The organism is Streptosporangium sp. NPDC049248 (assembly GCF_040678965.1).
In the GTDB taxonomy this organism is placed as follows: Bacteria; Actinomycetota; Actinomycetes; order Streptosporangiales; family Streptosporangiaceae; genus Streptosporangium; species Streptosporangium fukuiense.
This window is the reverse complement of sequence record NZ_JBFAQY010000006.1, coordinates 289,834-346,652: the sequence shown is the minus strand read 5'-3', so window position 1 is coordinate 346,652 and position 56,819 is coordinate 289,834. Positions and strand designations below refer to the sequence as shown.

The following is a 56,819-nucleotide window of genomic DNA, read 5'->3' as shown; positions in this document are numbered from 1 at the left end:
CGAGGTGGCCGCCAGCATCATGAGCAGTCCCAGGCCACCGAACGATCCGACGGTGAAGAACAGCTGGACGACCGGATCCAGGCCGAAGAGCGCGTATATGACGATCGTGACCAGCCCGATGACACTCTGCGCCACCGAGCCGTTGACCGGGGCACCGGTCCGGGGGGAGGTACGGCCGAAGGTCTCGGGCAGCACCCTCTCCCTGCCGAGGGCGAAGACGTAGCGGGAGATCGTGTTGTGGAAGGCGATCAGCGCGGCGAAGAGGCTCGTCACGAAGAGGAGGGAACCGATGGTGGCGACGGTCGCCCCCAGGTGCTGCCCGGCCAGGTTGAACAGGAGGGCCGAACTCTGCTCGCGCGTGGCCTCGACGATCTTGTCCGAGCCGATCGGCACGGTCATCGCCCAGGACGACAGCGCATAGAGGCCGGAGATGACGGCGAGTGCGATGTAGGTCGCGATCGGCACCGTGCGCCTCGGGTCCTTGGTCTCCTCGGAGAACACCACCGACGACTCGAAGCCCGCGAAGGACGCGATGCAGATCGCGACCACCGCTCCGATCCCGGGGACGAAGAGGTTCGACGGGTCGAAGACGTCGAGGCTGTAACCCGAGGCCGCCGGGTTGATCAGGTCCGCGATGTCGAACACGACGACGACGGCTATCTCCGTCAGCAGCAGGACCGAAAGGACCTTCCCGTTCACGTCGACCCGCATGAGGCCGAGCACCCCGGTCAGCACCCAGGCGACCAGCCCGATGACCCACCAGGGCGGAGAGCTTCCGAACCAGTCGGCGATCAGCGGCTGGGCGGCCGCACCGATCATGCCGTAGAGACCAACCTGGAGCGCGTTGTAGGCCAGCAACGCGACCCACGCGGTCGCCACACCCACCGGCCTGCCGAGCCCTTTCGCGGTGTACGCGTAGAACGCCCCGGCGTTGACGACGTAACGGGCCATCGTCACGTAGCCGACGGCGAACAGGCCCAGGATGGCTCCGAGCAGGATGAAGGCGAGCGGCACGCCGATCACGCCGGTCGCGGCGTAGGCGGCGGTCACCGAGCCACCGATGACGGTCAGCGGCGCCGCCGCCGAGATGACGAAGAACACCACCGACGGCACACCGAGGCGGTCCTGGGCGAGCGCGGCGGAAACGGCGCTGGCCCTTCGTTCTGTCACGGACATTGGGATCCTTGAAATGAGGGGGGTGGGTTCACCGGCGGCTGATGACGGAGTCACCTACGGCAGCCTCGGTCTGGGCGATCAGTTCCTGGAGCGGCGCCGGGAGGGCGGCGATCGAATCGGAGAGGTATCTCGGGTTCTGCTCCCACAGGACGAGCTGGTTGCCGCCGGTCGCGACGAGCAGCCCCAGCAGGACGCCGTCCTGGACGCTGAGTGGCTCACGGCGTTGGATCGCCAGGTTGACGCGTCCGCCGGGCCACGCCGCGATGTTCACGTCGACCGGCACCTGCCTCCGCGACGGGCGTCTGCCGGGCGGGCGCAGCAGCCCGCCGGCGGTCATCCGGGCCGCCACGTCGGCGCGTGCCGTGCGGGCGAGGAACTGCAACCAGGTACGGAAACGGTGTGCGGGTTCGGCGACGACGTGGCCCAGGGCGGTCCTGGTGAGCGCGTCCTCGGGCGGCGCCGCGTCGAGAACGACGAGCCCGATCTGCCCCGCCGCCAATCCCACGGTTATCCGCCCGGCGAGCATCAGTTCTCCCAGGATGGCGGCGGCCAGCCCCAGACCGGTCAGGCGGGCATGAAGCCTCATCCGGCCGGTCGCATTGTCATGCATGACAAAGAACAGGTCGTCAGCCAGTCGGGATCCTGAAAGATCAACTTCAGCCACGAACGGCGATCGTATAGGTAAATTGTTAAATCTGCCATTACGCGAATAAAGTTCTGCCGCGTAGCGGATGGCTCCGAGCGGGAATCGGAGAAAAGGAAGTCGCCCACCCACGACCGAGGCGGCAATGGCCGGAACCCCGGGCCGGAAAGCTCCCGGGAGGGTGCGGACGCCCCCTACCGGAGACCAGTGATCACCTGGATGACCTGGTACGCAAAGAAGAAAACCCGCCTCACGCCGGCAGCGCGAAGCGGGTCTTCGAAGGTTTTTCCCCGCCGGGAAAATCCAGCCGAGCGAGCCGCGCGGAGCGGGAATCAGCGGGACCCGGGCAATTAGTGTCGGTCTTTAATGCGGAAAGTTACACCGGCCAGGGACCGGAATGGCGCGGTAACGGCTTCCGCACACCCGGTGTCGAATCACGGCCACGGCTTCAGGCGGCGCGAACGGGCTGCCGGAGTACGGTCAGCATCTTCTCCGGGTCGGTCTCCCCCGTGTCGGACAGGTAGGTCTCGTGGTACAGGCCGTTCCGGACCAGCCCCTCGCTCCGCATCAGCACGTCCATCCTGGCGAGGGTCTTCGGACCGAGAGGCCGCGCACGGGACCGAACTCCACCACTTCGGGATCGTCCGCGGCCGAATACCAGTTCATTCCGGGTCCTCCAGTTTGATCATCAGATGGGTCACCAGCCGGTTCTGCGGCGTGGTGACGGGATTGGAGACGTACACCTCGCGCAGCGGGCCTTCGGGCGTGTGCCCGCGCTCGCCCACCCAGGCGAGCAGCGCGTGCGCGGTGAGCGGGATCTGGTCGTAAGGACCGACGTGCGTCACCGAGGCGTACAGGCCGCCGGGCAGCACGTCCGGGGACGTCCCCGGCACGTCCTCGGACGTCTCCACGGTGACGGCCACGGCGAGTTCCCGCGTGAGATCCAGCGGGAACAGCCCGATCAGCAGCCCCTTCGGGGTGCCCACGGCGGCGAGCAGCCGGGCCACGCACGCCGAGGTGGCGACGCCGATCCGGTCCGGCGTCGCGATGTCCCTGACGACGGCCACCCGCCGGGCGGGCTCACGGACCACCGTCACCTCCGGCCGGGGCAGACCGTCTGCGAGGATGCGTTCGAGCGCGGCGAAGTTGCGCTCGCGGCGCGCCAGATCGGCCTCCATCCGGTCGCGTACGCCACCGAGCGCACCCGTGTCGCCGGCCAGCACCCGCCCGATCGAGGTAAGGGGTACGTCGATGGAGCGGAGCAGGCCGATCAGCATCGCGGCGCGCGCCTGGTCCGGCCGGTAGTAGCGGTAGCCGGTGTCCGGATCGACGTGGTCCGGGGTCAGCAGGCCCAGCTCGTCGTAGTGACGCAACTGCTTGACGCTGAGCCGGCAGAGCCTCGCGAACCGCCCGATCGGCAGGTATGCCTCGTTCACGCCATCAGCTCCAGCGAGGGGACTGCCGGATTCGCCTGGCAGGGGAATCGCCTCCTTGACACGGTTTCCGGGTTCGAAACGGGCAGGGCTTGTCCGTCGCCTACCTCAGCCGAGGGAAGCGAGAAGCCGTTCCTCTCGGGAGCGGAGGAGTCACCAGCATGGAGGCTCCCACAGTGGGAGAGTCCAACCGGGCGAGAAGCGGGCGAGCCGGAGATCGCATCCGGGCGCGCAGTGGCCTCACGCGGCCGCTCATGGAGCGGCGCGGCCGGGACCCGTGTCACGGGTCCCGGCCGCGCCGGGGTCTTTCAGAGCCCGGGTCCGGGCGGCCTCACCTCGCGGCGGTCAGCAACCCCTGGCCGCGAAGGCCAGGAACTGGGTGACCTCCTGCTCGCTGAAGTTGTCGTCGGAACCGATCACCAGCGTGCACTCGCCGTTGCGCAGGCGCGGTCCCCAGGCGAGGCTCTCCAGGTTCTGCACCGGTGTCCGCACCGTGCTGAGGTCGGAGACCAGGCGCTTGGAGACCGGGCGGTACGGGCGGCCGGTCGACAGGCTGTCCCTGCTCAGCACGTTCGTGGCACCGCGCAGGTCGATCTCGTACAGCTTGACCTTGTAGTTGACGCCCTCGATCCAGGAGCGTTCGAGGGCGAGGTAGCGGTAGTCGTCGATCGCCAGGATCTCCGAGACGCCGCTGTCGGACTGGCCGGTCGGCGGGATCGGCGCCGCCGGCAGCGGGTCGATCGGGTAGACGTACTGCCCGCGCGGCCTGCCGTCGCGGCTCCACACGGTGATGCGGGCCGGGGCGCCCTTGGTGGCGGTCGGCGGCTCGCCGTCCTCGTACCTGGGCCCCTCGGTGACCGCCGTGATGGTGCGCGCCGTGGAGGTCAGGCCCTCGAAGCCGAAGTTGCGCCGGGGGCCGCTGTCGGTGGCGGTCATCTTCATGTTGCGGGGGGTCGTCAGCTCTCCGAGGTGGCGGCCCCGGGTGTTGGTCCAGCGGACGAACAGGTCGGAGACCGGGATCTCGGGATGCGTCGCGTCCGGCCGGTCGCCCTCGTGACCCCAGAGCAGCCGGTTGCTCCACCTGTCGTAGCGGATCGTCTCGGGATCGGCGGACCCGGCCCGGCCGTAGGCGGGATAGGGGGTCCCGTCGGGCCGCCGCAGGGTGGTGACCCCGGTGAGGTTCACCCCGGTGAAGGCTCCGGTGACCGGGTTGATGTCAAAGCGGCCGGTGTAGAAGCGGGCCGGGTTGTAGCGCCACCGGTCGTCGGAGATGAGGTACCAGGTGCCGGTACGCGGGTCACGGTCGATGCCGGAGATGCCGCCGACCGTGGTCCCCCGGAACCGCATCTTGTTCGGCAGGCGCTGCTCACCGAGGAAACGGGTGATCCGGACCCCCCTCGTGGGCGCCGCGGCCTCCGACCGGGCGTCCGCCGTCGACCGTCGGGCGTCCGCCGTCGACGCCTGCGCGCCGACGGCCCCGAGGCTGACCGCCGTCGCGATCGCGGCCGTGATCGCCGCGATTCTTCGCGAATTGGCCATATGACTCTCCTCATCCCAGAAAAGATCCCGAAGGACTGGCGGGAATATGAGATCGCGGATTGCTGAAAATATCCACGAGAATCAGCACTTGAATGCTCATTGGCCGCTCAATGACAAGGAAGAATCAGCCATTTTTCCTGTATTTTCAGTTTTGAAGTAAAGGATTACGACAATGCACTTGAAAGCACACGAGAGGGGCATCTCATCACCGCCGATCAGGATGACCCGCCATCCGCCGGACACGGGTTCGGGGGCGCGCGCACGGCGGGAGTACGCTCGAAGGGACACCGACAACCCCGCCGGGTCTATTCCACATCGGACGGCGAACCATGGCGGATATCGAACCCACGTGCGAACTACACCTGCGGATATTCGGCCAGCCTCACGACCTGATGCTGCGCCTGCACGGCCACGAGCCCACCGAGGACGACGTGGCGGGCTGGATGCGGGCCGGCTCCGTGATCAGGCTCCAGGTCACCGAGACGGCGGGCCGGGTCCCGCACACCATGCTGGTGAATTTCAGCAGCGTGGTCTTTGCCTGGATCTGCCCTTACCAGTCCGGCCGGGGGATGAATCCGTGAAGCCGGACCGCCACCCCCAGGCCTCACACAGGTTCGGACAGACGCGATGATGACCGACTAATTAAGCATCTATCGCGATATATACGGGAATGGGCTCCCAATGCCGCTGAAATGGCGCAGAGTCCGCGATCCATTCCGGTGCCGAGCCCCGATGAGGACGACCCTCGGCGCCGGATTCCCGCCCATCCGCCGCCGTGACCGCCGGTGGCGGCTTTCACCATCCGGAGCGACCGGCGCCCCGGCCCACGACCGGGCCGATGACCGGAAGGCGAGGCGGCCGGCCCGCACGGGTGGCCCTCTCGACACCCGCCCGTCCGCGCGATGCGGGCTCGCGACTCCGCCCCGCCGAGGGCGATGCGCCCGATTCATTGACAAAACAAAATTTTACGTACAGGATCGATTTTGCGATGAGGGATGTCCTGTATCTGGAGCAGATCGATCAGGCCGAGGCGCTGCTCAAGCCGCAGCGTATCGAGGTGCTGCGGCGGCTCGCCGAGCCGCGCTCGTGCACCGAGGTGGCGGCCCTGCTCGACCAGACCCCGCAGCGGGTCTACTACCACGTGAAACGCCTGGTGGAGGCGGGCCTGGTGACCCAGGTGTCCGAGCGCAGGGTGCGCGGCATCCACGAGGGCGTCTACCAGGCGAGCGCCCGCTCCTACTGGCTCTCGCCCCGTCTCGTCGGCCGGATCGGCCTGCGCGGAACCCGGGACGAGCTGGGCCTGGGCTACCTGCTCGACCTCATGGAGGAGGTCCAGGCCGATATCGGCGCGCTGGACAGGACCGCGCCCGAGCTGCCGTCCGTCGGCGTGTCCGGCGAGATCCGGGTGCCGCCGGAACGGCGCCAGGAGTTCCTGAGCGACCTCCGGTCCACCCTCCAGGACCTTTTCACCCGCTACGGCGGCACCGAAGGTGACGCTTTCAAGCTCGCCGTGGCCTGCTACCCCAAGGGAGAACCCCGTGAGTGAGCCGATGAGGCTGAACGCACGCGTGGCCGCACCGCTCAAGGCCGTCCACCACGCCCTGACCGACCCGGCCGAGCTACGCGTCTGGCTGGCCGAGCACGCCGAGGTCGAACTGCCGCAACGGTACGAGTTCTGGGGACGCCACACCCCCGAGGGCCACGCGCCCCACCAGCGCCCGTTGCACGTCGACGACCACACGCTGCGCCTGTCGTGGCTGCTCGACGGCGAGGAGACGACGGTCGAGATCCGGCTGGAGGAGGAGAGCGCGGAGTCGACCGCCCTGTCGCTCTCCCAGACCCATTTCGACTACCGGGAGGCGATCTCCGGCAACGGCGGCGTCCTGGGCATGCTGCAGACGTTCTGGTGCCTGTCGATCGCGAACCTGGTCGACCACCTGGAGGGCCGCGAGCTCACCCCGAAGTGCGACTTCACCTCCCCGCGCATGCGGGAGCGGCTCCTCATCGGCGCCTCGCCCCAGGAGGTGTACGACTCGCTCGTCGACTCGGAGAAGTTCAGCCGGTGGTTCGGCTACCGGATCGACATCGAGCCGTATGTCGGCGGGCGCTTCGCCATGGGTGGCTTCGAGGCGGACAGCTCACCTGCGAAGGTCGTCGAGGCGGAGCCGGGGCGCAGGTTCTCCCTGGAGTGGCCGGGTCTCGGCGTCACCACCTGGGAGCTGGAGGGCTCGGACGGCGCGACGCGGCTCACCTTCATGCAGAGCGGCTTCGACGAGGGCAACCCCCCGTACGCCGGGTGGATGGGCTGGCTCAGCGGCGTCGCCGAGCTGTGCCGCTTCCACGAGCTGAGCGACTGGCAGCCGATCTGGTTCGATTTCGAGCCTCCCACCCTGCCTGAGGAGACCACCGCGACCAGGTGACCGCGCGCCCTTGGGCCCGCGTACCGGCGAAAGGGCCGGCATCCTCGGTTCACTCGGCTCCGCGTGTATCACCGGCGGGCGGCGCGCCTCATATCGCTGTGAGAAACCCACGGTCCCCCTGGCCGTTCACGGCCAGAGCTGAGGAGCTTGATCTCGTACGGCGAAACCTCTCCGCCGGCCGCCGGGGGATCGTCGTGACCGGTGCGGCGGGCAGCGGCCGGAGCCGCCTGACCGCCGAGGCCGTACCCGAGGCGATGCGTGACTCGGTGCTCGTCGTGGACGACGCCCATCTGCTCGACGACGCCTCGGCCGCGCTCGTCCACGAGCTGGCACTCGGCGGGCGCACCCGCCTGCTCGTCACGGTCAGGGAGGGCGAGCCCGCGCCGGAGGGCGTCTCCAGGCTCTGGACGGAGAACCTGCTGCCGCGCCTGGCACTGACCCCCTTGACGGAGCGCGCCTGCGCCGAACTGCTGGCGCGGGCGGTGGGCGGCTACGTGGACGCCCTCACCGTCCGGCGCCTGTACCGGGCGAGCCGCGGCGACCTGCGGCTGCTGCGCGAGCTGGTCGTCGCCGTGCACGCCGGCGGAGACCTGAGCCACGTGTCGGGCACCTGGACCTGGCGGGGCACGCCGCCGATCACCGCGCGCGTCCGGGAACTGGTGGAGGAGACGATCCGCGACCTCGACACCGAGGAGCGGGAGGCGCTGGAGCTCATCGCGTCCGGCGAGCCGTCGGGCACGGGTGCGCCGAGCGCGGGTGCGGATGTGCCGGGTGCCCTCCTGGCCCCCGCCGTCCTCGAACGCCTGCGGGCGAGGGGGCTCGTCACCGTGGACGACCGGCTCGTCCACCCGCTGCACGGCCCGGTGCTGCGGGCCGCGGCGGCGGAGCCCTGCCACTCGGGCGGGCCTTCCGGCGGGCGAAGGGCCCCGCGGGCCTCCGCGCTGGCGGCCGAGTGCGAGGAACTGGCCGCACGCGCGTACGCGGGACGGCTCGCGGAGATACCCCGGGGCATCGGCGAGCGGATGGCCGAGGACGACACCGGCTGGGACGAGCCCGCGATGCCGGAGTTCTGCGCGCGGCGCGCCCGCGTCGCCCGGCTCCGCGGGGAGACCCGCGAGGCCATGGCCTGGAGCCGCGAGGGACTGCGCCGCTCTCCCCACCACCACGCCTGCCTGGCCGAACTCGCCCACGCCGCCGCCTACGTCGGCGACCTGACGACGGCCTGGCAGGCCCTCTCGCGCGGTCCCGCCCCCGCCGGGGAGGCCCGGACGCGCCCGTGGCCGGTGACCGGCGCACGGCCTCCGGCGCCCGCGGAGAACACCCGGTCGCAGGCGCCCGCCCAGGACCACCGGCCGTGGGCATCCGCCGCCGTACCGGCACGGACCTGGGCACTCGCCGCCGAGGGGGACCTCGACGGCGCCCTGCGGTCCGCGCTCGGCCTCGCCGGAGACGGCCTGTTCGGAGACGACCTGTTCGCCCTGCACGACGTGGTGCGACTCGGCTCCCCAGAGCTGGTCGCCGACCGGCTCGGGGAACTGGCCGACCGCGCGGAGGGGGACCTCGCTCCCCTGCTGGCGAGGCACGCCCGCGCGCTGGCCCGGCGCGACGGGGACGCCCTGGACAAGGTGGCACGGGGGCTCGCCGACCTCGGCCTGATGCTCCACGCCGCGGAGGCGTCCGCGCACGCCGCCCTCGTCCACCCCGACCGGCGCGCCTCGCAGGCGTCCAGGGACCGGGCCTCGGCACTGGCGGGCGCCTGCCAGGGGGCGCGCAGCTCCGCGCTGGTCAACCTCGCGCTGCCGAGGCTGACCGCCCGCCAGCGGCAGATCGTCAGCCTCGCCGCGGCGGGCCTGACCAACCGGCAGATCGCCGAGCAGCTCACGGTGTCGATCCGCACGGTCGCCAACCACCTGTGCGACGCCTACGCGCGGCTCGGCAGCAGCGACCGCGCTGGCCTGGAAGGGCTCTTCACCGTCGGCCGGCGCGGCGACCGGGCGGGCGGGCACCGGTGAGACGATCCGGCCGAGCGGGTCAGGCCGCTCCGATGGCGGAGAAGGACCAGCCCGTCGCACGGTGGAGCGCGTCGCCGGGCATCGACGACCTGGCGTCGCGCAGGGCCTCGGCCATGCTCAGACCGCGCCGCAGCCCCTCGTGCAGGGCGAGCATCAGCGGCACCACGGCCTCGTCGTCGACCGGCACCGAGCTCGCCACGATCCCGGCCGTGCCCAGCGGCAGCAGCGCCGTGGCGAGGCCGAGCAACTCGTTCGCGCCGACCGGCTGCAGCCTGCCGGAGTCGCAGCTGGACAGCAGGATCCGGTACGGGGCGCTGCGGAGCCGTTCGAGGTCGTGCACGGTGAGCGGGCCGTCGTCCATCCCCAGGGAGGAGAACATCGGGCTGTCGGAGCGGAAGGTGCCGTGCGCGGCGATGTGCGCGAGCCTGCTGCCGTCCAGCGCCGCGAGCACGGCCGAGGTGACCGCGGTGCCGTTCTCCAGCACCGTCGCCTCGCCGTACCCGGCGGCCAGGGGCGGGATCTCGGCACCGCCCGTCGCCAGCCCCGGGCCTCTGACCAGCACGACCCGATCCCGTGACGGCGGCGGCTCGATCCGCCGGGCGCGGAGCCAGGCGCTCGCCGACGGCGACACGCTCAGCACCCGCGTCCCCAGCGCGGGCAGCAGCGCCCAGGGCACGCCGTGCAGCCTGCCCGGCGGTACGACGACCACCGGCCCTTCCCCGAGGTGGCGCACCGCGGGGCCGAGCAGCGACTCCTGGAGGCGGTGCCCGCCGGCTTCGAGGATGGGCAGCCTGGCCGCGGAGCCCCCGTACGCGATCCTGCTGAGGCCCGCGCGGGCGTGGTCGGCGTCGATCGCCGCGTCGGCCAGCCGTCCCGCGGCGAACCTGCGCACCCGGCCCCGGCCGCAGAGCAGGACGTGCAGGTCGCCGTCGACGGCGACGATCTCGATCAGCCACCCGTCACCGAGCTCGTCGAGCAGCAGGTCCACGTCGAAGCGGTGCCCGTCGGTGCCGCCCGCACCGCGCATCCGGAGCGTCCGGTCGCGGATCCCCTTCTCCAGCCGCCGCTGCTCGCGCTCCAACGCGGGGGCGGGGCTGCCTTTCTGCCTCGCCGCCTCGATCCGGCTGCTGATCTCCCGGAAGGCCGTCACGTCGCGCAGCAGCTCGGGATCGTCCGGCGGCCGGGTGGGCGGGATCGCCAGCGCCGTGGCGCGCCAGCGCTCGCTCCAGCCGAGGAACCGGCGGGGGCTCCCTCCGGCGAGGGTCGCCCGCTGCGCGAGCAGGGCCAGCTCCGCCCCCTGCGCGGTGGCCCGCGCCCGCAGCTCCGAGGCGCCCAGCGTCATCCGGTACTCGTCCAGCAGGTCGAGCCCCCGTCGGCAGGCGTCCAGCACGCCGCGGGTCCGCCCCGCCGCCGCCGCCCGCAGTGCCTGCGCCACCCAGCCGTCCACCCGGGCGAAGGCGGGACCGCGTGCCCTGCCCCTGGCCGCGGCGGCCAGGTGCCGTTCGGCCTCGGCGTCGGCGCCGAGGGCGAGGGCGGTGCGACCGGCCAGCAACGACGCCTGGACCGCCTCGGGGGCGCGCAGCTCCGCCAGCCGCAGCGCGACCGCGGCGGCGTCGCGTACCGAACGGCCGGAGATCTCGCCCGCCGCGAACCTGGCCTGGACCAGCACCAGCCGAGCGTGGGCCTGCCACCAGTCGCGGCGCTGACTGGAGAAGAGCCGGACGGCCGTGCCCGCGCGGACGATCGCCGCGTGCGGCTCGCCCACCGCGATCGCGGCCCGCGCGGCGATCAGGAGGAGTTCGGCGCCGCGGGTCGTCTGCCCTCCCGTACGGTTCAGCAGCTCCGTGGCGGCGTCGGCCTCCTCCAGCGCCTCGCGCGCCAGCCCGGCCGCCAGGAGCACCCCGCACCGCCGGATGTGCAGCACGAACATGGGCGTGCCGAGTGCCCGGTAACGGCTCGCCGCCTCGTCGAAGTGGTGCAGCGCCGCGGGGAGGTCGCCGGACCTGAACGCCGCCAGCCCCCTGCTCTCCACCGCGTCGGCCTTGTCGTGCTCCTGGTCGGTGGTGTCCCACAGCCGCTCGGCGGCGACGAAGTCGGCCTCGGCCCGTTCCACGGCCCCCATGGCCAGGTGGACCGTGGCCCTGAGGGTGAGCGCGCGGGCGGTCCAGATCGTGTCCTGTGCCCGGCGCAGGGCGGGGATGGCCCGGCGCAGGTCGTCGAGCGCCTCCCGGTGCCCGCCGAGGACCCACCAGGTGTAGCCGCGCCGGAACAGCGCGCGGGCGCCGGTGAGCCCGCTGCCCCGCTCGACCGCCGTCTCCAGCGCCGCCATCCCCTGCCGGGTACGGCCCGCGTGGACGAGGGCGGCCCCCAGGGTCGACAGCACGTCCGTCTCGCGGTCCGCGGAACCGGACCTGGCCGCCAGGGCGCGGGCCCGCCGGAGATGGCCGATCGCCGTCGTGAGGTCACCGAAGTCGCGCTGCCAGATGCCGATCACCTGGTGGGCGACGGAGGCGTCATGAGAGGAGGGGGCGCCCGCCAGCACGGCCCGCGCTCCGGCCAGCGCGTCGGCGGGACGGGCGAACACCAGGGGCAACAGGTCGAGAGCGTCTCCCGCGGAAGGCGGGATCCGCGGGCTTCCCCCGGTCACGGATCGATGTTAGACGTGATGTGTTCGGAGCGTCCATGCCGCTGTGCTCGTACGCAGGGCTGTATCAACCGGGCGCCCCGCGGCTCATAACCCATGGCGACGTGAGGAATCTCCGACCGAGACAGGAACAGTGAACATGGCACCAGACAGGTTCCAGGAACAGTTCGACCAGATCCAGGCCGCCATGGGAGAGGAGGTCGTGCTCGCGGCGGGCCCGGACGACTCGCCCAGGTTCCTCTATGAGAAGGGCTGTGTTCTCGCCAGGCGGGAGGAGGCCGCCGAGGTCACCCAGGCCATCCGGAGCGCGTTCCGCCGGGATCGTGGCAGTGACCGTGGCGTGGAGCTGCAGGAGGAGGAGAGCCCGAGCGGCGTGTTCAGGATCCGGGTCGGGCCGCTGGACCGTGCGGAGCGCTGGAGCGACCGGGACGTGTCGGACGCGTTGCGGGCCGTCGACGAGCTGGAGCGTGCCAACGGCCGCCGGATGGTGTCCAGGAACCACATCGTGTCCATCGCGGTGAACTGCTGCCCCGGCGACGAGCCGGTACCCGTGGCCCGATGCGGGCCGCCCAACCCGGCGGTGGTCAAGCGGGTCGCGGGCGCGGCGGCCGGCCCGGTGTCCGTCCTGGTGATCGACACGGGACTGGTGGAGAACTACAGGTCGCACCCGTGGATGAGCCTCGTCGAGGGCGAGGGCAAGGAGATCGAGCTGGACTCCGAGGGGATACTCAAGCAGTACGTCGGTCACGGCACCTTCATCGCCGGGCTGATCAGCGCCGTCGCGCCCAGCGCCGCCATCACGGTGAAGGGGGCGCTCGTCAACGCGGGCGCCATCTCCGAGAAGGACCTGGGCGACCTCCTGCTCGGGGAGATGCGGCCGTTGAACAGGTGGCCGGACATCATCAACCTGTCCGCGGGGACCCTGAGCACGGACCACAGGACGCTCATGGGGCTTGAGGGCTTCATGCGGGAGCTGGTGACCGACCACCCGGAGACACTGCTGGTGGCCGCGGCGGGGAACAACGGCAGCGACGAGCGGTTCCATCCCGCGGCCTACGCCGACGACCCCGACTACGCCGGTGCCGTCGTGTCGGTGGGCGCGCTGCGGAAGGACGGCCAGGACCGGGCCTGCTTCAGCGGTCACGGGCCGTGGGTGACGGCGTACGCTCCCGGGGAGCACCTGGTGAGCGCCTTCACCGCGGTGGACGACACCCCGGTGCCCTACGACTACCAGCATTCGACCTACGACCACTGCCGGTACGGCTCCGCCTACGACTGCACCTGCCAGTTCCCTCCGCACCGGGGCGAGCTCAGCGAGAAGATGGCGGCGTCGCCGAACGCGATCCGCGAACGCGTCAGGTTCGACGGGCTGGCGCAGTGGAGCGGCACCTCCTTCTCCGCGCCCCTGGTCGTCGGCATGATCGTCAATCACATGGTGCGGAACAACGTGACCGGCTCCCGGCAGGCCGCCGCCGAGCTCCTGAGCACCCCCCTGTCCGGCAGGGGGGTGCAGGGCCTGCCCGCCCCCGCCCTCGTCCCCTCCACCTGGACGCCGTCGAGCGTGCAAAGTGTCCCGGTCGTGCTCTGAAAACCGGTGCGGCCGAATCGGCCCTCCGTCGTACGATGACAGTCCCGAAGGCAAGGGGACGTCACCGTGGATCGAGACTCGACCGGCATCCTCTTCCGCGCCGCGGTGGACGGGGAGACCGCGGCGTGGAAATCCCTGGTGGAGGGCCTCAGCCCGCTCGTGTGGTCCGTCGTGCGCGCCCACGGACTGAGAGACGCGGACGCACAGGAGGTCTACCAGACGACCTGGTTCCGGCTCGCGCAGAACCTCGCGCGGATCCGCGAGCCGGACAGGGTCGGGGCCTGGCTGGCCAGCACGGCGCGGAACGAGTGCGTCAAGGTGATCAGGACCGCTCGGCGGGTCTCGCCGAGCGACGACCCCGAGGTGTTCGACCGCGCCGCCGACGGTCGTACGCCCGAGCAGGCGGTGGTCGACGCCGAGGAGGCGTCGATGGAGCGGGAGCGGATGCGGGCCATGTGGCAGGCGTTCCAGGAACTGGGAGAGAACTGCCGGCGGCTGCTGCGGCTGCTCATGGCCTCGCCGCCGGTCAGCTACCAGGAGGTGTCGGCGACGCTCGGCATCGCCGTCGGGAGCATCGGGCCGATCAGGCAGCGCTGCCTGCGGCGGCTGCGCGTCCTCCTCGCGGAACGGGGCTTCCGATGAGCGACGACGCGCTTGAGGCGGAGCTGCGCCGCGCCGTCGAGCTGTTCGACCCCGTTCCCTCCGAGCTCCTGCAGGTCGCCGTCGAGGCCTACACGCTCCGCGCGCTCGACGCCGAGCTGGCCGAGCTGGTCTTCGACTCCCTGAGCGGGCCCGCACGGGTGCGGGGCGACAGGGCGCCGCGGATGCTGACCTTCCAGGGTGCGGAGCTGACCGTCGACCTGGAGGTCACCGTGACCGCCGACGGCGGGCGCGTGGTGGGCCAGCTGATGCCGCCGGGTCCCGCGGAGGTCGAGGTCCTCGGGCACCGTCCGGCCACGCTGGCCACCGACGAGCTGGGCAGGTTCGTCCACGACGTCCCGGCCGGGCCCTTCAGCCTCCGCTGCCACCTCGCGGGCGCGACCGTCGTCACCGAGTGGATCACCGTCTGACCGCGGCTTCGCGCGGGCGTCTCCGGGTACGCGGTCACCGGCGCGCGGCCCGTGCCGGGGCGCCTCGGGTTTCGACGCCCGGATGGGGGTAAGCGTTTTGTTGACAAGGGGGGACCTATGAGTGACCACGGGAACGTGCCCGAGCTGATGGACGAGAACGACGTGGTGGACCTGCTGGTACGCCAGCACGTGATGATCAGGGATCTGTTCGACGAGGTGGAGAACGCTCCCGCGGGGAACCGGCGTGCCGAGGCGTTCCAGCGCCTGGTGCGGTTGCTGGCCGTGCACGAGACCGCCGAGGAGGAGGTCGTGCACCCCTACGCGCGCCTCAAGATCGAGGACGGGGACAGCGTGGTCGACGAGCGCCTCACCGAGGAGCGGGAGGCCAAGCAGATGCTCTCCGACCTGGAGAGGCTGGGCGCCGACCATCCCGATTTCCCCGGGCACCTGCAGGTCCTGCGGGCGGCGGTGCTGGCCCACGCCCATGCCGAGGAGAGCCACGAGTTTCCCCGGTTCCGCGCCCAGACGAGCGAGGCCGAGCGCCGGGCCCTGGCCGCCGGGGTGAAGGCGGCCGAGGCGCTGGCGCCGACCCACCCGCATCCGGGCACCGAATCGGCGGTCAAGAACCTGCTGCTCGGGACGCCGCTGGCGCTCGTGGACCGGACCCGCGACGTGATCCGCCAGGCCATGGGCGGGCACTGAGACCGAGGTACGGGCCTCCCCCCGCCGGTACCACCTGGTTCGGTCGTCACGGCCTCGCCGCGCCCACCTCCCGCAGTGACGAGACGCCGCGCCGCCACCGGCTCATGACGTGCTCGGCGAAAAGCCGATCCAGGGTCAGCGCGCAGGCCGCCCCGTACAGGATGTCACCGACCCGCGAGGGGTGCTGCCGTACGAACCCGCCGCACATGTCGTGCGCGGCGGTCCGCTCGTGGACGGCGTCGGCCCGCACCTGCTCGTCGTAGAAACGGCTCGCCGCCTCGCCCGCCCCCAGCCTCCGCAGGCCCCTGGAGTAGCGGCGGTTGGGGACCGAGGAGGTCATCTCGGTGGCCGCCAGGTGGCCGAGCAGCGCTCCGAGGTGGCGCCGGTGGAGCCCGAACAGCGACATCGCGTTGGAGACGGCCAGCGTGATCGCCGGGACCTGGTCGAGGTAGGCACCGTAGGAGTCGTCCATGCCCAGCCGGCGCATGGTGGTCCGGAAGAGCTCGGAGTGCGTCCGCTCGACGTGCCCGCCGCCGTACCGGCCCGCCTGGATCTCCACCAGCGCCGCCTTGGGGCGTCCGCTCAGCCGGGGGATCGCCCAGGTGTGCGGGTCGGCTCCCTTCAGGTGGTGGATCGACCGGTGCGCGACGAACTCGCGGAACTGTGCGAGGTCGGCCTGCCGCTGGAGGAACCCCGGCAGGTCGGGGCCGTCGACGGCGGCGGCCACCAGATCGGTCAGGGCCTGGCTCAGGTGCTCGGGCCGCTGGGCGGGCGGGCACGACACGGCCCGCGCCAGCCCCTCCTCGAACCGTGCCTCCAGGATCTCCCGCACCTCCAGCAGCGAGGGGTTCCACTCCCATCGCTCGTCCACGCCCTCGAAGCCCCGGTGGTGCAGCTCGTAGCAGACGAAGAGTGCCAGCTGCACGTCCTCGTCCGCGAGGACCGGGCCCGCGAAACGGGCGGGGAACGACAGCAGCGGGAGCGACAGGAGGCCGAAGCGGTGCGGTGGGTGTACCAGCCGTTCGAAGAGCAGGGCGCTGATCGGGCCCCGCGCGGCGGGCAGCGCCGGCCGGTCCGGCGGGTCCGTGCGCTCGGCGGGCTTCGAGCGCCCCGGAGGCTTCGCGGGCTTCAGGGATCTCGGGGACCTCTGGGGCCCCGAGGGTCCCGGGGGCTTCGCGGCGCGTGACGGTCCAGACCCGGGAGAGCCCAGCAGTTCGGGGAGACGCGGCTGCCCAGGAGACCTCGGCGTCTTTGGAGCCGCCGAGAGATCCGGGTTCGCCGGGAACCCGGAAGCCGTCAGGGGCCTGCACGCGCCCCCGGGTGAGTCGTTCACCGTGATGCCGCCGTCGTGAACGTCGGCGATGCGCCGCCCGTAGTGAGCGGACGCGTCAAACCCACGCGCCATGCGTCCCCCGTTCGATGCCCCCGATCGGTCCGATGCCCACACCGAAGCCCTCGAAACGCCCCCAAGATCACTCCTTCCTCTCGATGACCTGCAGAAACCACGAAATATATGGATATTTCGCGGGCGCACTCGCGGGAGCGGGCGAGTGCCGGGGCCGGAAACGGGCAGGCGACAGCAACCGAGACAGCACGACGCCGGGGTCATCCGACGGAAAACCCGATGCCCCGGCGCGGGGGGACGGCGAAACGCCGGTCTCTCCGTACGGGAAGGTACGGTCAGCTCATGTCCGAGCGCAGCATGCCGCACGACCTCGCCGCCTGGGCGTGCCCCCACGGGCAGGACGCTCGCCGGGGTTGCGCGACCTGCTACGAGGAATCGACCGACGGCGACCAGACCCAGCCCTCCTGGGAGGTCGCCGCGTGGTTCACCACCTCGCGGCCGATCCCGATAAGAACGCTCCAGGACGCGCACCACCACGACCGCCATTTCGCCCTCGACCAGCCGTCCACGCCGCTGGTCTACCTCCTGACCGGCCACGCCCGCGCGGGGGGCAGCGTGCAGGCGATCGCGGGCGTCGTCGGCTTCCTGCTGCACAACCGGCACGTGGTGGCCGACTTCACCGTGACCGAGACCCGCGCCACCCGCCGCTCGCCCGGCACCCCCGGCGCGCCCAACGCGACCCGCCAGACCGACAAGTGGCTCCAGGACCCGCGCCGCCCCGACGGGCGCCCGCGGTGAAGACGACCCTTCACCGAGCCGGTGCGCCCGGCCTGGCGATGCCGTCGGCGCGCGTGGGGCCGGTGCCCGTCCGAACGCCCACTCGGGGTGTGTGCCACCCCGTGGATGACAGCCACGGCGGGAGTCCCTAAGCTCGACAACACCATTGTCGAAATAGTGAGGCGGAGACGATCGTGCCGGCCGACCCTCCGGGCTTCGAACTTCCGCTCAGGCTCTTCCTCGGCTTCCGGATGCTCATCGACGAGCTCCACGTGGAGCTCGCCCGCCAGGGACACCCCGACATGCGTCCGATGCATGGGTTCGTCCTGCAGGCGATCGGCCCCGAGGGCACCACCGCCGTGGAACTCGGCCGGCGGCTGGGCGTCTCCAAGCAGGCGGCGGGCAAGACCGTGGACACCCTGGAGCACCTGGGCTACGTCGAGCGGCGCTCCGACCCCGGCGACGCCCGCCGCAAGATCGTGCGGCTCACCGAGCGGGGCTTCGACAGCCTCGCCCGGTCCGCGCGCATCTTCGAGGACCTGCGCGCCGGCTGGGCGAGGACCCTCGGCGAGGACCGCCTGCGCGCCCTGGAGTCCGACCTGCGCGCCGTGACCTCGGGGGACGTCTTCCGGCTCGACGTCCCCGGCTGGTTCGGCGGCTACTGACCGCGAAACGCTCTGCGGGTCACCTCGGCCGATTCGCCACAATGTGAGGTATGCGAATCCTGATCATCGGCGGCACCCGGTTCGTCGGCCGGCACATCACCGCGGCCGCGATCGCGGCCGGGCACCGGGTCTCCCTGCTGCACCGGGGCATGACGGGCCCCGAACTGTTCCCCGAGGCCGAGCACCTGCTCACCGACCGCAATGCCGACCTGTCCGTGCTGCGCGACCGGCACTGGGACGCGACGGTCGACGTCAGCGCCTACCATCCGGCGCAGGTCACCTCGCTCGCCGGCGCGCTCTCCACCGGCCAGTACGTCTTCGTCTCCAGCACCGCGGTCTACCAGGCGCCCGAACGGCCGGGCTTCACCGAGGACTCCCCGCTGGCGGAACTCGACGGGCCGATCCCCGAGACGGTGACCGGCGAGGTGTACGGGCCGATGAAGGTGCTGTGCGAGCGGGCCTCGGTGGACGCGTTCGGGCCCGCGACGCTGGTCGTACGGCCCACGTACGTCATCGGCCCGCATGACCACACCGGCCGCTTCACCTACTGGGTCAACCGGATCGCGCGCGGCGGAGAGGTCCTCGCGCCCGGCGACCCCGGCGACCCCATCCAGGTGATCGACGCCCGCGACCTGGCCTCCTGGGTCGTCTCCATGGTCGAGGGGAGGCATCCGGGCACCTTCCACGCGGTCAGCCCTCCCCCGCCGTTCTCCTTCGGCGACCTGCTGGAGGCGATCGTGGCCGAGGTCGGGCCGCCGGAGACCACCCTGACCTGGGTCGGGCAGGACTTCCTGCTCGCCGAGGGGGAGAACGGCCTGTCGCTACCCCTGTGGTCAGAAGGCGACCCGCAAAAATCGATCAACGCCGCCGACCCCGCCGCCGCCCGCGCCGCGGGACTCGGCCCGCGCCCCCTGGGGCGGTCGATCCGCGAGATCCGCGAGGCGGAGTCGTCCTTCGACACGGCCGACACCATCACCCCCGGCCGGGAGGCCGACTTGCTGGCCCGCTGGTCGGCGCGCGCCTGAGGTCAGCCCCGGAGCCGGGACGGCCGGAGCGGGTTGTGCCCGACCTCCAGCAGCGCCCGCCGCCGGTCGTCGTCGTCATCGCCGACCCTCCCCTCGGCCAGCGTGTCCTCGACGCGGTCGACGGCCTGCCGCATCGTCTCGATGTCGTCCGCGGTCAGGTCGTCCTTCCGCTTGCCGAGGACCCCGAGCACCTGGCGTCCGAGCGGCGGCATGGCCGACTCGGGGCTCCTGGCGACGCCCCCGTCCGCCGAGGCCGACGCCAGCAGGAAGGCGCGCAGCTCCTCAGACGTCATGTTCACCACCTCGTGGAACTCCTGCCACACCAGGTCGAGGATCAGATCCGATTGGTCGGCCACCGTGCTCTCCTCTCACGCCGGGCCCCTGCGGCCACGCCCCGGACAAGGACCGGCCGCCGGGTGATCGGATCTCCCCTGGCGGGGTGCGCGACGGCGGGCGCACGGCCGCCCTACCCCGGCTTCCACGCCGCTAACACGGGAGCCGGGATACGGGCGGATTTCAGCACAGCGCGGCGTATGCCCTCCTCAGGAGGGGTTGTCCACCGTGAAGCGCACGCCGGAGAAGCGGCTCCGCCACTCGGTGACCTCCGGCGCCACGGTGCCCGGGTCGACGTTCTCGTCCAGGCCGCGGGCGATGAACGAGGCCAGCTCCGGCATGTCCGCCTCGGTCATCCCGAGCCTGACGATCTCCGGCGTACCGATCCGCAGGCCGTTCACGTCCCCTTCGACCGCCTCCATCGGCAGGCCGATGCCGCTGCTGAGCAGGTTCGCCTCGCGCAGCCGCCGGGCGGCCCGCTGCCCGCCGCCGTAGCGGTGGGCCGGCACGGAGAACTGGTGGGAGCGGGTGCACCCCCGGTCGGCTGCGAAGATCGGGACGCCGAGGGCGAGCAGTTCGTCCGCCAGCCGCCGCGCGGTCGCGATCATCTCCTGCGCGTAGGCGGGCCCCGCCGCCTTCCAGTCGAGCATGGTCATGGCGAGCGCGGCGGTCTTGCCCGCGTCGAAGTTGGCGGTCAGTCCCGGGTAGGCGATCGCGTCGAGCCGCTCGGCCAGTTCGGCGTCGTCGGTCACGATGAGCCCGCCCGCCGGCCCGCCCAGGCTCTTGTACGTGCTCATGGTGATCAGGTGGGCGCCCTCCGCCAGCGGCTGCGGCCACGCCTTTCCGGCGATCATGCCGCAGAGGTGGGCGGCGTCGAAGAGCACGCGGGCGCCGACCGCGTCGGCGATCTCGCGGATGCGCGCCACCGGGTGGTGGAACAGGTTGAGACTGCCGCCGATGGTGATCAGCTTCGGCCGGACCCGCTCGGCGAGCTCGCGCAGGGCGTCGACGTCCACCGTGTAGCCGTCCGGCGTGACGGGGGCGGGAACGATGTTCAGCCCGTACAGGCCGGCCGCGCCGGGCTCGTGGTGCGTGACGTGGCCGCCGATGCTCGCCGGCGGGGCGATGATCGTGTCACCGGGTTCGCAGGTGGCCATGAAGGTGTAGAGGTTCGCCAGCGCTCCCGAGCCGACGCGTACCTCGGCGTAGCCGGCGCCGAAGACCTCGGCGGCCAGCTCGGCGGCGATGATCTCGATCTGCTCGATCGCCTCCAGACCCATCTCGTACTTCTCACCCGGGTACCCCAGTGACGGCCGCGACCCGAGACCGGCCGAGAGCAGCGCCTCGGCCCGGGGATTCATGATGTTCGTGGCCGGGTTCAGGTTGACCGACTCGACGTCGTGGATGCGGTGGTTGCCGGCCACCAGCCGTTCGATCTCGTTCTGGATCGAGGAGGCGGTCTGGTCCGTCACGGCCTTCAGTACGGACTGGACGCGATCCTCGGTGACGGTGGGCACCCACGGACGGTGGGCGAGGGCACGGGGCATCAGGTGATCTCCTGGCCGACAGGCAGACGGCTGTCGTGGTGATGTCAGGTTGTCTGCCACACGACGTTAGATCGCAGATGAGGCCCGCCGCATCGGGTGAAAGATGGGGTTTTTCGCGCCGTTTTCCTACATTTGCCGGAAAAAGATTCCGCGCTCCGCCGGAAACGATCACTTCTTTCACCGGGGCCCCTCCGGTCCCTCGAACACCACATGCGGCTGAACCGCAATAAATGGGTGAGCGACCTGTCCACTTGCTTTGTAGGATGACCGACGTGCCAGGGCTCCCTCATCCGGCAGGTGCTCACCGGCCCGATCGAGCCCCCACGACCGGCTGCGCCAAGGCCGCCGCCTGTCGCGCGCGACCATCGGGAGTTCGTCGAAAGCGACCCGCTGCCGCTCTCGGAGATCGTTTCCAGGCCACCGGTCGGGCTCCGCACCTCTCCCCATCTCGGCCCGCCCCCTTGACCTCAACCGAAGTTCAGGTCGCAGGCTGAGCCCGACACTCCCCCGCTGGAGGAAATCCTCATGATCCCGGCTACCGGGACGACGGACGAGACCGGCCGACGGCCGGCCCCCCGGTACGACGCCCCTCTCCCGGCCACCCCACCTAAAGAGACCCCATGCTGACCCGTCTGCTCCGCACCTACCTGCGCCCCTACTCGGCGGCGCTGACCGCCGTGGTGGTACTGCAGCTGGTCGGCACCATCGCCTCGCTCTATCTGCCCAGCCTGAACGCCGACATCATCGACCAGGGCGTGGCCACCGGCGACACCGGCTACATCCTCACCGCGGGAGGCTGGATGCTGGCCGTCTCCCTCGTGCAGATCGCCTGCTCGATCGCGGCGGTCTACTACGGCTCCCACGCGGCCATGGGCTTCGGGCGCGACGTCCGCTCGGCGATCTTCCACCAGGTCGGCGGCTTCTCCGCCAGGGAGGTCTCCCACTTCGGCGCCCCCTCCCTGATCACCCGCGGGACCAACGACGTGCAGCAGGTCCAGATGCTCGTCGTGATGACCTGCACGATGCTGGTCGCGGCCCCCATCATGGGCGCCGGCGGCATCATCATGGCGCTGCGCCAGGACCTCGGCCTGTCCTGGCTCATGCTGGTCTGCGTCCCCGCGCTGCTGGTCTCGATCGGCCTGATCATCGTCCGCATGGTCCCCCAGTTCCGCGCGATGCAGGAGCGCATCGACCGGGTGAACCAGGTGCTGCGCGAGCAGCTCACCGGCATCCGCGTGGTGCGCGCCTTCGTCCGCGAGCGTGAGGAGACCCGCCGGTTCGCCGAGGCCAACGACGAGCTGACCGACACCGCGCTGCGGGTGGGACGGCTGACCGCGCTCATCTTCCCCACCGTGATGCTGATCCTCAACGTCTCCAGCATCGCCGTGCTCTGGTTCGGCGCCGGGCGGGTGGACAGCGGCGAGATGCAGATCGGCGCCCTGACCGCGTTCCTGATGTACCTGATGCAGATCCTCATGTCGGTGATGATGGCCAGCTTCATCTCGATGATGATCCCGCGCGCCGCGGTCTGCGCCGAGCGCATCACCGAGGTGCTCGACACCGAGTCGTCGGTGACGCCGCCCAGCGACCCGGTACGGCAGGTGAGCGGCCGCGCCGAACTGGAGATGCGCGACGTCGAGTTCCGCTACCCGGGCGCGGAGGCGCCCGTGCTGTCCGGCATCTCCTTCCGGGTGGCGGCGGGACAGACCACCGCCGTGATCGGCAGCACCGGCTCCGGCAAGACGACGCTGGTCTCGCTGGTGCCCAGGCTGTTCGACGCCACCTCGGGCACGGTCTCGGTCAACGGCGTCGACGTCCGCGACCTCGACCCCCAGGTGCTCTGGTCGCGCATCGGCCTGGTGCCGCAGAAGCCGTACCTGTTCAGCGGCACCGTCGCCAGCAACCTGCGCTACGGCAACCCGGACGCCGGCGACGAGGAGCTGTGGGAGGCGCTGGAGGTGGCCCAGGCTCGCGACTTCGTCGAGGCGATGCCCGAGGGCCTGGAGGCGCCCATCACCCAGGGCGGCACGAACGTGTCCGGCGGGCAGCGACAGCGGCTGTCCATCGCCAGGGCACTGGTCAGCAAGCCCGAGATCTACCTGTTCGACGACTCGTTCTCGGCCCTGGACCTGGCCACCGACGCGCGGCTGCGCGCCGCCCTGCGCCCGCACACCGCCGAGGCCGCCGTCATCATCGTCGGCCAGCGGGTCTCCACCATCGCCGACGCCGATCAGATCATCGTCCTGGACGACGGCGTGATCGTCGGCCTGGGAACCCATGACGAGCTGCTGGATTCCTGCCCGACGTACATCGAGATCGTCGAGTCCCAACTAGCCGCGGAGACCGCAGCATGAGTGACAGTTCCACGACGACCGCGCGACCGCGGCCACCCGTCGGAGGCGGCGGCTTCGGCCGGGGCCCCATGGGAGGGGCCGGGATGCCCGCGGAGAAGTCGATGAACTTCGGGCCCTCCGCGCGGCGGCTGGCCCGGCGGATGAACCCCGATCGCCCGAAGCTGCTGGCCGTGATCGGCCTCGCCGTGATCAGCGTGGTGTTCTCCGTCGTCGGGCCGAAGATCCTCGGGTACGCGACGGACCTGATCTTCACCGGGGTGATCGGCAAGCAGTTGCCCGCCGGGACGAGCACGCAGCAGGCGATCGAGGCGGCCCGCGCCTCCGGCAACGACAACTTCGCCGACCTGCTCGCCGGGATGGACGTCGTACCCGGTCAGGGCATCGACTTCGGCGCGCTGGGCACGGTCCTGCTCTGGGTGCTGGCGCTCTACGTCGCCTCTTCGGTCTTCGCCTGGTACCAGGGTTACCTGCTCAACGACGTGGTGCAGCGCACCGTCTACCGGCTGCGGGAGGAGGTCGAGGAGAAGCTGAACCGGCTTCCGCTCAGGTTCTTCGACGGCCAGCCGCGCGGCGAGCTGCTCAGCCGGGTCACCAACGACATCGACAACGTCTCGCAGACCCTGCAGCAGACCATGAGCCAGCTGCTGAACTCGCTGCTGCTGGTGATCGGCGTGCTCGCGATGATGTTCGTGATCTCACCGCTGCTCGCGCTGATCGCCCTGGTGACCATCCCGCTGACGATGGTCGCCACCGGGATGATCGCCAAGCGCTCACAGCGGCACTTCGTCGCGCAGTGGAAGCACACCGGCACCCTGAACGCCCACATCGAGGAGGCGTTCACCGGCCACGAGCTGGTGAAGGTGTTCGGCCGCCGCCCCGAGGTCGAGGAGGTGTTCAGGGAGCGGAACGAGGAGCTGTTCAAGGCCAGCTTCGGCGCCCAGTTCATCTCCGGGATCATCATGCCGATGATGATGTTCATCGGGAACCTCAACTACGTCGCCATCGCCGTCGTCGGTGGCCTGCGGGTCGCCACCGGGGCGATGAGCCTGGGTGACGTGCAGGCGTTCATCCAGTACTCCCGGCAGTTCACCCAGCCGCTGACCCAGGTCGCCTCGATGGCCAACCTGCTGCAGTCGGGGGTGGCCTCGGCCGAGCGGGTCTTCGAGCTGCTCGACGCCGCGGAGCAGGAGCCCGACCCGGCCGATCCGGTGGTGCCCACCGCCAGACGGGGCCGTGTCGAGTTCGAGCACGTGTCCTTCAGCTACGACCCGGAGCAGCCCCTCATCGAGGACCTGTCCCTGGTGGCCGACCCCGGGCACACCGTCGCGATCGTCGGCCCGACCGGCGCGGGCAAGACCACCCTGGTCAACCTCGTCATGCGCTTCTACGAGCTGAACTCGGGCCGGATCACCCTCGACGGCATCGACATCACCGCGATGCGCCGCGACGACCTGCGCTCGCACATCGGCATGGTGCTCCAGGACACCTGGCTGTTCGGCGGCACCATCCGCGAGAACATCGCCTACGGCAACCCCCGGGCCACCGAGGAGCAGATCCTCGCCGCCGCGCGGGCCACCTTCGTCGACCGTTTCGTGCGCACCCTGCCGGACGGCTACGACACGGTGATCGACGAGGAGGGGAGCAATGTCAGCGCCGGCGAGAAGCAGCTGCTGACCATCGCCCGCGCCTTCCTCGCCGACCCGTCGCTGCTCATCCTCGACGAGGCCACCAGCTCGGTCGACACCCGCACCGAGGTCCTGGTGCAGCACGCCATGGCCGCGCTGCGCTCGGACCGCACCAGCTTCGTCATCGCCCACCGGCTGTCGACCATCCGCGACGCCGACCTCATCCTGGTGATGGAGGAGGGAAGCATCGTCGAGCACGGCACCCACGACGAGCTGCTCGCCACCCGCGGCGCCTACCACCGCCTGTACTCGGCGCAGTTCAGCGGCGCGGTGATCGAGGACGACGAGACGACCGCGGAGGGGGTGCCCACGCCGGTCTCACCGTGATCCGTCCGGCTCGGTGGCGGATCGGCACCGCCGTGGGGATCGACGCCGCCACCGTCGCCACGCTGCGGGGCGTCCTGCGCAGGGTCACCACCTCCGGCCACCGCGGAGAACGCGACGCGCCGACCGGCTCTCGCGGGGATCAGAACCTGACGCGGGCCATGACCGGCAGGTGGTCGCTGCCGGTGGCGGGCAGGGTCCAGGTGCTGACGGGGATCATCGCGCGGGTCATGACATGGTCGATCCTGGCGACGGGGAGGGCGACGGGCCAGCTGAAGTCGAAGCCCTCCCGCGCCGGGGTCAGCCGTGTGGTGAGGGGGGCCAGGCCCCGGTCGTCGAGGGTGCCGTTGAGATCGCCCAGCAGGATGACCCGCTCCAACCTCTCCGCGGCGAGGGCCGCGCCCAGCGCGACGGCGCTCTCGTCCCTCCGGCCGGAGCCGAAGCCCTCCGGCAGCCGGACGCGGAGCGAGGGAAGGTGGGCGACGTAGACGGCCACGTCGCCGTACGGAGTCCGCACCGTGGTCCGCAGCCCCCGGCTCCAGTCGCCCTCGATGCCCTTCGGCCTGATGTCCACCGGCCGGGAGTCCGTGAGGGGATAGGCGGACCAGAGCCCGACGGTGCCCACGACGGCGCGGTGGGGGTGGTCCGGCGCGAGGGCGGCCCCGTAGGCGGGCAGCGCCTCGGGGGTCACCTCCTCCAGCGCGACAAGATCCGCACCGGCCGCCGCCAGGGCCCGCGCGGTCCCGGCCGGATCGGGGTTGTCGTCCGCGACGTTGTGCTGGAGCACCGTCAATTGAGACACCGTCAATTGAGACACCGTCAATCGAGACACCGTCAATTGGGGCACCGCCGGGTCTGCCGCCCCCCGCCCGGCGGACGGCAGCCGGTCGCCGAAGAGAGCGGCCCAGACCGTCACCGGGAGCAGCAGGGCCACCGCCGCGAGGGCCGAACGCCGCAGCAGCGCCAGAACCGCCAGCGGGGGGACCGCCAGGCCGACCCAGGGCAGGAACGTCTCCAGCAGGCTGCCGAGGTTGCCCACGGCGTTCGGCACGGCGTCATGGAACACCAGCAGCCCGGCGACCAGCACGGCGAGCGACGCGAGAACCCGCCCGCGCGTCCACGGCGTCCCGGCCTTCCCGCCCTCGCCTCCGGAGAACGGCTGGCGCTCGGTGGACAACGGCCTCATCCTCCCTGACTCCGTTGACCTCAACCAAGGTTGAGGATGAAGACTGATCGCGACGTTCCCACTGACAAAGGAGATCATCATGATTCTGGTTACCGGGGCGACCGGCAAGGTCGGCGGTCAGGTCGTGGCCCGGCTCCTCGGCGCGGGCGCCACCGTGCGCGCGCTGGCCCGCGATCCCTCCTCCGCCAGGCTCCCGGAGGGCGCCGAGGTGGTACGCGGCGACCTGGCCGACCCCGGCGGCCTGGACGCCGCCCTGGACGGGGTCGACTCGGTGTTCCTCGTCTGGCCGACCCTCGCGGCCGACCACGCGGCGCCCGCGACCATCGAGAGGATCACCAAGTACGCCCGCCGCGTCGTCTACCTCTCCGCGCGCGGCACCTCCGACGCCCCCGACCAGGACCCGAACTCGATCCTCGGCTCGCATGCCCTCGTCGAGGGGCTGATCGAGCGGTCCGGAGCGGAGTGGACGTTCCTGCGGCCCGGCGGATTCGCCGCCAACACCCTGATGTGGGCCGACCAGATCCGCCGGACCGGCGTCGTCCGCTGGGTGCACGGCGCGGCCACCAGGACACTGATCCACGAGCGCGACATCGCCGCCGCGGGGGTGAGCGTGCTCACCGGCACCGGCCACGCCGGAGCGAGATACGTGCTGACCGGCCCGGAGGCGCTGACCCAGGTGGAGCAGGTGACCGCCATCGGCGAGGCGATCGGCCGGCCGACGCGCTGGGAGGAGATCGCACCGGAGATCGCGCTGCGCGAGCTGCTCGACCAGGGCTGGCCGCCCGCCGCGGCGGAGGGGATCATCGACGCGCACGCGCGGATGGTGGCCTCCCCGGAGACGACCACCTCCGTCGTGGCGGAACTCACCGGAGCACCGGCCACCCCGTTCCGCCGGTGGGCGGCCGACCACGCCGACGACTTCCGCTGACCTCGGAAGGCATCCGGAGAGGACGTGCCCGAGTCCGGCCGGGTAGGCGGGGTGGGTCAGTATGGGAGGGTGAGCGAGGATACGAGGGCGCTGGCGAAGCTGGTGGCCGCGGGCGGTGTCGTGGTGCTGAGCGGGGCCGGGATATCGACGGAGTCGGGGATTCCCGACTACCGGGGGCCGCGCGGCTCCCTGGTCCGGCACACCCCGATGACCTACCAGACGTTCACCGGCGACCCGGCCGCCAGACGGCGCTACTGGGCGCGGAGCTACCTCGGGTGGCGGGCGATGACCGGGGCGAGGCCGAACAGCGGCCACCACGCGGTCGCGCGGCTCCAGCGGCGCGGCCTGGTGGCCGGCATCGTGACCCAGAACGTGGACGGCCTGCACCAGGCGGGCGGCGCCGAGGCGGTCGTCGAGCTGCACGGCAGCCTGCATCAGGTGATCTGCCTGGACTGCGGTGATTCGAGCTCGCGTGAGGAACTGGATCATCGCCTGACGCTGGCGAACCCCCGGTTCGGTGCCCGAGCGGGCGCGATCAACCCGGACGGCGACGTGGAGCTGGCGGACGAGGAGGTCGACGGGTTCCAGCTGGTCGGCTGCCGGGCGTGTGACCGGGGGGTGCTCAAGCCCGACGTCGTCTTCTTCGGGGAGACCGTCCCGCCGGAGCGGGTCCGCGAGTGCTACGCCCTGGTGGAGCGAGCACGCCTGCTGCTGGTGCTCGGATCGTCGCTGACGGTGATGTCCGGCCGCCGGTTCGTGCTGCGCGCCGCGAAGCTCGGCATCCCCGTGGCGATCGTCAACCAGGGCCCGACCCGCGGCGACGGCTACGCGACGCTCGCCGTCGACGCCCCGCTGGGCACGGTCCTCCCGGAACTGGTCAGGCTCGTCGACGTACCGGCCTGCTGACGTACCCGCTTCCCCGCGGCACACGGAGGCGGCCTACAGATCCGACGGTCCCAGGAGGGCCCGTACCACGGCGGCGGTGTCGGCGAGATCCTCCAGCACCAGCTCCGCGCCGGCCTCCTTCAGAGCCTGGACGTCGCTGGAGCCGGTGGCGACGGCGACCACCCGCGCCCCGCCCTCAAGCCCGGCCAGGACATCGTTCGGCGTGTCCCCGACCAGCACCGTGTTCCGCACGGTGAAGGACTCCTCGTACTTCCGCGCGGCACGCCGCTGCGCCAGGCCCACCAGCACCGCGCGGTCCTCGTGGTCCATCCCGTAGGCACCCACCTCGAAGTCCACGAAACCCTCCAGCTCGAACGCCCTGAGCTTGCCGACCGCCAGCGGCTCCATGTTCCCGGTGAGCAGCGACTGGATCACGTCGGCCCGGCCCGCCAGCACGTCGAGCACCTCGCGCACCCCCGCCAGGACCCTGCCCCGCTGTGAGATCTCCGCCTCGTAGACGACGAACGCCTCGGCGAGGGCCGCGACGAAGGAACCCAGCAGTTCCTCCGACACCTCGACGTCGTGCATCCGGAGCGTCTCCGCCGTGATCGCCCAGTCGGTCCGCCCCGCCATGGCAGCGACCCGCCGCATCGGTTGCCCGGTCACCACCTGGAACGCCTCGGCGTAGATGTCCCTGCCGACCCCGTCGATGCTGACCAGCGTGTGATCGATATCCCACAGCACAAGTGTTCTAGGAGAGCCCATCATCCGAGCCTAGCGAAACGGACACCTCCCCCTCCGGGGGCCTCTCCCGCCGGAGACCCGCCGGAGACCCATCGGAAGCCGGTCAGCTCGCCATCCACCCGCCGTCGACCGGCAGCAGGGCGCCGTTCACGTACGACGCGGCGTCGGAGAGCAGGAACGCGACCGCGGTGGCGATCTCCTCCGGCTCCCCCGGCCTGCCCGCCGGGACGCGTGACATCAGCCAGGCGGTCTGGTCGGGGTCGGTCAGCCGGTCGGCGGTCATCGGCGTCCGGATGATCCCGGGGGCGATGGCGTTCACCCGCGCGCCGACCGGAGCCAGCTCCACGGCGGCCGCCCGGGTCATGGCGGCGATCGCCCCCTTGGCCGCCACGTAGTGGATCTGACCGGCGACGGCGTGCGTGGCCACGACGGAGGCGATGTTCACCACCGCGCCGGTCCTCCCCTGCGCCGACCAGCGCCGCGCCATCCCCCGGATGCCGAGGAAGGTGCCGATGACGTGCACGTCGAGCATCTTCTGGAAGTCGGCCAGGTCCAGCTCGGTGATGCCGGACCGGCTGCGGATCCCGGCGCAGTTCACCAGGCCGTCCAGCGGACCGGCCGCGTCGAGCGCCGACTCCCAGGCGGCCTCGTCCCTCGTGTCGAGGGCCAGACCTCCCTCGGGAGCGTGCAGGTCGGCTGGGACGGCCGTCCAGCCGATGCCGTCCAGATGCCGGCAGACCGCCGCACCGATCCCCGACGCACCACCCGTCACCAGAATTCTCAATCGGGTCACTCCTCAGATCGTCGTGCCGCCGGCGGCCAGCAGCCGCCGGGTGCTTGCGAGCAGATGTCCGGCCCTGGACGCGGGATCCCATCGGGCGGCGAGCCGGTCGGACTGGACCTCGACGCTGAGCGGGACCTCGGGGTGCACCCTGGCCAGCAGCTCGGCCAGGGGCAGGTCCCCCTCCCCCGGGGCCAGGCGATCGTGTCTCGCCTCCCAGGACAGCGCCTGGAGTCCCTGCGGCGCGCGCGCCGGCGCGTCGCAGAGTTGCACGTAGCCGATCCGTCCCGCCGGGACTCCGGCGAGATCCTCGGGGAGCTCTCCGGCACGGTGCAGGTGCAGCGCGTCCACGAGCACGACGGCGTCGACCGCGCCGGTCAGCTCCAGCACCTCCAGCGCGGCGGCCAGCGTCGGCACGCCGGTGAACCGCATGAACTCCAGGGCGATCCGGACGGTGTGGTTCCTCGACGCCTCGTAGAGCCGGGACAGGTCGGATGCCGTGGCGGAGTCGTCCCGGTGCTCGCTCACGGTCAGCAGGAACCGTGCCCCGAGCGCGTCGGCCAGGTCGAGCAGCCGTCGCTGGTGGTCCGGGTCGCGATCCGGGCCCAGCCGCACCACTTCGAGGTCGAGCAGCCGGAGTCCGAGATCGTCCGCCTGGCGGCGTAGCCGCTCCGCTTCGGCGAGGCCGACGGAGCCCGGGTCGAGGCGCAGGCCGGCCGCGTCGTAGCCGGCCGCGCTCGCCGCCTCAAGGATCCGCGCGGGAGCGGCGTCAAGCACGGTTCCTGCCGCGAGTGAGATCACCGTCGTGCCACCCTTCGGCCGGGGAGCCGCGGACCCGCAGCCTGCCGACCACTAGTCGCTAGAAGCATTACCACGTAACTGCCCGGAGGGTCGGCACGGCGCTCACCTGACCCCGAGCGCGCCGAGCATCTCCAGCACGACGCCGTGCGTCGGCACCGGGACGCCCTGCTCACGGCCGATTCGATGGACGGCGCCGGCCATGCTCGACAGCTCGGTCCTGCGGCCGTTCATGACGTCGGCGCACATGGACGTGTAGTGCTCGCCGGTGCCCTCGAACACCTGGCTCGCGTGGGCCCAGGCGCGCTCCGGGTCCAGCCGCACCTGCTGCGTGAGCGCGACCGCCACCACCTCGTCGAACATCCGCCGCACCAGGGACCTGCCCTCGTCGCTGGCCCACACCTGGCCCACGGTCAGCCGCAGGACCGAGCTGACCGGGCTCATGACGGCCAGGGCGAGCTTGCGCCAGATCTCCTCGCCCACCTGCGGGAGGTACGCCGAGGGAATGCCGGCGGCGCTCAGCGCGGCGACGACGCCGGCGGCGCGCGCGCCGCCGCGAGCCTCCCCCATCTCGCCCAGGTAGGTGAAGGACTCGCCCGCGGCGGTGGCCCCGGAGACGGAGATCCGGCCGGGGCCCTGCAGCGCGGCACCGACGGTCGTGGTGCCGACCAGCGAGCGCTCGCCGCCGAAGACGGCGGCGAGCCGGGCCGCCAGCCCGAGCCCGTTCTGCAGGCTGACCGCGACCCCGCCCGGCGTGAGCGCGGGCGCTACGGAACGCGCCGCCGCCGAGAGGTCGTACGCCTTCGTCAGGATGACGACCACGTCCAGCGATCCGGGGGGCAGGTCCTCGGCGTGCGGGCTGACGTCGAGGGCGACGGTCCACGGCCGCCCGTCGGGCGGCAGCACGGTGAGACCCCGTGCCGCGACCGCCCGTACATGCTCACTGCCACGGCCGATGAGGACGACGTCGTGGCCGGACCTGGCGAGAAGTGCCGCGAAGGCGGACCCCATGCCTCCGGCCCCGAGGATCCCGATGCGTCCCGCCTTCATCAGTCCTCCATCTGGACGTCGCGCCGCCGCCGTCGCCTCGGCCCGGGGCGCCCGCGGGTACGGACAGTGACTCGAACCAAGCGTCACTAGAACCCTAGCGCCGGAATAGTCGCACGGCTAGCCTTCCTCGGACAGGCGGTGCCGCCGTCCGAGCGGCAGCCGAATCGGAGGATCACATGACTCTCACCGCGAACGTGAGTGCCGCTCCCTCCCACCGCGTGAGCGAGAGCGACCCCCGCTTCCAGATCTCAGCCGCCCGGCGGATCCTGCACCGAGAGGGTCTCGACAGCCAGGTCGGGGGCCACGTAAGCCTCAGGGTGCCCGGCGAGGACGCGTTCCTCGTCACCCCGTTCCAGTACTTCGACGAGACGCTTCCCGAGCACGTGAGCAAGGTCGGATTCGACCTTGAGGTCATCGAGCCCGCCACGCTGCCCGCGTCGGTCGGGATCAACTTCCACGCGTCCATCTACCGGGCCCGCCCCGACGTGAACTGTGTCATCCACACCCACGCCAAGAACATGTCGGTGCTGAGCACGACGGACGAGCCCTACGGCGTGTACTACGACTACGCGGCGCTGCTGCTCGACGAGGTGGTGCCGTGGGTGGACGACCCGAACCTGGTGCCGTCCGAGGAGGGCGAGCTCATGGTCGCGGCGCTGGGCGGGCGCAAGGCCCTGCTCATGGGCCACCACGGATCGCTGCACGTCGGGGACACCCTTGAGCACGTGACCGTGGAGGCGCTGCTGATGGAGCTCTGCGCGGGCTACCAGCTGGCCGCGATGGCGGTCGGCGGCAGGCCGCTGGACCGCACGACCGCCGAGAGCTACCGCTCGGCGTACCTCAGGAGCAGCTTCCGCGAGCAGATGTGGGCGGCCAACTACCGGCGGCTGCGGCGCAGCGACCCCGATCTGTTCGCGGTCCTCGACCTGGGCTGACCCCGTCACAGCCACCCCCTGACGCGGGTCCCGCCGGCGCGCGGCCCGCGTCGGGAACGTTCCCGTACCAGGAGGAAGCAAGTGCACAGGCGGCAGTACCGGCGGGCGATCACGCTGCGGGACCTGCGGGAGGCGGCTCGGCGCCGGTTGCCGAGGATGGTGTTCGACTTCGTCGACGGCGGTGCCGAGGACGAGTTCACCGTCGGGGAGAACCGGCGCGCGTTCTCCGACATCACGTTCCGGCCGCGCGTGCTGGTCGACGTCGGCTCACGTCCCCAGGCGGTCACGGTGCTGGGCCGGCGGTTGGAGACGCCGGTCATACTCGGACCCACCGGGCTGGCCCGGATGGTGGGCCGCGCCGGCGAGGTCGCGGCGGCCGTCGCCGCCGAGCGGTCCGGCACGGTGTCGGTGGTCAGCTCGGGTTCCAGCGTGTCGTTCGAGGACGTGGCGCGCTCCGTCACCTCGCCGCAGTGGTTCCAGCTCTATCCCTGGGGAGACCGCGGCACGATCCAGGCGCTCATCTCGCGCGCCAGGGACTGCGGGTTCGGCGCCATGGTGGTGACCGTCGACGTCCCGGTCGTGGGAGCTCGGGAGAAGGACCTGCGCAACGGCCTGACCGTCCCGCCCCAGGTCAACCCGCGCACCGGCTGGGACGTGCTGAGCCATCCCCGCTGGCTGGCCGAGCTGCTCACCGGCCCCAAGGTCACCTTCGCGAACTTCACCGGGCTCATGCCGGAGCAGCGCAGCACCAGCGGTCTCGCCGCCGCGACCGCGGGCCTGCTGAACCCCGGCCACACCTGGGCGGACCTGGAGTGGATGATCGCCGCCTGGGGCGGCCCCGTGCTGCTCAAGGGCGTGATGACGAGCGAGGACGCCCGGCGGGCGGTGGAGGTGGGCTGCCAGGGCGTCGCGGTCTCCAACCACGGAGGCCGCCAGGCCGACTCGCTGCCCGCGGCGCTCGACGTGCTGCCGGAGATCGTGGCGGAGGTCGGCGACGAGGTGGACGTCGTCCTCGACGGCGGGGTGCGCCGGGGCGGCGACGTCGTCAAGGCACTGGCACTCGGGGCGCGGGCGTGCCTCGTCGGCCGCCCCTGGCTCTACGGCCTGGCCGCCGGCGGCCAGGCCGGTGTCGGCCGGGTCCTGGAGATCCTGCGTGAGGAGATCGACCGCACCCTCGCACTGATCGGACAGCCGGGTGTGGCGGGCCTGGACGAGTCGGCGATCCGCGTCCGGCCCGGGCACGGCCGGGCGCATCCCCCCGCTGACTAGCGAAGATCACTCTGGAGCGTTCGTCGTTAGACTCTTGACGACGTATCGACCGCTTCGTAGATTAACGGGACGTTACACACCCCGTACTCCCCATTCCCCCCACGGCTCCTTCGGAGGACCCGGATGGCTCGCAAGCCACACATGGTCACAGCGGCATTCTTGGTCGCCGCGCTCGCAACCGCCTGCGGAAACGTCTCAAGCGACACCGGCACCTCCGCCAGTTCGGTGGAGGCGCCCCCAGGGATCACCAAGGACGAGATCACACTAGGCGCTACCCTGCCACTTACGGGTACGGCGGCGATAGCCGGTCAGGGCCTCGAAGCCGGCATGCGGATCGCCGCCGACGAGATCAACGCCGCCGGGGGGATCAACGGCCGCAAGATCAAGCTGGTCCTGCTCGACGACGGGTTCACCGCGGACCGTGTCGTCACCAACGTGCGCCGGCTGGTCTCCCAGGAGAAGGTGTACGCGCTGGTCGCACCCTCCGGGTCCCAGGGCCTGCCCGGCACCTGGTCCTTCATCGCCGAGAACGGCACCCCGGTCTGGGGTCCGGTCTCTCCCGCGGACCCCAAGCAGCAGGAGGTCTACCTGCTGAGCGCGACGCGGGCGAGCCAGCAGCAGGTCGCGATCGACTACTTCGCCAAGCAGAAGTTCACGAAGCTGGCCGTCATCAAGCAGGACAACGACCTCGGCGTCTCCATGAAGCAGGCTCTCGACCTGCAGATGCCCAAGCACCCCGATGTGAAGATCGTGGCCGAGGAGGACGTGCAGCCCGGCTCGACCGACGTGAGCTCGGTGGTGAACAAGGTCATCGCCGCCAAGCCCGAGGCGGTGCTCCTCGCGACCGACAACAACCAGGTCGCCCTGATCCTGCAGCACCTGCGCCAGCGCAACGTCACCATCCCGGTCTTCGCCGACCAGGGCGGGGCCGGCACCGGTGGCACCAGCGCGGTGGGCCCCGCCGGCGCGGCGGCCGAGGGCTTCATCGGCGGCATGCAGGCCGATGTCGTCTCCACCGACAACCCGAGCGTGGAGCACTGGCGGTCCCTCGCCAAGCAGTACTCGGGCCAGCAGGGGGAGAGCGGGTTCTCGCTCCAGACGTACAGCTTCCTGAAGGCGTTCGCCGAGCTGGTCAAGCGGATGGGTGACGACGTCTCCTACGCCAACTTCAACAAGACGGCCGAGGGCCTGGCCGAGAACCCGATCTCGCTGGGCTCGATCCCGGACATCGCGTGCGGCAAGCTCCCCGAGGGCCACACGTGCGTGCAGCAGGCCGGTCTGGCGGAGTTCAAGGACGGCAAGTGGTCGGTCCTGCAGAAGTTCACCGCACCTGAATGAGCCGCGACCGACCGGCCGGGCACTCTCCCGGCCGGTCGGAGAGGCGAGAACGTACCGGACCGAAGCGGAGAGACATGTTGCAGACAGTGCTCAGCGGACTGGAGTCCGGGAGCTGGTTCGCGCTGCTGGGCCTGGCCATCGTGGTGGTGATGAAGGCGGCCGACGTCCCGAACTTCGCGATGGCGGAGATCGGGCTGGTGGCCACGTACGTGGGTACGGCGCTGAACGCCCTCGGCGGCTCGTTCTGGCCGGCCGTGGTGGTCACCCTCCTCGTCGGCACCCTGCTCGCGATCGTCATCGACCTGGCGCTGATGCGCAAGCTGGCGAAGTACGGCCACTTCCCGCTGCTCCTCATGACCATCGGCCTGTCCCTGGCGTTGAACGCCCTCATCGGGCTGATCTGGGGTCATGAGCCCCGCAGCTTCACGGCACCCTGGTCCGGCAAGTACGTCGAGATCGCCGGTCTCGTCGTCAGCTGGGCGCAGGTGGTCACCATCGTGGTCGGCGCCCTCGGAGCGATCGGCATCACCGCCTTCTTCCGCTCCCCGACGGGTGCCCAGATGCGGGCCGTGGCCGAGAACCGGGCGACCGCACGGCTGGTCGGGGTCAACGCCGGCCGCCTGTCCGCGATCGCCTGGGGTATGGGCGGCCTGATCGCGACCATGGCCGTCATGCTGCAGGCGCAGTCGACGCTGGTCTCGACCCACTCGGCGGCGTCGCTCATCCTCTACGGGTTCGTCGCGGCCACCATGGGCGGATTCGTCTCGCTGTTCGGCACCTTCGTCGGCGGCCTCGCGCTGGGCATCATCCAGCAACTGGTAGGCACCTACATCTCGACGTCGGCGCAGTTCGCCGTCGCGTTGCTGGCCGTGTTCCTGGTGCTCATGCTCCGCCCCGACGGGTTCACCAAGGGTCTGAGGTTGCGGGATGTCTGAGACGGGACAGGTCACAGCGACGACCACGTACACAAAGGATCCGAGCATGGGCATCGCCGGTGTCGAGGCGGCCGCCGGGCCGCAGGAGCACAAGGTCCGGTACACCAAGGCCGCGGTGGCGGTGGCGGCGCTGCTGCTGCTGTTCGCGGCACCCTTCGTCGTCAACAGCTACCTCCTCTTCGTACTGAACCTCACCCTCGTCTACGCGGTGGCCACCCTCGGCTTCAACCTGCTGGTGGGCTGGTCGGGCCAGATCGGCCTGGCGCATGCCGCGCTGTTCGCGATCGGCGCGTACGGCAGCGCGATCGCCATGGCGCAGGGGGTACCGTTCCTCGTCACGATTCCGCTCGTCGGGCTCCTGGCAGGCGGCCTGGCCGTGCTCATCGGGTTCCCGGCCATCCGGCTCACCGGCTTCTTCCTGGCCATCGCCACGCTGGCGCTGGGCATGGCGATCGTGGAGCTGTTCAAGAGCGCACGCTCGCTGACCGGCGGCGGAGGCGGTCTGAGCGTCCAGGTGTTCACGCTGCCGGGCATCACCGGCAGCGCCTCGACGTACTTCGTCACCCTCGCCGTCGCCGCGATCGGCTTCTTCCTGGTCCGCAGGTCGTTGATGGGGCGCTTCGGGCGTACCCTGCAGGCCGTCCGGCACCTGGGGCAGCTGTCCGGATCGCTCGGCGTCTCGGCACTGCGTTACCGGCTGATCGCCTTCGGCCTGTCCGGGTTCATCGCCGCCGTCGCGGGGTCGTTGTACGGCCAGTTGCAGACGTTCATCTTCCCCGCCATGTTCGAGATGAATCTCCTGGTGCCGATGCTCGTCATGGTGTTCGTCGGCGGAGCGGGCTCGCACTGGGGTCCGCTCATCGGCGCGGCGTTCGCGGTGGTGCTGATCGAGCTCTTCCAGGACCTGGGAGACCTGCAGGCCATCGCCTACGGGGCGGTCCTCATGATCGCCATCGCCGTCCTGCCCGGCGGCCTGGTCTCCCTGTTCGCCACATTCAGGGACTCACGGTCGATCGGGCGGTTTTTCGCACGAGGGACCGCGTCAGACCGGTCGGAGGTGAGTTGACGATGTCGATCGACACTTCAACGGGCTCGGCGATGCCGAACTCCGTTGCCGGTGAGGCGGTCGCCGAACTGGACGGGATCAGGATGTCGTTCGGGGGCAACGTCGTCCTCGACGATGTCAGGCTGCCGGTGCACCCCGGCTTCACCGGGCTGATCGGCCCCAACGGCGCCGGCAAGACGACCTGCCTCAACGTGATCTCGGGATACCTGCGCCCCGACCAGGGGGACGTGCGGATCGGAGGTCGGAGCGTCGTGGGCAGGTCCGCGCACCAGATCGCGAAGCTCGGCGTGTCCCGCACCTTCCAGACCCCCCGGCTGATCCCCGACCTGTCCGCCGTCGAGAACGTGATGGTGGGCGCCGGGCGTCATTTCCGCGGCGGGCACCTCGCCGAGCTGTTCGGTCTGCCGACCGCGCGGCATGACGAGAGGCGGCTGCGCGGCCTGGCCCGCGAGCTGCTGACGACGTTCGGGCTGGGAGAGCATCCGGAACGCGCGGCGAGCCAGTTCCCGATCGGCAGCCAGAAGATCATCGAGGTCGCGCGGGGCCTGCTGAACGAGCCGCGGCTGCTGCTGCTCGACGAGCCCGCGGCCGGTCTGGGCGCCGAGGACGTCGACCGGCTGGTCACCGGTCTGACCAGCTGGGCGACGGGTCGCGACGCGGCGGTCCTGATCATCGAGCACGACCTGGAACTGATCACCCGGCTCTGTCCGAACGTCGCCGTCCTGCACTTCGGGCGCATCATCCAGTCCGGTGCCCCGCGGGACGTGCTGCGCGACCCCGTCGTTGTCGAGGCCTACCTGGGAGCCGACTTTGCTACTGGAGATTGAGGACGCGCGCACCGGCTACGGGCGGCTGGAGGTCCTGCACGACGTCTCGCTGAAGGTGGCGGAGGGGGAGATCATCACCGTCCTCGGGCCCAACGGCACCGGCAAGACGACGCTGATGCGCCTGCTCTCGGGCGTACTGCCGCTCTGGTCCGGCCAGGTGCGCTTCGACGGTGCCGACCTGGGCAGGACGACGCCGGAGAAGCGCGCCGCGCTCGGCCTGTGCCAGCTGCCCGAAGGCCGGGGGATCTTCCAGACCCTGACCGTGGGCGAGAACCTCCACCTCGGAACGGCGAGCCGCAAGGCGTCCGCCGCGCAGATCCGGAGTGACCGTGACCGCGTCCTGGGCATCTTCCCCGAGCTCGCGGGACGGCTGGCGGCCTCGGCCTCCTCGCTCTCCGGCGGCCAGCAGCAGATGCTCGCCCTGGCCAGGGCGATGATGGGCCGGCCCCGGCTGCTGCTGATCGACGAGCTCTCGTTCGGCCTGGCGCCCAGGATCGTGCACGACCTGTTCGAGGTGGTGCGCGAACTGCGCGACGACGGTGTCACCTTCCTCATCGTCGAGCAGCAGGCGTCCGCGCTGCGGGTCTCCGACCGCACGTACGTCATGCGCAACGGTCGCAACGAGCTCGACCGGGCCTCCGACGAGCTGCTGGCCTCCAACGATCTGGTCGCCTCCTACCTGCGCTGACAAGGAGAGCCCGTGACCGCAGAGTCCCTCCACCTGATCCCGCTCCCCGAACGGTTGCGGTCGCTGGATCCACCGCCCGCCGAGCACGTCCTCGCCCTGGTCGAGGAGGAACACGCGCGGTGGCGGCAGCTGCACGACCGGCTGATCTCCCTCATCGCCGGTCTGCTGGACATAGCGGCCACCGGCCTCCCGCTGAACGACGTCATCGACACGCTCATCGGTGAGGCCACCGTCGGGCTCGACGAGCTGGTCGGCACCCGGATCGAGGCCGGTGAGGTGGCGGCGCTGCTGCGCGCGCACGGCTCGGTCGGCACGGTGGAGACGCGCGGCGACACGACCACGTTCCGCCACGCCTGCGGCAGCGGGCAGCGGTACTGGCGCGACAACCCCGGAACGGCGACGGTCGCCGAGGGCGAGGTGCCGGGAGTCCCCGAAGGGCGCCCGCGATACTGCGCCCGGTGCGTGCGCAGCATCGCGACCCATGGCGGGAGCGCCTGGACGGTGACGCCTCCCCCCGGTCCGGACGTGCCGTGTGTCTGGACGGTCTCGGCGGGTGCCGTCTCCGGCCCGAACGACGAGTCACCCTGACCCGCCCCGAGCGGGCCGCGCTCGCGTCGCGCGGCACCGGGATGTGGCCGGTGATCATCACGTGCGGCCTGGCCATCGGGCTCGGCGCCGGTCCCGGCTTCCTGTTCGGTTTCGTCGGTCCGGCGCTCCAGGACGAGCTGGGGATCAGCCGCACGGGCCTGGGGCTGCTCATCGGGCTGTTCTTCGGGTTCACCGGCCTGGCGTCGCTCCTCGCGGCTCGCGTCGGGGCGAGGTTCGGCGCCCGCCGCTGCGTGGCCCTGAACATGATCACTGTGGCGGTGGGCGGGACGGCCGCGGCGCTCGGGGGGAGCTATCCGGTCCTGGTGCTCGTGGCCGTGACGGGCGGCGTCGCGTACGCGTTCGGCAACGTGGGCACCAACCTGGCGGTCATGGCGGTCGCCCGCCCCGGCGCGGGTGGCTTCGCCCTGACCCTCAAGACGGCGGGCGTGCCGGTGATCGCGAGCCTGCTGGCCCTGGGCGGCGGGTGGGTCGACACCGTCGGATGGCGTGCGGTGGCATGGAGCCTGGCGGTCGCGGGCTGCCTGGCGGCGGCCGCCGCGCTGGTCATGCTGCCCCGCACCGGCGGATCCTCGGTCACCGCCCGGCCGGAGCCGCCCCTGCGGCCGGGTTTCCGGGCGCTGCCCCTCGCGGCCTTCCTGTTCATCTGCGGCTCCCAGCCGCTGCAGTCCTGGCTGGTCACGTACGTGCACGACGAGGTGGGGCTGCCGCTCACGCAGGCCGGGCCCCTGACGGCCGCCGGAACGGTGCTCGCCCTGGGGGGCATGCTCGGCGCGGCGCGGTGGGCCGACCGGCTGGGAGCCCGGCGGCGGGCGGTGTTCGTCGCGCTGATCTGTCTCTCCACCGCGGCGGGTGTCGTCGCACTGCTCGCCGGGGCCCGCTGGTGGCCGCCGCTCGTCGCGGCCGGAGCGGTGCTGGGACTGGCGGCGAATCTCGCGGGCTCGGGGCTGACCCACGCGGTCGTCGTCGACCGGGCCCCGGAGTCCGTGGGCCGGGCGTCCGGGGTCACCATGGCCGGCTACTACACGGGCGCGCTCGTCGCGCCGTGGGGCTTCGGTGCCGTGGCCGACGCCACCGACGGCTACGAGGCGTCCTGGGCGATGTGCGTGGTGCTGCTGCTGCTCGCGGCGGTCGCCTACTGGTGGACGCACCGGACACTGCCCGTGCGGTCCGGCTAGGGACAGGCGCCCCGACATCGACATCGACATCGGCGCGCCCGCCCACCTCACCCCAGACGCAGAAGCCTGGCGGCGTTGGCCGAAAGCTTCGGCACATCGACCAACCCGCCCGCCCACCTCACCCCAGACGCAAAAGCCTGGCAGCGTTGGCCGAAAGCTTCGGCACATCGACCAACCCGCCCGCCCACCTCACCCCAGACGCAAAAGCCTGGCAGCGTTGGCCGAAAGCTTCGGCACATCGACCAACCCGCCCGCCCACCTCACCCCAGACGCAGAAGCCTGGCGGCGTTGGTGGAGAGCTTCGGCATGAGGCCGCCCACCTCCTCCACCGCCCTGGCTCCCCCGGCGTCCCAACCGGCGAAGTTGGTGCCGAAGACCAGCCTGTCGGTGCCGGCCACCTCGACGAGGAGATCCAGTGAACGCTCGCTGTGCACATGCGTGTCGAGCCAGAGCCGGCGCAGGTACGGCTCGACACCGTTCTCCCGCAGGAAGTCCGGCACCCAGGCTCGCGGCACCTGCGCCGCCCGGGCGAACCGGCCTGCTACGTACGCCATCGTGCCGCCACCGTGCGAGACGCAGACATCCAGCCGAGGATGCCGATGGAGCACCCCGCCGAAGACGAGCGCGGCCACCGCGAGGGTCTCGTCGGCGGCGAATCCGAACAGCAGGTCGAGGTCGAACCTGCGCATCCGGGGATCGTCGGGGGGACCGCCGGCACCGATGGGGGTCGGGTGGACGAAGACCGGTACGTCCAGGCCCACCGCCGCCTCGTACAGGGCGTCCATCGCCGGATCGTCCAGCCGGCGCCCCGGGTCGGTGCCGATGTAGGCGGCCGACAGCCCCAGCTCCCGTACGGAACGTTCCAGCTCGGCGACCGCGGCTCCGATGTCCTGCATGGGGAGCTGTGCCGCGCCCAGCAGCCGGTCCGGGTGGGTGCGGACGAGCTCGGCCATGGCGTCGTTGTGGGCCCGGCAGTAGCCGGCCGCCGTCCGCGCGTCAAGGTCGTGGAAATAGGTCAGGGGGTTGGGAGAGAGCAGCTGCCGGTGGATGCCCGCCGCGTCCATGGCCTCGATCCGGACGCCGACGTCCATGAACGGGCTGCCCTCGTACCGGACACCGTGCAGCACGTAGTCGCCGACGCGGTAGAAAGGCCGGCCGTCGGGAGAGGTACCGAGCTCGGGACCGGCGGCGCCCGCGGCTCCCAGGGACATGGGGAGCACCGCGTGGGCGTGAACGTCGATCACGTCCGGGCCCGCCTCACGGGTGACTCTGTGCTGATCGGTCACGATGGCTCCTTTGACGGCCCGCGAGTAAGAAATCGCGGGGCGCGGTGTGGACGAACCTTCTGACGACAGCTTATAGTCGTTGGTGCTATAGCGACGTATTTTCCACGGACGAACCGCACGGAGCGGAAGCCCGTACGAGCCGGCGGGGATCCGCGGACGACGCGTCGTCCAGAACTCGAAGGAGCGCTAGATGAGCTTGGCGGTTGTCACTCGAAGCGCCCGACCCGGCGGCGCTCGCCGCCCCGCAGAGGAGCGCTAGATGAGCTTGGCCGTTGTCACCCGGAGAGCCCAGCCCGGCGGCGCTCGCCGCCCCGCGAAGGAGCGCTAGATGAGCTTGGCCGTTGTCACGGGGGCCGGGAGCGGCATCGGAGCGGTCATCGCCCGGCACGCCGCCAAGGCGGGTTACCGGGTCGCGCTCTGGGACGTCGACGAGGCGGCGGCGCGGGAGGTCGCGTCCGGCATCGGGGAGTCGGCCCAGGCCGGCAAGGTGGACGTCACGTCAGAATCGTCGGTCGCCGCCGCGTTCGCCGCACTCGACGAGGCGCCCGCGCTGGTGGTGAACAACGCCGGGCGGGTGCGGTTCGGCCCGTTGCGCACCCTGAGCCTGGACGACTGGGATGCCGTGCTCAAGGTCAACCTCACCGGAACGTTCCTGGTCTCCCGGCACGCGGCGGGGCTGATGGAACCGGCGGGAGGGGGCGCGATCGTGAACATCGCCTCGATCAACGGCATCGCCGCCGCGCCCAACGCCGGCGCCTACACCGCCACCAAGGCCGCCGTCATCCGGCTGACCGAGCAGATGTCGCTGGAATGGGGGCCGGCCGGGATCCGGGTGAACACCGTGGCTCCCGGGCTCATCCTCGCCGGCATGTCGGATGCCATCTACGCCGACGAGGAGGTCCGCGAGATGCGCCAGGCGCAGGTGCCGCTCGGCCGGCTCGGTACCGCCGAGCAGGTCGCGGACTGCGTGCTGTTCCTGGGGTCGGCCGGCGCGGCGTACATCACCGGGCAGACGGTCGCCGTCGACGGCGGTCTGACGAAGGCCGCCCTGCGGAACCTGGCCCGCCCGAAGACCGTCGACTCGGTGGGGGCCTGATGAAGGACATCGCGGGCACGTCGATCCTGGTGACCGGAGGGGGTTCCGGGATCGGCGCCGGGGTGGCGCGCACCCTGGTCGAGCGCGGGGCGCGGGTCACCGTCTCCGGCCGGCGCGAGCACCGGCTCAAAGAGGTGGCCGGCGAGCTGGGTCCCGCCTGCCTGGCGGTGGCGGGCGACGTCACCGTCGCGGCGGACCGCGAGCGGCTGCTGGCGGCCGCCCTGGAGCACGGCGGCGGCCTCGACACGCTGGTCAACGCCGCGGGCAACATGTACCGCGGAACGCTGGACGAGCTCGACGAGCGGCAGATGCTCGATCTCTACCACTCGAACGTCGTCGGCCCGACGCAGCTGTCGGGGCTCGCCCTGCCGGCCCTGCGCGAGAGCAGGGGGTCGATCGTCTTCTTCGGCTCCGTGCACACCCAGCGGGCCTTTCCCGGGGCCTCGCCCTACGCGGCCACCAAGGGCGCGCTGGAGACCCTTACCGGGGTGCTCGCGTCCGAGCTCGGGCCCCAGGGCGTCCGGGTCAACTGCGTCCGGCCCGGCGCGGTCTTCACCGAGATCAACGAGCGCGCGGGGCTGGGCACCGCCGAGGAGGCCCACGCGCGCCTGCGGGGACTCGCGGGAGCACACGCGCTCGGCCGGATCGGGACCGCCGAGGAGGTGGCCGAGGCGGTCGTCTACCTCGCCTGCGCCGAGTGGGTGACCGGCAGCATCCTCACCGTCGACGGCGGGCTGGCGCTCGGGGTCACGCAGGCCTGAGGAGGAGGGCGTCGGCATGGAGCACTTCCACTACGGCCTCGTCGTGGACGACATCGAGCGCGCCATGGCCGAATATGCTGCCGCCCTGGGCCTGACCTGGGCGGACGTCGCCACCCGCGCGGTACGCGTGGCCGGGGCCGACGGCGGCGAGCCGGTGGACGCGGTTCTGCTCGCCACCTACTCCCGCCAGGGTCCGCCGTACGTCGAGCTGATCCAGGACGTGCGCGGAGGGGTCTGGTCGGGCGCGTCCAGGCTCGATCACATCGGCTACTGGGTGCCCGACCTCGCGGAGGGGCTCGCCGGCCTTGAGGCCTCCGGGTTCACCGCGAGCGTCCAGGCGGTCGACGGCGACGGCCGCCCGACCCGCTTCGGCTACCGGCGCCCGCCCTCGGGTACCGGGCCCTGGATCGAACTCGTCGATCTGGCCGTACGCCCCCAGTTGCTCGCCTGGATCGAGGGCGGCGGCTACGACGTCCGCTGAAGGCCCGGCAGCACCCGCTCCCCCGGCCGGTCGGTCCGCGCCGGCCGGGGGCCGGGTCGGGCTCGGGGACGAGTGCGCGGATCACGACACGGACGTCGGCCGTGCGCCGGCTCGGGCGCCCGCCGGTACAGCGGGCGGCCGCCGCCCGGGTGCCGGCCGGTGAACAGCCCGAGCCCGAACGTCGTACGACCGGCCCGACCCGCGCGCACTCTAGCCAATCCGCTCACCCCTCACCACAATAGACGTTAGCTACACCACTACGGAATTGGCGGAGGTTGTCCGGATGACATCCCAGGCGGCGATCGATCTCGGAACGGGCGACGCGGAGTCGGCCGCGGACGTGGTGGTGCTGGGCACCGGCCCCGCCGGCATGGCCGCGGTGGCCTCGGCGGCGGCCGAGGGGGTCGAGGTGGTGGCCGTCGAGGCCCTGGGGGAGATCGGCGGCAACTGCGTCTGGTCCACGGGGTACCTGGCGTTCGTCGGATCGGCCATGCAGGCGGACCAGGGCATCGAGGACGATGTGGAGACGTTCGTCCGTGACGCCGGACGGATGGTCGAGGCGGCCGCGGAGGAGTACGGCGTGACCTGGGACGAGGACCTTGTCCGCCTCTTCGCCCAGGAGAGCGCCGAGACCTGTCGCATCCTGACCGACCGGGGCGTGCGGTTCAGCCGGTTCATCCCTCGGCCGCGACAGCACTCGATCGACCGGATGGCCGCGGTGGTCGACCCGTGGATGTTCCAGCGGGCCTTCCAGCCCGACTTCGAACTTCCCAACGTGCGGACGTTCTTCCGGACGACGGCCCGGCGGCTGGTGACCGACGGCGAGGGCAGGGTGACCGGCGTGGTGGTGCGGCAGGCCGACGGGCGGACCGTCACGATCACCGCGCGCCGCGGGGTCGTCCTCGCCACCGGCGGCTACCAGGCCAATCCCCTGCTGCGGCAGCGGTTCCAGCCGAGGTTCCTCGCGGAGGGGCCGTACCTGGGCGTCGACACCTGCCGGGGCGACGGGCACCTGATGGGACAGGCGGTCGGCGGAGACCTGATCAACATGACCCATGTGCCGCCGCTGGTGATCGTGTCCTCCTCGCTGGTCGAGGACGCGATCGCGGTCAACAGCGAGGGCGTCAGGTTCGCGGACGAGGCGGGACCGTACGAGGAGCGCGTGGCCCACCTGCTGGCGCAGCCGGGCCGCCGCGGCTGGTACGTCTTCGACTCCGTCGTCGCCGAGGAGAAGGCCGCGCTCATCGAGCAGATGCCCCAGCCCGCCGTTTCGGCGCCGTCGCTGGAGGCCCTCGCCGGGGAGATCGGCGTCCCCGCCGACGCCCTCGACCGGACGGTGCGGGAGTGGAACGCCTTCCTCGACGGCGGCCGGAGCAGGGATCCGCTGACCGGACGGGTGGTGATGCCTCCGGGGCGCCGGACGGCGAGCACGCCGCCGTTCACCGCGGTACCGATGGTGATCGGGGTGAACTTCGTCTCCGGCGGGTTCCGCGTCACCCAGCGGTTGCAGGTGCTGGACGTCTTCGGCATGCCCATCGGCGGCCTGTTCGCGGCGGGCGACTGCCTCGGGGGCCTGAGCGCGACGGCCGACCTGGGCGGCACCCGCATCTCCGGCGGATTCACCCTGGGACGGCTCGCCGGCCGGGCCGCGGCCTCAGGCGTGGACGACACCGCCGGTCGCGGCGGCGTCCAGGGCGCCTTCCTGCCCAGCCGGCTCGGCGCGAGGATCGCGCTGGTACACCTCGGCGCGCACGAGTCCTGACATATCAGGAAAGCTGGTGGCCCGAGGCCCACAGGGCGGAGCGCTGGACGACGCGGCGGTGCTCGGGCACCTGGTAGGAGCGGCCGTCGTGCCCCAGCGCGTCGTAGACCACGCGGCCGGCCCCGACCTCGCGCGCCCAGAGCAGGGGATGGTCGGTGCCGCCGTGTGGCGAGCTCATCAGCCCGCGGACGTCCGGCGCGCTGTCGAGGAAGCCGTACACCTCGTCGACGACGTCGAAGTCGCCGATCCCGTCGACGATCGGATGACTCCCGGTGGCCACGGTGACGCGCACGGGACCGTCGAGCGGCGGGTGCGAGGACCGGTCCCAGCGCCAGACCCCGCCCAGCAGGTCACGCCAGCCGGGCCAGTCGTCGAAACAGATGCTGGCGCCGTGCATCGCGAGTATCCCGCCACCGTGCCGCACGTGGCCGGCCAGCGCCTCCCGCGCGGGCGGGCTCAGCGAGATCGACCAGTCGGCACGCAGGTGGGCGTAGCGCTCGACCCGCATCGTCCACCTGAGCATGTTGAACACCAGCAGCGCCGGCCGCCGCTCACCGGTCAGGCCACGGCATGCCCCTTCGACGTCCGTGGTCACGGCGGTCTCGAACCCCGCCTCGCCCAGCACCTCGGCCAGGATCGCGGAACTCGTCGGGAAGTCATGAGCCACGCCCCCGGAGATGATCAGTGCCGATCGCGCTGCCACCTCAGGCATTGACTTCTCCTTCTTGACGTGAGGAATCTAACGACTACATTCTGACCCAACGGGATCGTAGCTGGAAAGCCTCCCGCCCCACGACCCCGTCCAGACCGGTACCCGGAAGGGAGAGCCCATGTTCCGCCACGTGGTGCGGCACGAACCGTGACGGCGCGCGGCCCGGCGGTCATCGTCGGCGCGAGCCTGGCCGGCGCCACGGCCGCCCTGGCGCTGCGGCGCCACGGCTGGGACGAGCCCATCGTGCTGATCGGCGAGGAGGCGGCGCTCCCCTACGAGCGTCCCCAGTTGTCCAAGGCCTACCTGGCGGGGCAGCGCGAGGCGCGCCACCTGCTGGTCGCGCCGGAGCAGCGGTTCGCGGACAACGACATCGAGCTGGTGCTGGGGCACCCGGTGACGGAGCTGCACCCGGCCGAGCACCGGGTCACGGTCGGCGGACGCGAACGGCCGTACGGCGTCCTGGTGCTGTGCACCGGGGCGGCGGCCAGGCGCCCCGGCTTCCCCGGCGCCACGTTGCCCGGTGTGCACCTGCTGCGGACCCTCGCCGACGCCGACCGGCTGCGGGCCGAGGTCTCGCCGGGAACCCGGGTCGTGGTCGTGGGGACGGGACTGGTCGGTTCGGAGGTCGCCGCCACGCTGAACCGGCTCGGCGCCGACGTCGTCGCGGTCGACCCGTTTCCCACCCCCCTGTACCGGCTGGTGCCGGCCGCGGTCGGCGAGATGCTGGCCGGCCTGCACGGCGACCGCGGCGTGCGGCTGCGACCCGGCCGAACGGTACGCGAGATCGTGGGCGGTCGGCGGGTGGAGGCCGTCGTCCTGGACGACGGCGAGCGGCTGCCCGCCCAGGTGGTGGTGGCCGGCCTCGGCGCCGTGCCCAACGCCGGACTGGCCGTCTCGGCGGGCCTGGAGGTGGGCGTGGGCATCCGCACCGACGAGTTCGGCCGCACCGGTGCCGCCGACGTGTACGCCGCGGGCGACGTGGTGGAGCAGTTCGTCCCGCACCGGGGGCGCCATGAGCGGGTGGAGCACTGGAAGTACGCGATCCAGCAGGCCGGAGCCGTCGCGGCGACCATCGCGGGCACCCCGACCCCGCTGGACGAGTCGCCGTGGTTCTGGACCGACCAGTACGACGTCCACCTGGAGGTCGCGGGATGGCCGGACGCGGGCGCGCCGACGGTCGTGGACGGCGCCGTCGGACGTGCGGGAGAGCCGGGCGAGTTCCTGGCCAGGACCGTGACGGCCGGGCGGGTGCGGGCGGTGACCGGCGTCGGGAGAGGCCGTGAGCTGCGTGCCCTCGGCCGCCGGCTCGCGGGCGGGGTGTTCCACGAGGAGACCGACGAGATGAGGGGATCGGCATGGATCTCGGACTGAGCGGACGGCGGGCGGCGATCGGCGCCTCAAGCGGCGGGCTGGGCTTCGCGGCCGCGGCCGCCCTGGCGGCGGAGGGCGCGCGGGTCACGATCTGCGGCACCGACGCGGACCGGGCCCGCGCCGCGGCCGAGCGCATCGGATCGAACGCCTCGTGGGTGGTGGCCGACCTGTCCGACCCCGAGGGCGGCGAGCGGTTCGTGCGCGAGGCGCAGCGCGTGATGGGCGGCGTCGACATCCTGGTGACGAACGCGCCCGGCCCGCCGCCGGGCGACTTCGCCCATGCCAGGGCCGAGGACTATCCCCGCGCGCTGGACCTCAACCTGATGTCCGTGGTCCGGATGTGCCTCGCCGCGGTGCCCGCCATGCGCGAGAACGGCTGGGGGCGGGTCGTCGCGATCACCTCCATCACCGTCCGGCAGCCGATCGCCAACCTGATCCTGTCGACCACGGCGCGGGCCGGAGCCACCGGCTTCCTCAAGACCCTCGCCCGCGAGGTCGCCGCCGACGGGGTGACCGTGAACTCGGTGCAGCCCGGCCTGCACGCCACCGAGCGGGTCGGCGCCGTCTACGGCGGGAACCTGGACGCCGAGGTCGCCCAGATCCCGGCGAGGGCGCTCGGCGAGCCGCGAGACTTCGGCGCCGTCGTGGCCTTCCTCTGCTCGGAGCAGGCACGGTACGTCACCGGCACGGCGATCCCGGTGGACGGCGGGGTCCACCAGGGTCTCCAGTAGCAGACACCGACTGACAGCAGGAGCGACAATGACCGGCACGAACATCCTCGACGATTCGACCGTGACCCTGACGAGGTACCAGGAGCTCTGGGACGCCTTCCGGCAGCGCGAGCTGCGCCAGGGCCTGTACACCGCGGGCGGCGTGGTCATGCGGGACACCCTGCTCGATCTGCACGGGTCCGACCACCAGCTCCGCCGCCGCGTCGAGAACCGGCTCTTCCGCCGGGGCACCTTCAGGACCTGGGAGGCCGACCTCGTCCCCGAGATCATCGACGAGGCCTTCACCCCCGTCATCGCGCGGGGGGCCGCCGACCTGGTGCTGCTGGGCACCCGGACCGTGATGAACCTGACCGCCAAGGTCGCCGGCGTCGACCGGGTGACCGGCTCGGTGCGGGAGACCGACGCGCTGCAGGAGTTCGCGACCAAGTTCTCCGAGGGCGCGACGCTGATCCACACCACCCGCGATCCCGACGTGGTGCGGGCGGAGGTGTCCGAGGCGCTCGGCCGGTTCGACGAGATGTTCTTCACACCGTCGTACGAGCGGCGCACGGCCCTGCTCGCGGACCCGGCGGTCGCCGAGGAGGAGTACCCGAAGGACGTGCTGATGGCCCTGATCCGCAACCGCGAGGAGCTGCGGATCGACCGGGACGTCATGCTGCGCGAGGTCGCCTTCTACCTGCAGGCGGGATCGCACAGCACCGCGAACGCCTTCACCCACTCCGTCGACGAGATCCTGCGCTGGGCGGAGCGGCACCCGGACCGGGCGCACCGCCTCGACGACGACCTGTTCGTCCAGCGCTGCGTGCACGAGGTCCTGCGGCTGCATCCGGCGAGCCCCGAGGCCAGGCGCCAGGCCGTCACCGAGGTGACCCTGCGGGACGGGCGGTCGATCCCCGCCGGGACGTTCGTGCGGATGGACATCAAGGCCGCCAACGCCGATCCGGAGGTGTTCGGGGCGGACGCCGCGGCCTTCGACCCCGACCGGACGGTGCCCTCCGGGGTCCAGCCCTGGGGCCACACCTTCGGCGGCGGCATGCACGCCTGCATCGGCATGGAACTGGACGGCGGCACCGTGCCCAAGGAGGGCGAGGCGGAGCATGTCCTCGGCACGGTGCCGCTGATGGTGCGCGAGCTGCTCCGCCACGGCGTGCGGCTCGATCCCGCCAACCCCCCGGTGAAGGAGTCGCACTCCAGCCGGGACCACTTCGGCAGCTACCCGGTCCTGTTCGGGCGGGAGGTGTCGTGACGAGGCGGGTCCGACCGGCGCGGACCGCCCCCGACTCCCGGTCACGAGCGGACGGACATTGGTCGTTATACGCCTTGACACTAGCCATGTCGCGGCGCAGGATCAGCAGTGGCCGGGACTGCCCGATTCCGGGCCGTCCCGGCCGTACCCCAGCGTGAGGAGAGTCGAATGTCGCAGATGATCGCCATCGAGGGCGGAACCGTCATCGACGGGACCGGGGCTCCCGCGCGCGCCGGCGAGACCGTGCTGATCCACGAGGGCAGGATCGCGGCGGTCGGCGCCTCCGCCGACGAGATCGTGGCGCGCACGCCCGACGCGCTGCGGATCGACGCCTCCGGCAAGACCGTCATGCCGGGCCTGATCGACGCGCACACCCACCTGTCCTTCGGCGAGCCGACCGGCAACGACGAGCTGTTCTTCCACCGCACCGAGGCGTACAGCTCCATGCTGTCCGCGCACAACTCGGGCAAGGTCCTGCGGGCCGGCGTCACCAGCGTCATGGACGCCGACTGCCTGTGGAACATCGGGGTCGAGCTCCGGGACGCGATCGAGGCGGGGATCGTGGAGGGCCCGCGGATGCGGGCGGGCGGCAACGCGCTGATGACGATGCTCGGCGGCACCGCCGGTCGGCTGATCAGGGACGAGGGCACGACGGGCTACGCGACGGTGGTCCACAATCTCGACGGGATCACCCGCGAGGTGCGGCGTCAGGTGAAGCACGGCGTCGACTGGATCAAGATCATGGTCACCGGGCTCATCCCCTCGGTGAAGGGCCCGGAAGTCAAGGTCTGGTCCCAGCGCGAGATCAGGGCGGTCGTCGAGGCGGCCCACGAGCTGAACACGCCGGTGGTCGGGCACTGCCGCAACTCGATCAGCACGAAGGAGTCCGCCGAGGCCGGCGTCGACATGATCTACCACTCCAGCTACATGGACGACGCCGCGCTGGAGGCGGTGCTGGAGAACGGGACCACGCTCTGCCCGACGTTGACGCTGCTCGGCAACCTCGTCGACTACGGCGAGAAGGTGGGGACGGCCCCGGCGCTGCTCGACGTCTTCAAGGCCGAGCTGGAGGTGACCGGAGAGATGATCGGCAAGGCGCACCGGGCCGGGGTGCGGGTCATCACGGGATCGGAGACCGGCTTCGCGGTCACCCCCTGCGGGGAGTGGCACGCGCGCGAACTCGACATGCTCGTGCGCTACGCGGGCTTCTCCCCCATGGAGGCGATCGTGGCGGCCACCTCCAAGGCCGCGTGGGCGATGAAGATGGAGGGGCAGGTCGGGGCGCTCGTCGAGGGCTACGTCGCCGACGTGATCGTGGTCGACGGCGACCCGCTGAAGGACGTCACCGTGCTGGTCCGCGAGGGGGCGATCCACGAGGTGATCAAGGACGGCGTCCGCGTCGACCTGACCCGGCCGATCCCCGAGCGCCGTCCGCGGGCCGGGGAGAAGGTGGCCTTCCTCGCGGCGTGCCCGCTGACGCGGGCGTTCGCGTTCGAGGACACCGCCCTCGCGGCCTCGGGCGTCGAGCCGCTGACCGACGAGCAGATGCTGGACCTGTCCCGCGCATGAACGAAGATCCACAAGCTGTCCCGGCCGGAGGGCACGGAGCTGTAGTGTGGGGGCGCACCCGACTTCTCGACTGGCTGTTGCGACCAGGCTCACGGACCTCCGGTCGACGCCAGCGGCTAGGCCCCACGCGACAGCAGGAAAGGTCAGGCTCGCGATGAGTACCGAGGGCATCATCGAGCGTCTTCAGGAGCTCGGCATGTCAGGCTACGAGGCGAAGGCCTACATCGCTCTGGTGGCGGCCGGTGAGCCGCTGAACGGCTACGAGGTGGCCAAGCGGTCGGGCGTCCCGCGCAGCACGGTCTACGAGACCCTCGGCAAGCTGACCGCGACCGGCGTGACCTACGAGGTGCGGACCCCCGAGGACACGGTCAGTTATCTGCCGCTGCCCCCCAAGTCGCTGCTCGACCGGCTCAGCCGGCACTACGAGTCGACGCTCGGCTCGCTGCGCGAGTCGCTGCCCGGCATCGCGGCGCCCTCCCGGCTGCACCTGATCCACAACCTCACCGGGCGCGAGGCCCTGCTGGAGCGCGCGAGCGACGTCATCGTCAGCGCCCAGCGCGACCTCTTCCTGTCGGTGTGGCCCGAGGAGGTGGACCCGCTCGACGAGCTGGTGCGGGACGCGCAGGACCAGGGCGTCTCCGTGACGGTCATGTCGTTCGGCGAGGACACCAAACCGGTGCCGCACACGTACATCCACCGGCTCTCGCCGCCCGCCGTCGTACTGGAGAACCTGGGCTGCCGCCTGTTCGTCGCGGTGGGCGACCGGCAGGAGTGCGTCATCGGCGGCTTCCTCAACGGCGACGCCTGGGGCATCTACTCCGACAACCCGGCGGTGGTGATGGTCGCGGTGGAGTACGTCCGCCACGACATCGCGATCCAGCTGATGGCGGCGAACTTCCCCGAGCAGGACGTGCTGAGCTTCTGGAACAACGACCCGGACCTCACCAGGCTGCGGTCGGATCACGGTTTCGCCGCCACGGCGCTGCGGGCCGGGCGCACCGGCGCGAGCGGCGGCGGCGCGAACTCGGGCGCGCCGGTGCGCAAGCGCGCTCCCGGGCGCCAGGGCACCCGCCGGCGCTGAGCCTTTCGTACGATTCGGGCCCCGTGCGGAACACGCCTCTCCACGGGGCCCTGTCGTGTCCGCGCCGCGGCCGTGAGAACCCCGGAGCCGCGCCCGGAGCCGGGGGCCGCCCCGGTTGCCCGGACGGCGCCCCGCGGCAGGGGCGAGGCCCCGCGAACCCGCCCTAGTCGACCGCGACCTCGACCCCCTGCTCGAAGAGCCGGATGGCGCCGGAAGGGCAGTTCCTGGCGATCTCGACGAGGAGGTCACCGCTCAGTGTGCTCGCGCCGGTCGTGGGCTCGGCTATCTCGTCGTCGTCGAACCTGAACGCCGCCGGCGCGTCCGCGACGCACTTGCCCGAGCTGATGCAGACATCCTTGTCGACCCGTACCTGGTAACCCATCTGCTCCCTCACCTGATCCGTTGCGAAATCGACGCCGTCACCCCAGCAGGGCCGGATACGTCCCCCAGTACGGGCGCTGCGTCTGGGCGTCGCGCTGCGGGGGGTCGGCCGGGTCGCGGCGTACCCCCTGGTTGAACATGTACCGCACCGCGCCGGGCACCAGGCCGAAGAGGTGCTCCTCAGGCGCGGTGTCCGCCCTCGGGACCACCCCGGCCGCCAGGTCCTGTCCGATGCACACGTGGATACCCGCGGCGAACGACAGGCCGAAGGGGCCGACCCCGGCCGGCAGCTCGCGATACGGGTTGAACTCCGCGGCGTCGGGACCGAACACCTCGGGGTCGCGATTCACGGCGTGCAGGTCGATGACGACCTTGGAACCCTGGGGTATCTCCGTCCCGGACTTCAGCGACACGGGGGCCAGCGCCCATCGCATGCCGACGGGGCTCGACGGGTTGAGCCGGACGGTCTCGTGCACGCAGCGCTGCACGAACATCGGGTCACCCGTGACGCGCTCGGCGTCCTCGGGGTGGTCGGCCAGCCAGCCGAGGATGTGGTCGATGGACCGTACGAAGGCGGTGGCGCTGGTGTGCGCGCTGGCCAGCAGGAAGAAGGCGATCTCACGCCGCAGCGCGAAGGCGGGCAGGGCCAGCTCGTCGTTACTGCGCAGCAGCGTCGTGAGGATGTCCCTCGGCAGGTCGTTCTCGGTGATCTCTCCCGCCTCCAGCGCCGCCAGGGCCGTCTTCCTGCGGGCGACGGAGGGCTTGAGGAACTCCTCGTCCCATTCTTCGAGGGCCTGCTGGATCCTCGCGGCGAGGGCCGGCTTGTCCTCGGTGGAGTGCGCGAGCGTCGCCCCCTTGATGAACCACTGCATGTAGTCGTACAGCCGCCGGGTCTCCTCGGCGGTTCCCTCCGGCCGGTCGATCCCGGCGGTCAGCGCGGCGAGGTTGAGCATCAGCTCGTGACCGAGCTGCACCAGGTCGACGCCGCCCGCGGCCACGTACGGCGCCACGGTCACCTCGGTGACCTGGGGGAACAGGTCACGCTCGTAGTGGTCGAAGGTCTCGCGCCGGAAGATGCGGTTCTCCACCCGCCGCCGTTTCCGGTGCTCGTCGCCGTGCAGGTTGACCAGGACGTCACCCATGACCACCTCCCCCTCGTCGTAGAGCGCCTGTCGCAGATCCTTCTGGCGATAGACCTCCTTGGCCGCCTCGAAGCTACTGATCGTGAAGGTGGCGACGGTCGGATCTGTGGTGGTCATTGCGGGATGCCCTCCGGCTCGGTCCTGGCGTCCAGCATGTAGTCGGTAGAACACTCACGTCAAGGTTTCGGCGAGGTTAAGCAGCGATCATCGGTAACCACGTCACCGTATGGGATCAGCAGTGGTTATGTCTCTTGACACTACACGCGACCCTTTGCAGGATGGACCTTCTGGAGGGACGTGAGAACACCCGGCCCGACCTGCCGCTCGACCCGTACCCGGCAAAGGTGCGCGGTCGCCGGAGTCCGCGCCTTTTGGCATTTCATCGCCACGAAACGGTATTGCGGCGATCGTAGGCGTCGCGTCTCCGATCTTGCCGAAATCACGGAGAGTTATCGTCCGATACGAGGCATGACGGCAGGTCTGCAGGCTTGATCCCTCGGGTTGGGCGTCGGAGCTGCGCACCGCCTCTCACATCCGTTTGAACATTGGACCAAAAGATGCGTAAACCGCTTTTGGCGATCGCCACCACCATCGCCGGCCTCGGCCTGGTTGCCGCGACCGCTCTTCCCGCCCTGGCCGTGGACACCACCGTCACGTTCGCGATCACGAGCGCCGGTCTGACGATCAGCGCCCCGTCGACGGCGAACCTCGGCTCGGTGGCCTCCGGTGCCACCAGCATCTCGGGAGAGATCGGCCCGGTCACGGTGACCGACGATCGCGCCACCCTGAACGGCTCCTGGAGCGCGAGCGCCATCTCCACCGACTTCACCACCGGCGCAGGTACCGGGCCCGAGACCATCGGAAACATCAATGTCACCTATTCCCCCGGAGCGGCCACCGCCACGACGGGCCAGGGGACCTTCACACCCGGTCCCGGCGGCATCATCAACGTGCCGCGCGTCGCGTTCACCGGTACCGCGCTCACCGGTGACAACAGCGCCACCTGGAATCCCACGATCACCGTGACGATTCCGGCCGCGGCCGTCGGAGGAACATACTCCGGCACCGTCACCCACTCGGTCGGCTGAGCGGAGCCGACGACAATCGTGCGTCTGCCTACCATCGTTGTGGGGCTGCTGGTGGCCGGGATCCTCGCCCCGGCCGCCGGCACGCTCGACAGGCCCGCGCAGGCCTCGGCCCGATCATCGACGAGCGGCATCGGGATCCGCCTGCTCGAAGCGCCGGTCGCGGCCCGAGCCGACGCGCGGGCCTGGACCTACATCATCGATCACCTCGCCCCGGGTACCGTCATCCACCGGCGGGTCGAGGTGTTCAACACGACCGGCTCGCCCAAGCAGCTTTCGGTCTACACGGCCGCGGCACAGATCCGCGACCGGAAATTCCAGTTCGCCGCCGACCACACCGCCAATGAGCTGTCCACCTGGACCACCCTGGACCGGCATGAGGTGATCCTGGCCCCGCAGGGCCGCTCGCCGGTCACCGTGACCATCGCCGTACCGGATGACGCCGCCCCCGGAGAGCGCTACGCCATGATCTGGGCCGAGACGGCCAAGGCCGCGCCGCCCGGTGGCGGCGTCGCCCAGATCAACCGCGTCGGTATCCGGCTCTACCTGGACGTCGGCCACGGCAACCCGCCGGCGTCGGACTTCACCATCGACTCGCTGACGGCCCAGCGGTCGCCGGACGGCCGGCAGGCCGTCCTGGCGCAGGTGCACAACACCGGAGGTCGCGCTCTCGACCTGAGCGGCGACCTGAGACTGACCAGCAGCTCCGGAAGCCTGCACCACAGCGCGGGCCCGTTCAAGGTCCAATCGGGCACGACGCTCGCTCCCGGTGATGTCGGATCCGTCACCGCCACCCTCACCGAGCAGGTGCCCGACGGCCCGTGGCGTGCCCGTATGCGCCTGGAGAGCGGGCTGACGAAACGCACCGCCGAAGCGACCATCCGGTTCCCCGCCGCGGGGACCGCGCAGGCGGTCAAGGCGGAGATGGACACGGACCCCTACCCCGCGGTGGCGCTGGTCATCGGCGCCGTCCTCGCCGCACTCGCGGCGATCACGTTCCTGCTGATCCAGCGGAGACGCCGTTCCCGCCGGGAACCGAGCAACGCCTGAGATGTCGGCGGATCGGCCGGGAACGCCGGCCACACCGCAACCGGCGCCGCACCCGCCCTCCGCGCCGTCGCGGCCGTGACCGCCGCGACGACCGCGGCCCCGGCCGCCTGCTCCCCCGCGAGGTCGTGGTCAGCGCAGGAGCCGCAGCACCTCGGCGCCGAGCGGGACGCCGAGCTCGTCGCGCCGCTCGCGGTAGCGCTCGACACCGGCCAGCTTGACCCCCTCGTAGCCGCGTACCAGCTCCGCGGCCTCGGCGGCCCGCACCGCGCGGTCGTAGCCGCCCGCGTCGAGGGTCCGGGCCAGCTCGACGACCATGTCCCGGTAGTCGGCCGCCAGCGCGCGCTCAAGCCGGCGGACGTGCGCGAACCCGAACGGGTCCAGCGGGGTACCTCTCAGCACCCGCCCCCTGGCGAGCCCGCGCAGCACCGGCCGGAACCAGGGACCGAGCTTGAGCTTCCCGCTCATTCCCATCGACCGCAGCAGCGGCGGGTGCAGGTTGTAGGTGACCTTCGCGGCCCCGGGGACCTGCCCGGCGGCAGGGCCGGCGGTGGGGTCGGTGAGCAGGCGGG

Annotated in this window: 54 protein-coding genes (2 of these 54 only partly in view); 35 read left to right on the top strand and 19 right to left on the bottom strand. The window is 71.5% G+C overall.

Going from position 1 to position 56,819, the window contains the following annotated elements:
* The 5 genes from AB0K21_RS15125 to AB0K21_RS15105 form a co-directional block, all read right to left on the bottom strand.
* Positions 1-1,176, bottom strand: the 5' portion of a protein-coding gene (locus tag AB0K21_RS15125) for an APC family permease (RefSeq protein WP_343965806.1). Its footprint begins 297 nt before the window's first position; the window shows 1,176 of its 1,473 coding nt (coding positions 1-1,176); it begins with the start codon at positions 1,174-1,176; its stop codon lies off the left edge, out of view.
* A gap of 28 nt (positions 1,177-1,204) precedes the next feature.
* Entirely contained in the window at positions 1,205-1,840 is a 636-nt protein-coding gene (locus AB0K21_RS15120; protein WP_343965804.1) for a GPP34 family phosphoprotein, read from the bottom strand.
* Between the two features lie 427 nt (positions 1,841-2,267).
* A complete protein-coding gene (locus tag AB0K21_RS15115) occupies positions 2,268-2,399 on the bottom strand; it encodes a hypothetical protein (protein WP_343965802.1) in 132 nt (43 codons plus the stop codon).
* An 82-nt stretch (positions 2,400-2,481) separates the two neighbouring features.
* On the bottom strand, positions 2,482-3,255 hold the full coding sequence (locus tag AB0K21_RS15110; protein WP_364150211.1) for a MerR family transcriptional regulator: 774 nt from the start codon (positions 3,253-3,255) through the stop codon (positions 2,482-2,484).
* Between the two features lie 342 nt (positions 3,256-3,597).
* Positions 3,598-4,791: an esterase-like activity of phytase family protein gene (locus AB0K21_RS15105; protein WP_343965797.1), complete on the bottom strand. Its 1,194-nt coding sequence runs from the start codon at positions 4,789-4,791 to the stop codon at positions 3,598-3,600.
* A 329-nt stretch (positions 4,792-5,120) separates the two neighbouring features.
* On the opposite strand from AB0K21_RS15105, the gene AB0K21_RS15100 reads away from it, so the two are divergent.
* From AB0K21_RS15100 to AB0K21_RS15085, 4 genes are all read left to right on the top strand, one after another.
* Entirely contained in the window at positions 5,121-5,372 is a 252-nt protein-coding gene (locus AB0K21_RS15100) for a hypothetical protein (protein WP_343965794.1), read from the top strand.
* Between the two features lie 407 nt (positions 5,373-5,779).
* Entirely contained in the window at positions 5,780-6,337 is a 558-nt protein-coding gene (locus AB0K21_RS15095) for a helix-turn-helix domain-containing protein (protein ID WP_343965792.1), read from the top strand.
* On the top strand, positions 6,330-7,211 hold the full coding sequence (locus AB0K21_RS15090) for an SRPBCC domain-containing protein (protein ID WP_364150206.1): 882 nt from the start codon (positions 6,330-6,332) through the stop codon (positions 7,209-7,211). Before AB0K21_RS15095 ends, AB0K21_RS15090 begins: the two co-directional genes overlap by 8 nt.
* Before the next feature lie 98 nt (positions 7,212-7,309).
* Positions 7,310-9,223, top strand: a complete 1,914-nt coding sequence (locus AB0K21_RS15085) for a helix-turn-helix transcriptional regulator (protein WP_364150203.1) — start codon at positions 7,310-7,312, stop codon at positions 9,221-9,223.
* A gap of 19 nt (positions 9,224-9,242) precedes the next feature.
* Here AB0K21_RS15085 and AB0K21_RS15080 read toward each other — a convergent pair whose 3' ends face one another.
* On the bottom strand, positions 9,243-11,870 hold the full coding sequence (locus AB0K21_RS15080) for a CHAT domain-containing tetratricopeptide repeat protein (protein ID WP_364150200.1): 2,628 nt from the start codon (positions 11,868-11,870) through the stop codon (positions 9,243-9,245).
* 136 nt (positions 11,871-12,006) lie between these two features.
* Here AB0K21_RS15080 and AB0K21_RS15075 point away from each other — a divergent pair, with 136 nt between their 5' ends.
* From AB0K21_RS15075 to AB0K21_RS15060, 4 genes are all read left to right on the top strand, one after another.
* Positions 12,007-13,455, top strand: coding sequence for a S8/S53 family peptidase (locus AB0K21_RS15075; protein WP_364150197.1), 1,449 nt, complete (start codon positions 12,007-12,009; stop codon positions 13,453-13,455).
* 66 nt (positions 13,456-13,521) lie between these two features.
* A complete protein-coding gene (locus AB0K21_RS15070) occupies positions 13,522-14,097 on the top strand; it encodes a sigma-70 family RNA polymerase sigma factor (protein WP_343965779.1) in 576 nt (191 codons plus the stop codon).
* Positions 14,094-14,525, top strand: a complete 432-nt coding sequence (locus tag AB0K21_RS15065; protein ID WP_364150194.1) for a hypothetical protein — start codon at positions 14,094-14,096, stop codon at positions 14,523-14,525. The genes AB0K21_RS15070 and AB0K21_RS15065 overlap by 4 nt, the downstream gene beginning before the upstream one ends.
* A 117-nt stretch (positions 14,526-14,642) precedes the next feature.
* The gene (locus AB0K21_RS15060) at positions 14,643-15,227 is read left to right on the top strand and encodes a hemerythrin domain-containing protein (RefSeq protein WP_343965775.1); all 585 of its coding nucleotides are present in this window, start codon (positions 14,643-14,645) and stop codon (positions 15,225-15,227) included.
* 46 nt (positions 15,228-15,273) lie between these two features.
* Here the strand turns inward: AB0K21_RS15060 and AB0K21_RS15055 are convergent, their stop codons facing one another.
* Complete coding sequence (locus AB0K21_RS15055) at positions 15,274-16,632, bottom strand: iron-containing redox enzyme family protein (protein WP_364150191.1); 1,359 nt, start codon at positions 16,630-16,632, stop codon at positions 15,274-15,276.
* Positions 16,633-16,914: 282 nt separating this feature from the next.
* Between AB0K21_RS15055 and AB0K21_RS15050 the strand changes: the two genes are divergently transcribed.
* The 3 genes from AB0K21_RS15050 to AB0K21_RS15040 all read left to right on the top strand — a co-directional run bounded on the left by AB0K21_RS15050 (position 16,915) and on the right by AB0K21_RS15040 (position 19,039).
* Positions 16,915-17,370 carry a hypothetical protein gene (locus tag AB0K21_RS15050; protein ID WP_343965768.1) on the top strand — a complete coding sequence of 152 codons (456 nt, stop codon included), beginning with the start codon at positions 16,915-16,917 and terminating at the stop codon, positions 17,368-17,370.
* 173 nt (positions 17,371-17,543) lie between these two features.
* Entirely contained in the window at positions 17,544-18,014 is a 471-nt protein-coding gene (locus AB0K21_RS15045; RefSeq protein ID WP_343965766.1) for a MarR family winged helix-turn-helix transcriptional regulator, read from the top strand.
* Between the two features lie 50 nt (positions 18,015-18,064).
* Positions 18,065-19,039, top strand: coding sequence for an NAD-dependent epimerase/dehydratase family protein (locus AB0K21_RS15040; RefSeq protein WP_364150186.1), 975 nt, complete (start codon positions 18,065-18,067; stop codon positions 19,037-19,039).
* A gap of 2 nt (positions 19,040-19,041) precedes the next feature.
* Here AB0K21_RS15040 and AB0K21_RS15035 read toward each other — a convergent pair whose 3' ends face one another.
* Positions 19,042-19,395 (bottom strand): DUF3140 domain-containing protein, encoded by a 354-nt coding sequence (locus AB0K21_RS15035; RefSeq protein ID WP_343965761.1) that lies wholly within the window; start codon positions 19,393-19,395, stop codon positions 19,042-19,044.
* A gap of 186 nt (positions 19,396-19,581) precedes the next feature.
* Positions 19,582-20,919, bottom strand: a complete 1,338-nt coding sequence (locus tag AB0K21_RS15030) for an aminotransferase class I/II-fold pyridoxal phosphate-dependent enzyme (RefSeq protein WP_343965759.1) — start codon at positions 20,917-20,919, stop codon at positions 19,582-19,584.
* Between the two features lie 620 nt (positions 20,920-21,539).
* Here AB0K21_RS15030 and AB0K21_RS15025 point away from each other — a divergent pair.
* A complete protein-coding gene (locus tag AB0K21_RS15025; protein WP_343965757.1) occupies positions 21,540-23,273 on the top strand; it encodes an ABC transporter ATP-binding protein in 1,734 nt (577 codons plus the stop codon).
* Positions 23,270-25,285, top strand: coding sequence for an ABC transporter ATP-binding protein (locus AB0K21_RS15020; RefSeq protein WP_343965755.1), 2,016 nt, complete (start codon positions 23,270-23,272; stop codon positions 25,283-25,285). Before AB0K21_RS15025 ends, AB0K21_RS15020 begins: the two co-directional genes overlap by 4 nt.
* Before the next feature lie 139 nt (positions 25,286-25,424).
* Here the strand turns inward: AB0K21_RS15020 and AB0K21_RS15015 are convergent, their stop codons facing one another.
* On the bottom strand, positions 25,425-26,468 hold the full coding sequence (locus tag AB0K21_RS15015; RefSeq protein ID WP_364150180.1) for an endonuclease/exonuclease/phosphatase family protein: 1,044 nt from the start codon (positions 26,466-26,468) through the stop codon (positions 25,425-25,427).
* Positions 26,469-26,547: 79 nt separating this feature from the next.
* Between AB0K21_RS15015 and AB0K21_RS15010 the strand changes: the two genes are divergently transcribed.
* A complete protein-coding gene (locus AB0K21_RS15010) occupies positions 26,548-27,396 on the top strand; it encodes an NAD(P)H-binding protein (protein WP_364150177.1) in 849 nt (282 codons plus the stop codon).
* A gap of 69 nt (positions 27,397-27,465) precedes the next feature.
* A complete protein-coding gene (locus AB0K21_RS15005) occupies positions 27,466-28,302 on the top strand; it encodes an NAD-dependent protein deacetylase (RefSeq protein ID WP_343965749.1) in 837 nt (278 codons plus the stop codon).
* 33 nt (positions 28,303-28,335) lie between these two features.
* On the opposite strand, the gene AB0K21_RS15000 is transcribed toward AB0K21_RS15005, so the two are convergent.
* The 4 genes from AB0K21_RS15000 to AB0K21_RS14985 form a co-directional block, all read right to left on the bottom strand.
* The gene (locus AB0K21_RS15000) at positions 28,336-29,046 is read right to left on the bottom strand and encodes an HAD hydrolase-like protein (RefSeq protein WP_343965747.1); all 711 of its coding nucleotides are present in this window, start codon (positions 29,044-29,046) and stop codon (positions 28,336-28,338) included.
* 82 nt (positions 29,047-29,128) lie between these two features.
* Entirely contained in the window at positions 29,129-29,809 is a 681-nt protein-coding gene (locus AB0K21_RS14995; RefSeq protein WP_343965744.1) for an SDR family NAD(P)-dependent oxidoreductase, read from the bottom strand.
* 12 nt (positions 29,810-29,821) lie between these two features.
* Positions 29,822-30,607 (bottom strand): sugar phosphate isomerase/epimerase, encoded by a 786-nt coding sequence (locus AB0K21_RS14990; RefSeq protein WP_343965742.1) that lies wholly within the window; start codon positions 30,605-30,607, stop codon positions 29,822-29,824.
* A gap of 102 nt (positions 30,608-30,709) precedes the next feature.
* Positions 30,710-31,654, bottom strand: coding sequence for a 2-dehydropantoate 2-reductase (locus AB0K21_RS14985; RefSeq protein WP_364150172.1), 945 nt, complete (start codon positions 31,652-31,654; stop codon positions 30,710-30,712).
* A 176-nt stretch (positions 31,655-31,830) separates the two neighbouring features.
* Between AB0K21_RS14985 and AB0K21_RS14980 the strand changes: the two genes are divergently transcribed.
* The 9 genes from AB0K21_RS14980 to AB0K21_RS14940 all read left to right on the top strand — a co-directional run bounded on the left by AB0K21_RS14980 (position 31,831) and on the right by AB0K21_RS14940 (position 40,496).
* Entirely contained in the window at positions 31,831-32,589 is a 759-nt protein-coding gene (locus AB0K21_RS14980; RefSeq protein WP_364150169.1) for a class II aldolase/adducin family protein, read from the top strand.
* An 81-nt stretch (positions 32,590-32,670) separates the two neighbouring features.
* Positions 32,671-33,858 carry an alpha-hydroxy acid oxidase gene (locus AB0K21_RS14975; protein ID WP_364150166.1) on the top strand — a complete coding sequence of 396 codons (1,188 nt, stop codon included), beginning with the start codon at positions 32,671-32,673 and terminating at the stop codon, positions 33,856-33,858.
* A 141-nt stretch (positions 33,859-33,999) separates the two neighbouring features.
* Complete coding sequence (locus tag AB0K21_RS14970) at positions 34,000-35,196, top strand: ABC transporter substrate-binding protein (RefSeq protein WP_343965733.1); 1,197 nt, start codon at positions 34,000-34,002, stop codon at positions 35,194-35,196.
* Between the two features lie 74 nt (positions 35,197-35,270).
* Positions 35,271-36,131 carry a branched-chain amino acid ABC transporter permease gene (locus AB0K21_RS14965; RefSeq protein ID WP_343965731.1) on the top strand — a complete coding sequence of 287 codons (861 nt, stop codon included), beginning with the start codon at positions 35,271-35,273 and terminating at the stop codon, positions 36,129-36,131.
* 46 nt (positions 36,132-36,177) lie between these two features.
* The gene (locus tag AB0K21_RS14960; RefSeq protein WP_343965728.1) at positions 36,178-37,197 is read left to right on the top strand and encodes a branched-chain amino acid ABC transporter permease; all 1,020 of its coding nucleotides are present in this window, start codon (positions 36,178-36,180) and stop codon (positions 37,195-37,197) included.
* 2 nt (positions 37,198-37,199) lie between these two features.
* The gene (locus AB0K21_RS14955) at positions 37,200-38,024 is read left to right on the top strand and encodes an ABC transporter ATP-binding protein (RefSeq protein ID WP_343965725.1); all 825 of its coding nucleotides are present in this window, start codon (positions 37,200-37,202) and stop codon (positions 38,022-38,024) included.
* Complete coding sequence (locus AB0K21_RS14950; protein ID WP_343965723.1) at positions 38,008-38,712, top strand: ABC transporter ATP-binding protein; 705 nt, start codon at positions 38,008-38,010, stop codon at positions 38,710-38,712. The genes AB0K21_RS14955 and AB0K21_RS14950 overlap by 17 nt, the downstream gene beginning before the upstream one ends.
* Positions 38,713-38,724: 12 nt before the next feature.
* On the top strand, positions 38,725-39,300 hold the full coding sequence (locus tag AB0K21_RS14945; protein WP_343965721.1) for a hypothetical protein: 576 nt from the start codon (positions 38,725-38,727) through the stop codon (positions 39,298-39,300).
* Between the two features lie 50 nt (positions 39,301-39,350).
* A complete protein-coding gene (locus tag AB0K21_RS14940) occupies positions 39,351-40,496 on the top strand; it encodes an MFS transporter (RefSeq protein WP_364150159.1) in 1,146 nt (381 codons plus the stop codon).
* Positions 40,497-40,756: 260 nt separating this feature from the next.
* Here AB0K21_RS14940 and AB0K21_RS14935 read toward each other — a convergent pair whose 3' ends face one another.
* Positions 40,757-41,782 (bottom strand): amidohydrolase family protein, encoded by a 1,026-nt coding sequence (locus AB0K21_RS14935; RefSeq protein WP_343965717.1) that lies wholly within the window; start codon positions 41,780-41,782, stop codon positions 40,757-40,759.
* A gap of 328 nt (positions 41,783-42,110) precedes the next feature.
* Between AB0K21_RS14935 and AB0K21_RS14930 the strand changes: the two genes are divergently transcribed.
* The 4 genes from AB0K21_RS14930 to AB0K21_RS14915 all read left to right on the top strand — a co-directional run bounded on the left by AB0K21_RS14930 (position 42,111) and on the right by AB0K21_RS14915 (position 45,882).
* Positions 42,111-42,878 (top strand): SDR family NAD(P)-dependent oxidoreductase, encoded by a 768-nt coding sequence (locus AB0K21_RS14930; protein ID WP_364150155.1) that lies wholly within the window; start codon positions 42,111-42,113, stop codon positions 42,876-42,878.
* Complete coding sequence (locus AB0K21_RS14925; RefSeq protein WP_343965713.1) at positions 42,878-43,639, top strand: SDR family oxidoreductase; 762 nt, start codon at positions 42,878-42,880, stop codon at positions 43,637-43,639. The genes AB0K21_RS14930 and AB0K21_RS14925 overlap by 1 nt, the downstream gene beginning before the upstream one ends.
* A gap of 16 nt (positions 43,640-43,655) precedes the next feature.
* Complete coding sequence (locus AB0K21_RS14920) at positions 43,656-44,120, top strand: VOC family protein (RefSeq protein ID WP_343965711.1); 465 nt, start codon at positions 43,656-43,658, stop codon at positions 44,118-44,120.
* Between the two features lie 283 nt (positions 44,121-44,403).
* Positions 44,404-45,882, top strand: coding sequence for an FAD-dependent oxidoreductase (locus AB0K21_RS14915; protein ID WP_364150150.1), 1,479 nt, complete (start codon positions 44,404-44,406; stop codon positions 45,880-45,882).
* A gap of 4 nt (positions 45,883-45,886) precedes the next feature.
* Here the strand turns inward: AB0K21_RS14915 and AB0K21_RS14910 are convergent, their stop codons facing one another.
* Positions 45,887-46,594 carry a ThuA domain-containing protein gene (locus AB0K21_RS14910; protein ID WP_364150147.1) on the bottom strand — a complete coding sequence of 236 codons (708 nt, stop codon included), beginning with the start codon at positions 46,592-46,594 and terminating at the stop codon, positions 45,887-45,889.
* A 147-nt stretch (positions 46,595-46,741) separates the two neighbouring features.
* On the opposite strand from AB0K21_RS14910, the gene AB0K21_RS14905 reads away from it, so the two are divergent.
* The 5 genes from AB0K21_RS14905 to AB0K21_RS14885 all read left to right on the top strand — a co-directional run bounded on the left by AB0K21_RS14905 (position 46,742) and on the right by AB0K21_RS14885 (position 52,592).
* The gene (locus AB0K21_RS14905; protein WP_364150144.1) at positions 46,742-47,965 is read left to right on the top strand and encodes an FAD-dependent oxidoreductase; all 1,224 of its coding nucleotides are present in this window, start codon (positions 46,742-46,744) and stop codon (positions 47,963-47,965) included.
* Positions 47,950-48,696 carry an SDR family oxidoreductase gene (locus tag AB0K21_RS14900; RefSeq protein ID WP_364150141.1) on the top strand — a complete coding sequence of 249 codons (747 nt, stop codon included), beginning with the start codon at positions 47,950-47,952 and terminating at the stop codon, positions 48,694-48,696. The genes AB0K21_RS14905 and AB0K21_RS14900 overlap by 16 nt, the downstream gene beginning before the upstream one ends.
* A 28-nt stretch (positions 48,697-48,724) precedes the next feature.
* Entirely contained in the window at positions 48,725-49,942 is a 1,218-nt protein-coding gene (locus AB0K21_RS14895; RefSeq protein ID WP_364150138.1) for a cytochrome P450, read from the top strand.
* A 168-nt stretch (positions 49,943-50,110) separates the two neighbouring features.
* Positions 50,111-51,511: an amidohydrolase family protein gene (locus AB0K21_RS14890; protein WP_364150135.1), complete on the top strand. Its 1,401-nt coding sequence runs from the start codon at positions 50,111-50,113 to the stop codon at positions 51,509-51,511.
* A 154-nt stretch (positions 51,512-51,665) separates the two neighbouring features.
* Positions 51,666-52,592 (top strand): helix-turn-helix domain-containing protein, encoded by a 927-nt coding sequence (locus AB0K21_RS14885; RefSeq protein WP_343965696.1) that lies wholly within the window; start codon positions 51,666-51,668, stop codon positions 52,590-52,592.
* Positions 52,593-52,755: 163 nt separating this feature from the next.
* Here the strand turns inward: AB0K21_RS14885 and AB0K21_RS14880 are convergent, their stop codons facing one another.
* Positions 52,756-52,986: a (4Fe-4S)-binding protein gene (locus AB0K21_RS14880; protein WP_364150132.1), complete on the bottom strand. Its 231-nt coding sequence runs from the start codon at positions 52,984-52,986 to the stop codon at positions 52,756-52,758.
* 25 nt (positions 52,987-53,011) lie between these two features.
* Positions 53,012-54,232, bottom strand: a complete 1,221-nt coding sequence (locus AB0K21_RS14875) for a cytochrome P450 (protein WP_364150129.1) — start codon at positions 54,230-54,232, stop codon at positions 53,012-53,014.
* Between the two features lie 440 nt (positions 54,233-54,672).
* On the opposite strand from AB0K21_RS14875, the gene AB0K21_RS14870 reads away from it, so the two are divergent.
* The gene (locus AB0K21_RS14870; RefSeq protein ID WP_364150126.1) at positions 54,673-55,203 is read left to right on the top strand and encodes a hypothetical protein; all 531 of its coding nucleotides are present in this window, start codon (positions 54,673-54,675) and stop codon (positions 55,201-55,203) included.
* An 18-nt stretch (positions 55,204-55,221) separates the two neighbouring features.
* Positions 55,222-56,250, top strand: coding sequence for a peptidase (locus AB0K21_RS14865; RefSeq protein WP_364150123.1), 1,029 nt, complete (start codon positions 55,222-55,224; stop codon positions 56,248-56,250).
* Positions 56,251-56,379: 129 nt separating this feature from the next.
* On the opposite strand, the gene AB0K21_RS14860 is transcribed toward AB0K21_RS14865, so the two are convergent.
* A protein-coding gene (locus AB0K21_RS14860; protein WP_364150120.1) for an indolepyruvate ferredoxin oxidoreductase family protein crosses the window boundary here: on the bottom strand, positions 56,380-56,819 show its final stretch. 3,037 nt of this gene lie beyond the right edge of the window; the window shows 440 of its 3,477 coding nt (coding positions 3,038-3,477); the start codon falls outside the window, past its right edge — the gene reads right to left on this strand; its stop codon occupies positions 56,380-56,382.

Bases quoted from the DNA above. Each gene is read 5' to 3' on its own strand.
- AB0K21_RS14930 (WP_364150155.1), top strand. From the start codon at position 42,111: ATGAGCTTGGCCGTTGTCACGGGGGCCGGGAGCGGCATCGGAGCGGTC.
- AB0K21_RS15000 (WP_343965747.1), bottom strand. From the start codon at position 29,046: ATGGGCTCTCCTAGAACACTTGTGCTGTGGGATATCGATCACACGCTG.
- AB0K21_RS14915 (WP_364150150.1), top strand. From the start codon at position 44,404: ATGACATCCCAGGCGGCGATCGATCTCGGAACGGGCGACGCGGAGTCG.
- AB0K21_RS14970 (WP_343965733.1), top strand. From the start codon at position 34,000: ATGGTCACAGCGGCATTCTTGGTCGCCGCGCTCGCAACCGCCTGCGGA.
- AB0K21_RS14890 (WP_364150135.1), top strand. From the start codon at position 50,111: ATGTCGCAGATGATCGCCATCGAGGGCGGAACCGTCATCGACGGGACC.
- AB0K21_RS14925 (WP_343965713.1), top strand. From the start codon at position 42,878: ATGAAGGACATCGCGGGCACGTCGATCCTGGTGACCGGAGGGGGTTCC.
- AB0K21_RS15105 (WP_343965797.1), bottom strand. From the start codon at position 4,791: ATGGCCAATTCGCGAAGAATCGCGGCGATCACGGCCGCGATCGCGACG.
- AB0K21_RS14910 (WP_364150147.1), bottom strand. From the start codon at position 46,594: ATGCCTGAGGTGGCAGCGCGATCGGCACTGATCATCTCCGGGGGCGTG.
- AB0K21_RS15115 (WP_343965802.1), bottom strand. From the start codon at position 2,399: ATGGACGTGCTGATGCGGAGCGAGGGGCTGGTCCGGAACGGCCTGTAC.
- AB0K21_RS14875 (WP_364150129.1), bottom strand. From the start codon at position 54,232: ATGACCACCACAGATCCGACCGTCGCCACCTTCACGATCAGTAGCTTC.
- AB0K21_RS15060 (WP_343965775.1), top strand. From the start codon at position 14,643: ATGAGTGACCACGGGAACGTGCCCGAGCTGATGGACGAGAACGACGTG.
- AB0K21_RS15020 (WP_343965755.1), top strand. From the start codon at position 23,270: ATGAGTGACAGTTCCACGACGACCGCGCGACCGCGGCCACCCGTCGGA.
- AB0K21_RS14980 (WP_364150169.1), top strand. From the start codon at position 31,831: ATGACTCTCACCGCGAACGTGAGTGCCGCTCCCTCCCACCGCGTGAGC.
- AB0K21_RS14895 (WP_364150138.1), top strand. From the start codon at position 48,725: ATGACCGGCACGAACATCCTCGACGATTCGACCGTGACCCTGACGAGG.
- AB0K21_RS14965 (WP_343965731.1), top strand. From the start codon at position 35,271: ATGTTGCAGACAGTGCTCAGCGGACTGGAGTCCGGGAGCTGGTTCGCG.
- AB0K21_RS14955 (WP_343965725.1), top strand. From the start codon at position 37,200: ATGTCGATCGACACTTCAACGGGCTCGGCGATGCCGAACTCCGTTGCC.
- AB0K21_RS15095 (WP_343965792.1), top strand. From the start codon at position 5,780: ATGAGGGATGTCCTGTATCTGGAGCAGATCGATCAGGCCGAGGCGCTG.
- AB0K21_RS15050 (WP_343965768.1), top strand. From the start codon at position 16,915: ATGTCCGAGCGCAGCATGCCGCACGACCTCGCCGCCTGGGCGTGCCCC.
- AB0K21_RS15015 (WP_364150180.1), bottom strand. From the start codon at position 26,468: ATGAGGCCGTTGTCCACCGAGCGCCAGCCGTTCTCCGGAGGCGAGGGC.
- AB0K21_RS15100 (WP_343965794.1), top strand. From the start codon at position 5,121: ATGGCGGATATCGAACCCACGTGCGAACTACACCTGCGGATATTCGGC.
- AB0K21_RS14885 (WP_343965696.1), top strand. From the start codon at position 51,666: ATGAGTACCGAGGGCATCATCGAGCGTCTTCAGGAGCTCGGCATGTCA.
- AB0K21_RS15030 (WP_343965759.1), bottom strand. From the start codon at position 20,919: ATGCCCCGTGCCCTCGCCCACCGTCCGTGGGTGCCCACCGTCACCGAG.
- AB0K21_RS15075 (WP_364150197.1), top strand. From the start codon at position 12,007: ATGGCACCAGACAGGTTCCAGGAACAGTTCGACCAGATCCAGGCCGCC.
- AB0K21_RS15025 (WP_343965757.1), top strand. From the start codon at position 21,540: ATGCTGACCCGTCTGCTCCGCACCTACCTGCGCCCCTACTCGGCGGCG.
- AB0K21_RS14900 (WP_364150141.1), top strand. From the start codon at position 47,950: ATGGATCTCGGACTGAGCGGACGGCGGGCGGCGATCGGCGCCTCAAGC.
- AB0K21_RS14920 (WP_343965711.1), top strand. From the start codon at position 43,656: ATGGAGCACTTCCACTACGGCCTCGTCGTGGACGACATCGAGCGCGCC.
- AB0K21_RS15065 (WP_364150194.1), top strand. From the start codon at position 14,094: ATGAGCGACGACGCGCTTGAGGCGGAGCTGCGCCGCGCCGTCGAGCTG.
- AB0K21_RS14985 (WP_364150172.1), bottom strand. From the start codon at position 31,654: ATGAAGGCGGGACGCATCGGGATCCTCGGGGCCGGAGGCATGGGGTCC.
- AB0K21_RS15010 (WP_364150177.1), top strand. From the start codon at position 26,548: ATGATTCTGGTTACCGGGGCGACCGGCAAGGTCGGCGGTCAGGTCGTG.
- AB0K21_RS14960 (WP_343965728.1), top strand. From the start codon at position 36,178: ATGGGCATCGCCGGTGTCGAGGCGGCCGCCGGGCCGCAGGAGCACAAG.
- AB0K21_RS14870 (WP_364150126.1), top strand. From the start codon at position 54,673: ATGCGTAAACCGCTTTTGGCGATCGCCACCACCATCGCCGGCCTCGGC.
- AB0K21_RS15055 (WP_364150191.1), bottom strand. From the start codon at position 16,632: ATGGCGCGTGGGTTTGACGCGTCCGCTCACTACGGGCGGCGCATCGCC.
- AB0K21_RS15040 (WP_364150186.1), top strand. From the start codon at position 18,065: ATGCGAATCCTGATCATCGGCGGCACCCGGTTCGTCGGCCGGCACATC.